The organism is Mycobacterium syngnathidarum (assembly GCF_001942625.1).
In the GTDB taxonomy this organism is placed as follows: Bacteria; Actinomycetota; Actinomycetes; order Mycobacteriales; family Mycobacteriaceae; genus Mycobacterium; species Mycobacterium syngnathidarum.
In genome coordinates this window covers 1-56,645 of record NZ_MLCL01000075.1, presented here as the reverse complement: position 1 = coordinate 56,645, position 56,645 = coordinate 1, and the positions used below count along the sequence as shown (strand labels likewise).

The following is a 56,645-nucleotide window of genomic DNA, read 5'->3' as shown; positions in this document are numbered from 1 at the left end:
GAAAGGCCCGACCGGAGCGCACAGGAACAGCTGGACAGACCAGCAGATACCCCCTGCCCGCGACCAGGACCAGCCCTCAACAGCCCAGCGAGGCACACCTACCCCAATTCATCAGTGGATCGAGGCTTAGGCTTGACCCGAGTCTTCAATGCAGTACTGGCAGGTGTCTTTCTTGATTCCCCGATTGGTGTGATAGCGCGTATGAGCACTGCGGCGACTCGAGGGCATAGGGCGGCCTTTTCGAACCGCTGACATCTTGGCACGTGTTTCTTCGCTTGCACTATGCCCAAAGTTCGGATTTCCGGCGCCCATGCGCATTTCGGAAAGCCTGGACTTAGCCTCTTCCGACATCACGTGACCGAAACTGGGATGGTCAGCTCCGAACTTCCCGTAGTTCGGATTGTCAGCGCCGACATTCGTGCCTTTGCGCGCGGCCGACCACTTCGCTCGTTGCTCGGCAGAGTGCTCCCGCTGATAGAACGGGGCCTCCTCACCGAATCGGCTGGGCATCTTACGACCGGTCGATCGAATCCTCGCGGCCTCCCGCATCTCCGCGGTCCACACAACGCCCGTCGGTCCGAGTCCGCCGTCCGCGAGGTTCAGCAGTGGATGCCCCTCCTGCCGAAGAAGGGATATCCACGCAATCTCGGCCTCGCCAAGCTCGTCGAGTCCATCTGTCCAGTCCAGCGGGTCCACGATCAGATCTTCGCGCTGCTGCTTTCGCAACCAGTCATAGAACGGCGTTTTTCTCCCGGCTGCAGCGACTTGAAGATGCTGCCGAAGCCGCAACTGCGCGGTTTTCGTCGTGAGGCCGACATAGCGATAGACGGACTCCGACCGGAGCCTGACCCCATAGATCAGGCCTCCGGTCGGAGTTCTACCAGTCATGAAACCCGTTGTCAGCGAACAATCATCACAGCGCGCAACTGACGCAACCCTCCACGGCCGTGCCTTCCAGGGCCATCTGCCGCAACCGGATGTAGTACAGCGTCTTGATCCCCTTGCGCCAGGCGTAGATCTGCGCCTTGTTGACGTCGCGGGTGTTGGCGGTGTCCTTGAAGAACAGCGTCAGGCTCAGCCCCTGATCCACGTGCTGGGTCGCCGCGGCGTAGGTGTCGATGATCTTCTCGTATCCGATCTCATACGCGTCCTGGTAGTACTCCAGGTTGTCGTTGGTCAGGTACGGCGCCGGGTAGTAAACGCGGCCGATCTTGCCTTCCTTGCGGATCTCGATCTTGCTCGCCACCGGGTGGATCGACGACGTCGAATGGTTGATGTAGGAGATCGAGCCCGTCGGCGGGACGGCCTGCAGGTTCTGGTTGTAGATGCCGTGCTTCTGCACCGACTCCTTCAACTGCTTCCAGTCGTCCTGGGTCGGGATGTGAATCTCGGCGTCGGCGAAGATCTGCCGGACCTTGTCGGTCACCGGCTCCCACGCCTGCTCGGTGTATTTGTCGAAGAACTCCCCCGACGCATACTTCGATTCCTCGAATCCGCCGAAGCTCATACCCCGTTCGATCGCAATGAGATTCGAGGCCCGCAGGGCGTGGAACAGCACGGTGTAGAAGTAGATGTTGGTGAAGTCGATGCCCTCTTCGGAGCCATAGTGGATCCGCTCGCGGGCCAGGTACCCGTGCAGGTTCATCTGCCCCAGACCGATCGCGTGGGAGCTGTTGTTGCCCTGCTCGATCGACGGAACCGACCAGATGTGGGTCTGATCGCTCACCGCGGTCAGCGCCCGGATGGCCACCTCGATGGACTGCGCGAAGTCCGGCGAATCCATCGTCTTCGCAACGTTCATCGACCCCAGGTTGCACGAGATGTCCTTGCCCACCTTGGAGTAGGACAGATCGTCGTTGAACTCCGAGGCGGTGGAGACCTGGAGGATCTCCGAGCACAGGTTGGAGTGGGTGATCTTGCCGGCGATGGGGTTCGCCCGGTTCACGGTGTCCTCGTACATGATGTACGGGTAGCCCGACTCGAACTGCAGCTCGGCCAGCGTCTGGAAGAACTCGCGGGCCTTGATCTTGGTCTTGCGGATCCGCGCGTCGTCGACCATCTCGTAGTACTTCTCGGTCACCGAGATGTCGGCGAACGGGATGCCGTAGACCTTCTCGACGTCGTACGGCGAGAACAGGTACATGTCCTCGTTCTTCTTGGCCAGCTCGAAGGTGATGTCGGGGATGACGACACCCAGTGAGAGCGTCTTGATCCGGATCTTCTCGTCGGCGTTCTCGCGTTTGGTGTCGAGGAACCGGTAGATGTCGGGGTGGTGCGCGTGCAGGTACACCGCGCCGGCTCCCTGGCGCGCCCCGAGCTGGTTGGCGTAGGAGAACGAATCCTCCAGCAGCTTCATGATCGGGATGACTCCGGAGCTCTGGTTCTCGATGTTCTTGATCGGCGCGCCGTGCTCACGAATGTTGGTCAGCAGCAAGGCGACTCCACCACCGCGCTTGGACAGCTGCAGGGCCGAGTTGATCGAGCGCCCGATGGACTCCATGTTGTCCTCGATGCGCAGCAGGAAGCAGGACACCGGCTCGCCGCGCTGCTTCTTACCCGAGTTGAGGAAGGTCGGGGTGGCCGGCTGGAACCGGCCGTCGATGATCTCGTCGACGAGTTGCTCGGCCAGCACGGTGTCACCGGCGGCCAGGGTGAGCGCCACCATCACGACGCGATCCTCGAAGCGCTCCAGGTAGCGCTTTCCGTCGAAAGTCTTGAGCGTGTAAGAGGTGTAGTACTTGAACGCGCCCAGGAAGGTCGGGAACCGGAACTTCTTGGCGTATGCCCGGTCCAGCAGGCTCTTGACGAAGTTGCGGCTGTACTGGTCGAGCACCTCGCGCTCGTAGTACTCCTTCTCGATCAGATAATCGAGCTTCTCGTCCTGACTGTGGAAGAACACCGTGTTCTGGTTGACGTGCTGCAGGAAGTACTCCCGCGCGGCCCGCACATCCTTGTCGAACTGAATCTTGCCGTCGGCGTCGTACAGATTCAGCATCGCGTTGAGCGCGTGGTAATCGGTCTCTCCGGGCAGGGTGTGCCCAGGAGTGGTTACAGGCTCTGCAGCTGTGACGGTTGGTGGCACGTCTGGTCCTTCCAAAAGTCTTTCAACCCCGCACGAACAGCTTCGACGTCGTCCGGGGTTCCCATGAGTTCGAAGCGGTACAGGTACGGCACGCCGCATTTGCGCGAGACCACATTGCCCGCGTACGCGAACTCCGCACCGAAGTTGTTGTTGCCCGCGGCGATGACGCCGCGGATCAACGACCGATTGTGTTCATTGTTCAAAAAGGCGATGACCTGCTTGGGCACATAGCCACCGTTGTTGATGTCGGGGGTGGCACGGCCGCCGCCGTAGGTGGGAAGGATCAGAACGTAGGGCTCGTTCACCTCGATGCGGCCGTGCAGCGGGATCCGGGTGACGCGGTCTTCAGGCCACTGCAGCTTCTCGACGAAGCGGTGGGTGTTCTCCGAGACACTGGAGAAGTAGACGAGATGGCTCATCGTGTTCTCCGTCCTTCCCCCGGGTTGATTGACCTTTCGTTACGCGCTGGCCGCGACGGTGACTGGTGGACGGTTGATATTGAGTGATGCGGTATTCATTGATCTCATCTCTCCTTTGGTTGTGGACATCTTCTAAATCAGCTTGCGACGAGTGCCACTAGTCCTGCTTGCGGCAGGGCGGCCACCATGTTGACGCCGAACGGCCAGACGAAGTTCGTCACGAACGTCTTCCATCTACTCGGGTTGGCGCTGTTGGCCGCGCCGCGAACGACGGCTCCGGCAAGGCGTTCGAGTGCATCTTGGAGGCTGAAGTCGCCAACTTCTGAGTAGTGGTCAACGCACGAGCGAACGTGGCCAATCACCTCGTTGATATGGGCGCGTAGGTCAAGCGGGATCGACGCGTCGTCTTCCAGAATGGTGCAGACACCGTCAAGGTATTCGGTGATTGCAGCGAGGCCACCGTCTTCAACCGGGGGAACAACGTCTTCCAAGCGCTCAGCGAGCATTTCTAACGTGTTCAGACTCTGCTGGTCAATCCGCGCAGTGCTCTGGCCTTCCCAGCCCGACTTGAAAGCAAATACGATCTGATACCAGGACGGAATTGTCTCCCGAACGACGCGCATATTGCGGCCGCGGTTTTCGAGCAGGCTAACCAGCTCTTCAATCTCTTGGAGATGGCGTATTGCCTGCGTGTGGTGTTCCCAGTTGTCTCCGTTGAGTCCGCGAGCGGAGGCAGCGTTAGTGTTTGAAGGACCGCGCCACGACATGAATCGGGTGTGTAGCAGCTGTGCCGGGTTAGCCATCTCGGTGGACCTCCATAAGGGAAGAGGTTGTCGTTGTTCGCGATTCGTGTCGCGCGAGCGATTCGTTGCTGTTCATGGCAGTCCTAGCTCGCTCGCTGCTGGCTTGTTTTAGCCGACAGAACGACGTCTGCTATCTGTTCGGCGATCGCTTGGATCTCGTGATCTATGGTGCTCAGCGCCACTTTGTCGGCAAGCGTAGGGCTGAACTGGCGGACGTCAGCGTGACTAACGCCATGCCAGATCGGCAGTATTGACTGACGGTCTCCGGTCACACTTTTTGTCACAAGACCGTCGAGCTCGTGGTTCGTCCAGCCCTTCTTGAAGAAGGCTTGCGAAAGCACGACAATGGCGAACCGGCTCGAACGGATTCCGTCGTCGATTTTCCGACGCAGGCTGTGCCCGATCCGCATTTCGGTTTTGTCGAGCCAAACCGCAACGCCGAGTGCCACCAGCGCATCTCGCAATGGAATTGCTACGTCAGCTTTGTCTTCGCTGGCATGCGATAGGAACACATCCCATGTTTGGCCGCCCAAGACATCGTCTGCTGGCTCGATCGGAACACGAACCTCAACAGCGTGTGCTGGATCTCGCACTACGCGGTCGACGGCGGCGCTCACGTCTGCGACGCGGGTCTCTAGCTGTGAGAGCTTCGCTTTCTCGTCACGCGCGGCACGTTGTGCATCCCGCTCGCGCTTTTTCTCGTCGGCGACTAACGCTTTCGAGAGTTTCTCGGCTGCCGAGGCCTCATCGCGTGCGTATCCGGCTGCCTTCACTTGCCATCGGTTGGCTTCATTTCCAGCCGTGGCCGCTTCTTGCTCGCGTCGTTCCGCCTCGCGCAGTCGACTACGAATGGAACCCTCGTTGGATGTCTTCGCGGCTGCCTGGCGGGCCTTGGCGGCCTCGGTTCGCTTCTTCGATTCCTTGATCCGGTATTCGCCGGCCTTGGCCTCGGCTTCACGCCGTTTCCTGCCTTTTGCTTCAACCTCGCGACGGTACTGATCCGCACTCATCGAGCAGCACCCACTTTCGCTTGCGTTTGATTGCGTACCGCAACTTCGTCTTTACGACTCGAATGTTCGGCTGTAGTTCGCGTTTCGCGTCGCGCGAGCAAGTACTCGGCTCTGTCGCGCTGACCGAACTTGGCCCATAGATTCGTGGTCGAGGCGTCAAGGCCGAGTTGAGCAGCGACGACGGCGGCGGGCAGGTCGTTGGTGAGGGCGACCATGGCGTAGTTGCGGCTGAGTCGAGGCGGAACCTCGACTTCGGCGAGTTTCAATCCGAGCGTTCTCGGATGAATCGGCTCGTGTGGCCGGGCACCGGGGAACAAGAAATGAGCGTCGCTGTCCGGGGTTTGCGCGCGGGGGTTATCAGCCGCTTGCTGTGCGAGCCGCTCGACAAGCGTTGCAACAGGTTCGGGCAAATCGATTGGATGCTCGGCCAGCGCGATGCTTGTTCGTTGCGGCGTGACCGCAACGTCCGCGGTGGTGAGCGATCGTATTTGCGAGATGCGAGCTCCGTAGAGCAGCACCAGCAGGCCGGCTACCCGGATTGGCAGATCGATCCGGCTGTTCTCGTCAAGCAAGTTGTTGAGTCGTCGAATGTGGTCGTTTTCATCGCTGATTTCGCACGGTTGCGAGCTACGGAAGCGTGGGACCGCAACGTCGCTGACGATGCCTCGCTTGTTGAGCCAGGTGACAAACCCAGCGATCCGGCGGCTGCGATCGCGGTTGCCGGCCGTCCAATCGTCGAGGATCGACTGGGTGAGGTCGTTGATCTGACGTCCAGTTGATTCGACGTGCTCGATGAATCTGAGTGCCAGGCGGATTCGTTCACGTCCTGAGTCGGCGGCAGCGGAGCTAAATCCACGACGTGCAGCGCGACGGCGGGCAATGCGCAGGATGCCCCACCGTGCGTACGGTTCGAGCAGTGCAGCGTGCCGCGCTGGCAGATCCGCAGTGAATTCTTCGATCCACGTTTCGAGCCGGTCGATAGGTTCGTCGCGGCGCGGCAGAACCTGTGCATCGACCAGCATTGCGCGCAGGAAGTGACGAGCTTGACCGGTCGGGCAAGCGTCGACTGTTTCGTGGGTGATCGACCCTTCTGCCTCGGCGAGGATACGCAGCGCGGATTGTGTGCGGGGCTTGATCAGCCAGCGCATCGTGGACTCAGGGCGGCCACGCTGTACGAGGACGTCGGGCAACCGGTCGAGACCATCGGCAATTACGCCGTTATCTGAGGTCAGCAGCTCACTGGTCAGTCGCCGAATCGAGCAGCCCAGGCAGGTGGCCTCGAAATGCTGGGGGCCTGCGTGACCGCAGGTCGAGCACACGTAGTCGGTGGAACTTCCGACGCATGGACCGCATGCGAGCTCACCAGCTGTTGTGCGGCCGATGAGAACCTTCACCGCTCCGCAGCTCGAGCAAGAGGCCGGCTGTTTCGTTGATCGCTTGTAGCAAGAAACGCAGACGGCGCCGAGTGGCCAATGCGTATGCACTGGACGTGTTTTTGCGCAGATTCCGCACTGGGCTTCAGGAGTGTGCGCGCAGCGATGGCAGAGATCGGAGACGCCTTGCTGAACGCGCACTGCGACTGGCCGAATCTCGCCGCATTTACCGCAAGCTCGCAGCGGCGCTTTGTAGCAACGCTGGCATAGCGGACCGGCAGTTGTCATTGACTTGGCGTGCTCAAGCCGGCCGCATCCCGAGCAGACATGCTTAGGCCGGGCGCAGTTGCTGCACAACGCTTTTCCGTCACTTGTTCGCGCCGACGGCACTTTCGAGCGGCCACATGTCGAGCACTGTTCCATGCGGGCAGGATCGTTGCGGTAGCAGCGGCGGCAGATTCCACCATCAGCAGTGCGTGCAGCGCGCTCAGCGAGGCGACCGCAGCGAACGCAGGTGTGCTTAGGAGGCGCGGCGACACTCATGACGCACCTCCTGGTCGGCGAATCGTCGTGCGACGCGGTTTGATCGCAGTGACGCTTGCGTCCTGCTGTCCGACGGCTTTACGCGCCGTGACCTCGGTAATCTTCGGCTCGATCAGATCGTTCGGTGTGCAGTCCAAGATGTCGCACAGCGCGACAAGAAAGTCCATGCTCAACCGTTGCGGCTGGCCGGTGACCAGTCGATACGTCTGCTCTCGCGACAGGGACACACCACGATCAGCCAGATGCGGCTGCAAATCAGTAGTCGAGAACATCCCGCGTTCGGCCATCTTCGTTCGCAGGTGCCAGGCGTAGTCCATCTGCTTCATTTCGATGGCCTCCGCCCGAACTGCTCGCCGTAGCGGGAATGCATCGACCGGGTGAGAAGACGGTTGCGGTACTCGTTGCTGACACCGACGTAGATCGCTGTCGTCGATGAAAACGCGTGACCGACCTGCTCCTGGATGAAGCGTTCCGGATAGTCGAACTCGACGAGGTGGGTCACGTACGAGTGCCGCAAGCAGTGCAGATCGAGCGAATCGTCGAGTCCAGCCGCGGTACGGGCCGCAATGAACGCATCGTTAGCCACCCGAGTGCTGATGCGGCCACCACGCTCAGTCAGCCACAACGCCGAACTGCGGGAGCTCCGAATCAGGGCCGGCCGAATCTCGTCCACGTAGTGGTGGAGAACCTCAACAACCCAACTCATTTCGGGCACTGTAAGGATAGTGCGTCGCTTGGCCGGTCCTCCAGGGGAGGCCTTGCCGTGTCGAACCGAGACCGCGCCGTAGCGACCGAAGTCGGGGAACTTCGGATTGCTACGCAGATCAACAAGGTCAGCCATCGCCGCTTCTCGACGACGCAAACCGAAGGCATAGACGAACTTCAACAGGGCCGCGTCTCGCAACGCGGGCAAGGCGCCTTTGCGACGATTCGCGCGGATCTTGTCAACGCGCGAATCGGCGGCGTCGAACAACGCCTGGACCTCGTCGTAGGTCAGCGGCCGGCGAGACGAATCACCTTCGTACTCACTGACATGCACGATCGAGTTGTCGTCGTGAAACACAATCTCGGGCACACGCCCGAATCGATCGCTGCACTGGTTCGCCCAGCCGTAGCGAGCGTCGCGGAGGTACTCGCAAAACATGCGTACCTCGATCTCGTAACTCCGCAACGTAGATAGCCGTAGCGGTGAAGACCCCGAGCGGAGAGTGCTGATCCATGCTTCGCCCTCGGTCGGCGTCCACTGCCACGGATACTGGCCACTGAACTCGGCGAATCTACGGATCAGGCGGCTGCGCGCCGAGATCGTCGACTCTTTAAGGAACCGCGCGCGCTGCTGCCGTTCCCAACCCTCGACCATCGCATCGAATACTGCTTGTTCGGGGTCCAGCTGAACGACATTGGGCGCCGATAGAACACGCGCCGCGCCATGATCATCAACAGTCACAACACCTGTTGTAACAGATGCAACATTGTTGCACCATGCCCGACGGGGGGTCTCACCAGCGGAGACACCCCCCTCCTGGCGGTGCAACCGCTGTTGACCTGCTAGAACAGTCATTGGTCAAGATCTACCTATGATGCATTTGATGCAAATGTCGCATCTTTGCTGAGAGCCTTGATCCGATCCGGGCGGAAGCCCGACCAGTGCTCGTTGCCGGCCACCACCACCGGGGCCTGCAGGTAGCCGAGCGCCATGACGTAGTCACGGGCCTCGCTGTCGAGGGTGATGTCAACCTTCTCGAACTCGATGCCCTGCTTTTCCAACGCCTTGTAGGTGGCGTTGCACTGCACGCATGCGGGCTTGGTGTACACGGTGACGGTCATCTTCGGTACGGCTCCTCTTGCGGAAAGTGAACAAACTAGACAAGTGACTGGCAACTGATCGGGTCTTACGTTTCGCTTAAGTTCAGCGACCTTCGGGCCGCCAAAATTCCTGCCGGTCGAAGCCGCTCCCCGGCTGGTCTTGAAACCGACTCGGCCGGATTCGCTACGCTCCGGCCGGCTCCCGAACTGTGGTGGCCTGTCGGTCTCACAGACACTACACCTAGTGGCCGACAGTTCGAAGCCATACAACATGTTCTGAATAACATTTTTGAAATTCCCAGGTCGTAAGCTTGCCAGCAACCACACCCACGGCGTGTCGCGCTCGACTTGACAGACCGTGTCGCGCCGCACCACTAGATGTAGCACCAGGCACCGACAAGTCCGGCCCGCCGCAAAGCGCAAGACCCCCGATAGCAAAGCCGCCGGCCGGGTCGGGACGACCCAGCCGGCGGCAAGATTTTGCCGGAAAGTGGCGCGAACGGCAAAACGCGAAGACGAACCCTCAACCGACCTCAAGTGTGAGCTTGCCCACAATATCGCGAAGCGCCTCGGCCACCTCGGCGTTCTCCCTGGGGTGCTTGCCGTCGAGGGTCTTGGACGGCACCGAGAGCTTGAGATCCTCGACCACGCGCGGCCCGGCGATGCCGAAAGACTTCCGAGTTTCGTCATGCGCCCACACGCCGCCGTACTGTCCGAGCGCCGCCCCGACCACCGCCAGCGGCTTGTCGTTGAGTGCTCCGTTACCGAACGGCCGCGACAGCCAATCGATGGCGTTCTTCAACACCCCCGGGATGCTTCCGTTGTATTCGGGGGTCACGACAAGCGCAGCGCCGGCCTCGGCCGCTGCCGCGCGCAACGCGACCACGGGTTCGGCCACGTCCGCGGTGTCGATGTCCTCGTTATAGAAGGGCAACTCCCCCAGTCGGTCGAAGATCTCCAGGCTCACGCCTTCGGGCGCCTGTTCCACCGCCAGCTCGGCGATCTGTCGATTCACCGACGCGGCCCGTAGGCTCCCGACCAGAACCAGCACCTTCTTATCGGCCATTTGCACGCTCCCTTGTTCGACTCGATCGATCCTCGCAACGATCAACCGGACTGTGGTCCGATTAATTCCAGCTGGGTTAAAGTGCAGTTGTGGCAGCCTCTGACCGCCCGACCCAGCTCGCGGGCATCGACGCGGCGCCATCCGAACGCGGAGATGCCGCCCGCAACCGCGCCTTGATCCTCGGCGCTGCACGCCGGCTCATCGCCGAACGCGGCCCCGACGCGGTCAGCACCGACGATATCGCGATCGAGGCCGGTGTCGGGAAGGGCACGGTGTTCCGCAGGTTCGGCAGCCGTGCCGGTCTGATGATGGTGTTGCTCGACGAGGACGAAACCGCCGAACAGGATGCCTTCATGTTCGGTCCGCCCCCGCTCGGGCCCGGCGCGCCGCCACTGGAACGGCTACTGGCCTACGGTGCGGACCGACTCCGGTTCGTGCACTGCCACCAGGCGTTGTTGTCCGACGCGATCCGCGATCCCGCGCTGCGCTACACCGGCCCGTTCACCCTGCACCGCACGCATGTCCGGATGCTGCTCGAAACGGCGGGTACCACAGGCGATCTCGACACACAGGCCGACGCCCTGATCGCGCTGCTCGACCCCGACTATCTGGCTCACCAGCTGGCCCTCGGCCGCAGCCTCGACGAACTCACCGCGGCGTGGCAGGACACCGCCCGCAAGTTGTGCGGCCACTAGCGCCATGACCGGCTGGGTGCTGCATGTCGACCTGGACCAGTTCCTGGCCTCGGTCGAGTTGCGCCGCCACCCCGAACTTCAGGGGCTGCCGGTCATCGTCGGTGGCAGCGGTGATCCCGCCGAGCCCCGCAAGGTGGTCACCTGCGCGTCATACGAAGCGCGCGAATTCGGGGTGCACGCCGGCATGCCTCTGCGCACCGCGGCGCGCAAGTGCCCCGACGCCACGTTCTTGCCATCAGACCCGGACGCCTACGACGAGGCCTCCGAACAAGTGATGGGCCTGCTGCGCGATCTCGGCCACCCGCTGGAGGTCTGGGGCTGGGACGAGGCGTATCTGGGCGCCGAGGTCAGCGATCCGGTCGAGTTGGCCGAGCGCATCCGCACGGTGATCGCCGCCGAGACCGGGCTGTCCTGTTCGGTGGGCATCAGCGACAACAAGCAGCGCGCCAAGGTGGCGACCGGGCTGGCCAAACCCGCAGGTGTCTACGTGCTCACCGAGGCCAACTGGATGTCGGTGATGGGTGATCGCCCACCCGATGCGCTGTGGGGCGTCGGCCCCAAGACCACCAAAAAGCTTGCCACGCTGGGCATCACCACGGTGGCCGATCTGGCCGCCACCGATGCCACCGTGCTCACCTCGGCATTCGGTCCCAGCACCGGGCTGTGGATTCTGTTGCTGGCCAAAGGCGGCGGTGATACGGAGGTGAGCTCGGAGCCCTGGATTCCGCGCTCACGCAGCCACGTCATCACATTCGCGCACGACCTCACCGAGCGCGCCGCCATGGACGACGCGATCCGCGAGCTGACCCGCCGCACCCTCGATGAGGTGGTGGCGCAGGGACGCATCGTCACCCGGGTCGCGGTCACGGTGCGCACCAGCACCTTCTACACCCGCACCAAGATCCGCAAGCTCGGTTCGCCGAGCACGGACGCCGCTGTTGTCACCGAGACCGCGCTGGCGGTCTTCGATCAGTTCGAGCTGGACCGGCCGGTCCGACTGCTCGGCGTGCGCCTGGAACTGTCGATGGATGACAGCACACCGGAGCGCCCGAGCGCCCCGATTGTCGGGGCCGACCAATAGCCTCGACGCCATGTTGCAGACCATCGCGATTCGCGGCTACCGCTCCCTGCGGGAAGTGATCCTGCCGCTGGCCGAACTCACGGTGGTCACCGGTGCCAACGGCACCGGCAAGTCCTCCATCTATCGGGCACTGCGACTGCTGGCGGATTGCGGCCGAGGCCAGGTGATCGGCTCACTGGCCCGAGAGGGCGGCCTGCAGTCGGTGCTGTGGGCCGGTCCCGAACAGCCCAATGCGCAGACGCAGGGCACCGTCCGAACCCGACCGGTGTCCCTCGAACTCGGCTTCGCCGCAGATGATTTCGGCTACCTCGTCGACCTGGGGCTGCCGCAGATGGCCGGCACCGGCCCGACGGCGTTCGCGCAGGACCCGGAGATCAAGCGCGAGGTGGTGTTCGCCGGGCATGTGTTGCGACCCGCCTCGACACTGGTGAGCCGCACCCGCGACTACGCCGAGGTGGCCGCGCAATCGGGACGAGGCTTCGATGAGTTGACCCGCTCCCTGCCCAGCTATCACAGCGTGCTGGCCGAATACGCCCACCCGCATGCCCTGCCGGAGCTCTCGGCGGTCTCCGACCGGTTGCGCGATTGGCGGTTCTACGACGGGTTCCGGGTGGACGCCGCGGCCCCGGCCCGCCAACCCCACGTCGGTACCCGCACCCCGGTGCTCTCCGACGACGGCGCCGACCTTGCTGCGGCGGTGCAGACGATCATCGAGGCCGGCTTCGACGACCTGGAACGGGCGGTGGCCGAGGCGTTCGATGGCGCCACCATCGCAGTCGCGGTCAACGACGGGCTGTTCGACCTCCAACTACGCCAACGCGGCATGCTGCGCCCGCTCCGGGCAGCCGAATTGTCCGATGGCACACTGCGTTTCCTGCTGTGGGCAACGGCACTGGCCAGCCCGCGGCCACCGTCGCTGATGGTGCTCAACGAGCCGGAGACCTCGTTGCATCCCGATCTGGTCCGTCCTCTGGCATCTCTGATCAGATCCGCCACGAAACAGTCCCAAGTGGTGGTCGTGACACATTCGCACGCCCTGCTGGATTTCCTCGACACCACCCCGGCCGCCGACGAGGACCGGGGCAACGCTATCGAGGTGGAGCTCTACAAGGAGTGGGGCGAGACGAAAGTGACCGGATTCGGCATGCTCAACACACCGTCCTGGCATTGGGGAAAACGCTAGCGCTGGACGGTTTTCGGCCGCAGCGCCCGGCTGAAAAGCACGTTGACCTGCCGCATGGCCACGCTGTACGGCCACCACGCCACGCGCTTGAACGCGTACAGGGCACGGATGTCGGCCGAGGTGTAGATCAGGAAGCGGTTGCGAGCCATACCGGCCAAGATCTTGTCGGCGGCCTTCTCCGGAGAGATGGCGTGGCCGGCGAACCGGTCCACCCATTTCTGCACGTTCGGATCCTCCCGATCCACCCCGGCGATCTGAACCGTCTGTACCAGGCCGGTTTTCACCGCGCCGGGTACCACGACGGATACCCCGATGCGGTGCCGGGCCAGGTCGAAACGCAGTACTTCACTCAGCCCCCGCAGCCCGTACTTGCTGGCGCTGTAGGCGCTGTGCCACGGTAGCGCGACGATGCCTGCGGCCGAGGACACGTTCACCAGGTGCCCGCCCCGGCGGGCCTGCACCATCGGCGGCAGGAACGTCTCGATGACGTGGATCGGGCCCATCAGGTTGATGTCGATCATCGAGCGCCAGTGCTGATGGGTCAGTTTGTCGACGGTCCCCCAGGCCGAAACCCCGGCGATGTTCATCACCACGTCCATCGACGAGTGCGCCGCGTGGACGTCGGCGGCGAACGCCGCCACCTGGTCGTAGTCGGAGATGTCCAGGGCCCGGTGTGCGGGTACCTGGGCACCGAGCGCTCTGGCGTCGGCCACAGTCTGGGCCAGACCGACTTCGTCCCGGTCGGTCAGGTACAGCTCGGCCCCTCGGGCGGCCAGCGCCAGCGCGGTGGCCCGGCCGATGCCGCTGGCAGCGCCGGTGATCAAGCACTTCTTGTTGCGAAAGTCCGCCCGACCGTTACCCGCGGTATCACTCCCCATAGCGGTGACCTTACCTGTGGCGCTACCCCTCTTGGCCACCCCACAGTGCGTTGAGCCACAGCCGCTCCACCACGTCGAGCGCGCGGGCCGGATCGGCGCTGCGGCCGACGAATGCCGAGTCGTGCGACAACGTCATCGCCGTGGTCGCCACCAGGGTCCGCACCAGGGCGGGCAGGTCATCGGAAATAGGGCGGGCGCCCTCGTCTTGTTCGACGAGGCCCACGATCCTGTCGATGACGGCGTCCTCGAAATCGTTCATCAGATCGCGGATCTGCGCATCGGTGTTCTGGGCGACGGTGCAGGCCGCCATGATCGGGTCGTTGGTGGCGAAGACCGCCGCGGCACTGCCCACCATCCGCTCGGCGAACGCCGCCGGCGTCTCGCCGGCCTCGCGGGGCGCGTAGTCGTGCGTCAGTGCGGCGAGTTCTTCCATGGCGTCGGCCAAAATCACGGCCAGCACCGCGTACTTCGAATCGAAGTAGAAGTAGAAGCCCGACCGGGCCACCCCGGCGCGTTCGCTGATGGTGCTCACCGACAGGTCGGCGAAGGAGTGCTCTTCGAGGAGCTCCCGAACAGCCGTCACGATAGCTTCGCGTTGCCGGTCGCCGCGGCTCCGACGGGCCTGCGGGCGCCCGGTGGAGTCATCGCCGCTCGCGGGTATCGATTCGGCTGTCATGGCATTAGACCTTCGCACTCGCGACGCGCCAGTTCAAAACTTGACATGCGTCAAGTCTGACAGTCAGGATGGCCACAAGTGGTGAGTTCGACCACACTTCGTCAGGCTTTTATGGTCAGGAGCAGCCCATGGCAACCATCAGCACCCCGCGCTACCTGCTCGATCAGGCCAAGCGTCGATTCACCCCGACGCCCAGCACCATGCCCGGCATGGGCGCACTGGAGAAGAAGCTCAAGGCCAAGAACTGGGACAAGTTCGTGTTCGCAGAACCGCCGGCGGGCAGCGGCCTCAAGCCGATCATGGGCGACTCGGGTCTGCCGGTCATCGGCCACATGATCGAGACGTTCCGCGGCGGCCCGGACTACATTCTCGAGCAGTACCGCAAGAACGGCCCGATCTACTACTCCCAGTCGCCGGCCCTGTCGTCGGTGATGGCGCTGGGCCCTGACGCCACCCAGGCCGTGTTCTCCAACCGCAACAAGGATTTCTCGCAGCGTGCCTGGCATCCGATCATCGGGCCGTTCTTCGACGGCGGGCTGATGATGCTCGACTTCGACGAGCACATGTTCCACCGCCGGATCATGCAGGAGGCCTTCACCCGCACCCGGCTGAGCGGCTACATCTCCCATATCGACTCGGTGGCTTCGGCTGTGCTGGCCAACGACTGGGTGGCCGACGACCCGCGGTTCCTCATCCACCCGGCGATGAAGGAGCTCACGCTCGACATCGCCTCAGAGGTGTTCATGGGTGTGCCGGCAGGGACCGACCGAGCCCTGGTCACCACGGTCAACAATGCGTTCACCACCACTACCCGAGCCGGCAACGCCATCGTCCGCACACCTGTGCCGCCCTTGAAGTGGTGGCGAGGCATCCAGGCCCGCAAGACCCTCGAGGAGTACTTCGCCAGCCGCATCACTGAGAAGCGGCGGTCGGAAAGTACCGACATGTTCAGCGTGCTGTGTCACTCGGCCGACGAGGACGGGCAGTCCTTCACTGATGACCAGATCATCAGCCACATGATCTTTTTGATGATGGCCGCCCACGACACCTCGACCTCGACGATGACGACGATGGCCTACCACCTGGCGGCCAACCCGGAGTGGCAGGAGCGCCTGCGGGACGACTCCGCGCGAATCGGCGACGGGCCGTTGGACTTCGAGGCACTGGATAAGCTGGAGACCTACGACCTGGTGATCAACGAGTCGCTGCGGATGATGACTCCGCTGCCGTTCAATTTCCGCGAGGCGGTACGCGACACCGACCTGCTGGGTTACTTCATCCCGGCCGGCACCAGCGTCGTGACCTGGCCGTCGATGAACCACCGACTGCCCGAGCTGTGGACCGATCCCGAGAAGTTCGACCCGGATCGTTTCGCCGAGCCGCGCAGCGAGCACAAGAAACACCGCTACGCGTTCGCCCCGTTCGGCGGAGGCGCGCACAAGTGCATCGGCATGGTCTTCGGCCAGCTGGAGATCAAGACCGTCATGCACCGCCTTCTGCGTCGCTACAAGCTCGAGCTCGCCAGCCCCGGTTACCAGCCGCACTACGACTACGGCGGCATGCCGGTGCCGATCGACGGCATGCCGATCGTGCTACGCCCGCTGCACTGACGCATTCGGCGTCGAGCCCGCGTGGTCAGACCGACTTCATCAGCCGGTTGGCGCAGGCGATCACGGCGTACAGCGCCGAGTGTTCGGGATCGTCGGCCAGTCCCATCGCCCACTCGCTGTGCAGGCCGTCGCAGCCTTCGATGAAAGTTGCGGTCTGACCACCGGTGGGCAGTTGATGAAACGACTTGGTCTCGACGGTGATCCCACGCTCGTAGAGCATCTCGGTCAGCGCGGCGACGGGTCCAGTCGCGGCTGCGCTCGACGTGCTGATGGTGTCGCCCACTGCCAGAGTGGCCCGGTAGTGGCGAGCCTGCGGCCCCAGCCTGCTGGCCGCGCGTTCGGTGTCGGTGCAGGTCCACTGCCCCAGTTTCAATGCGCCCGGACTCGCGGCGTATTCATCGAGGAACTGGTCCCAGGACGCTGACTCACCGGCTTCGCGCAGCCCGCGCGGCAGCGGGTTGGTGAAATGCGCGGCGAACGACGCTATTGCGCTGGACTGCGGTGTGGGGGTGCTGATGTGCATGTGCCGGTCTTCTCTTGCTCAGAGGATTTGACCGACGAAGTAGCGAACGACCCACAGCGAGGGGTCGGTCTTGATCAGACCCCGCTGCGGGTTGCTACTACGAGTCGCCTTGGCACGTTGGCGATGCTAGACGTAGCCCGGCCGGCGATGCAAACACTTTGGCTCCGTAGTCTCGGCCGGGTGGGAACCACATGAGTGCCGGTGAGGTCATCCTGCTGGTCGTCGCCGGCATCGGCGGCGGACTCACCGGCAGTATCGCCGGCCTGGCCTCGGTGGCCACCTATCCCGCCCTGCTGCTTGTCGGTTTGCCTCCGGTCACGGCGAATGTCACCAACACCGTGGCGTTGGTGTTCAACGGCATCGGTTCGGTGTGGGGGTCGCGGCCCGAACTGGCTGGGCAACGCGCGTGGATCAAGCGGATCATCCCGGTCGCGGTAGTCGGTGGGGCGGTCGGCGCGGCTCTGTTGCTCTGCACGCCAGCCGAGGGCTTCGAGAAGGTTGTCCCGCTGCTGTTGGCATTTGCGTCGGTGGCGATCCTGCTGCCACGGGGCCGCCGGCGTCCGACCCGCGTGGCCGATCATCGGGAGCATCGGATCAAGGTGGCCATGGAGGCCGCAGCGATCTTCCTGATCACCATCTACGGCGGCTATTTCGGTGCCGCTGCGGGCGTGCTGCTGCTGGCGCTGCTACTGCGGACCGGGGGCGCGACGCTCGCGCACGCCAACGCCGCCAAGAACGCGATCCTCGGTATCGCCAACTTGGTCGCCGCGGTGGCGTTCATCGTGGTGGCCCCGGTGTACTGGCCCGCTGTCATCCCGTTGGGCGCCGGTTGTCTGATCGGCTCACGGCTGGGCCCGGTGATCGTGCGGCATGTACCGGCCACCCCGCTGCGATTCCTGATCGGCGCGGCGGGCGTGGCCCTCGCCGTAAAACTCGCGCTCGACACGTACTGATTTCTCCGCGCGAGCAGACACATATGTACCCAAAACTCCGGCGTGTCGGGTACATATGTGTCTGCTCGCCATAGGAACTCAACCGAACGGGTTGTCTCCCTTGGCGACCCGGGTCCCGAGCGTGAGCAGGTTCTCCGCCGACGCGTGCAGTTGCTCGCCGGCATCGCGGCTGGCCCGCCCGGCCAGGTAGCGCGACCAGGTGCCCTCGATGACGATGCCCAACTTGAAGCAGGCCAACGCCACGTACCAATCCAGCCGGTCGGTTTGGCGACCCCCCGCCGCGCGGTAGGCCTCGATGAGCTCGCTGCGGTGGGCCAGACCACCGAGCGCTGCCAGCGCCGACCCCGCGTTGATCGGATTGGGCTCATCGGGCCAGCACACCAACATCCACCCGAGATCGAGCAGCGGATCGCCGATGGTGCACATCTCCCAGTCGATGAACGCGGCCAGTTCGGGCTTGTCCCAGCGCAAGAGCACGTTGTTGAGGTGCGCGTCGCCGTGCATGATGCCGGGTTCGGCATCGGGCGGGCGGTTGTCCTCCAGCCATTGCGAGAGCTCTGCCACTCCCGCCAGCGACTCGGGTGAGTAGCGCTCGTGGCGGTAGCTGTCGAGCAGCCCGAGGAACTGCGGAACCTGCCGCGCCAGAAAGGAACCCGGCCGTCGGATCGCGGCGAGTTCGCTGTTCTCCCACCCGACGTTGCCCAGTTCGGCCAGGCTCGCGGCGTAGGACAACCCGACGCGGTATCGCAGGTCAGCGTTCTGATAGGCCGGCGCGACCTCGGTGCCCGGGTTGAACCCGTCGACCTCCTCCATCAGGTAGAACACCACGCCGATCACATCGAGATCGGTGCAAGCTGCGATGAAACCCGGATGCGGCACGGCCGAGCCCGCGAGTGTGCGCAGCACCGCGATCTCCCGCAGCATGGTCTTGTCGCTGGTCGGCCGAGGATGTAAGGGCGGTCGCCGCAACACCATTCGACGGCCGTCGACGTTCATGCCCACCACGATGTTCTGGGTGCCGCCGGTCAGCGGTGCCACATCGGTCAGGGTCGTGCCGATCCGCTGGTCTCGCAGCCAGCGCGCAATGGCGTCTTGATCGGTGGCACTGAGCGTCGGCAATTCCTGTACGTCGTCGGGCATGCAGTCATGGTGCCAGCTGCCCCCGGCGATCAGTGCCGGTTCGTCACTGTCAGTAGGTATTCCCAGGGCATCGTCGCGCCGGTGAGGAATCGATCGCCGAGCGCGGCGATCTCGGCGTCGAGTGCCGCAACCCGCTCGGCATCGGCGGCGATGGCCCGGTACGCCGAGATTGTCGGGCCGTAGTTGGCCTTGAAGTGGTCACGGAACGCGGCGCCGTCGGGGTACACGGTGACGTCCAGTTCCCTGCGCTCACAGGTCAACTCGCCGACCCGGTCGCCCAGCAAGGTGCGCACGTATTCTTCGTCACCCCACAGCGGCGGAGGTGACACTCCGGGCGGCGGTGCGGGCACATACGGCTTCATCGTGGCGAACAGCTGCCCGATGAATCCTTCTGGTGTCCATGCGATCAACCCGATCCGTCCGCCCGGCCGCGTCACCCGCAGCAGTTCCTCGGCGGCTTGCTGGTGGTGCGGCGCGAACATCACCCCGATGCAGGACAGCACGGTGTCGAAGGAACCGTCGTCATACGGCAATGCCTCGGCATTGGCCTCGGCCCAGTCGATGGTCACCCCTGCGTCCGCTCCCAGCCGCCGTCCCTGTTCGACCAGTTCGGGACACAGATCGCTGGCGGTAACCCGGGCACCGGCCGCGGCGGCGGGAATGGCCACGTTGCCGGTCCCGGCGGCCACGTCCAGCACACGGTCACCCGGCCCGACCCCACTGGCCCCGACCAGCACGGGCCCCAGTGGACGCACGATATTCGCGGCGATCGCCGCATAGTCACCCAGCGCCCACAGCGCCCGATGTTTGGCCTCCAGCTCACTGTCTGTGGTCATGAGGTTCATGGCAGCACTCCTTCTTGCGGGTGGGCTTCATCGTCGGCCCTCGCCGCGCGGTCATTCCAGTACCAGATCTGTAGCGGACCTGGTTCTGGATCTGTACTGGCTTCTGGGCCCCGACAGCGGTGTACTTAGGACACCGCGCACGCTCCGGGGAGGTAGACCGCCGATGTCCACATATGGCCAGTTCTGTCCCGTGGCCAAGGCCATGGAGCTGCTCGACGAACGTTGGACCTTGCTCGTGGTCCGGGAACTGCTCCGGGGCAGTGCCCATTTCAACGATCTGCGCCGCGGGGTCCCGAAGATGTCACCGGCGCTGCTGTCCAAACGGCTCAAGTCACTGGCTCGCGCCGGAGTCATCGAGCGCTCCGAGGTGGACGGACGAACCAGCTATTCCCTCACTCCGTGCGGCCAGGAGCTCGCCGCCGTGGTCGACGCGCTCGGCTCGTGGGGGGTGCGGTGGATCGGTGAACTCGGTGAAGAGGATCTCGACCCGCACCTGCTGATGTGGGATATACGCCGCACCATCCCCGTCGCTGACTGGCCGCGGTCACGAACGACGGTCGCGTTCGTCTTCGACGAGGTGGCGGCCAAGGCCTCGCGGTGGTGGCTCACGGTGAGCGACGGGCAGGCCGATGTCTGCGATTTCGATCCGGGCTACGAGGTGGCAGGCACCGTGCAGACCCGTCTGCGCACGTTGACCGAGATCTGGCGCGGAGATATCGGCTGGGCACGAGCGGTGCTCGACGGCAGTGTCGCACTGTCAGGTCCTGCTGACGTTCGCCGAGCCATTCCGAAGTGGTTGGGCCAGAGCACGGCCGCGGCCATTCCGCGCCCGGCCTGAGAGCCCTCAGTCCAGGATGCGGCGCGCCACGTTGGTGGTGACCAGATCCAGGAGTTCGTCGGCTCGCCCGGCCAGGATGGTGCGAATCGCGTAGAGCGAGAAACCTTTTGCTTGTTCGACGGTGATCGCCGGCGGAATCGAGAGTTCTTGGCGCGCTGTGTGCACGTCGACCACTGCGGGGCCGTCGTGGCTGAGGGCATCGGCGATGGCCCGTTGCAGCTCACCCGGTTCGGTGACCCGGCGGCCGAACATGCCCATGGCCTGGGCCACCGCGGCGAAATCGGGGTTGACCAGGTCGGTGCCGAACGTGACGATGCCCGCGGCCTTCATCTCCAACTCGACGAAGTTCAGTGACGAGTTGTTGAACACGATGACCTTGACCGGCAACCGGTTCTGGATCAGCGTCACCAGCTCACCGAAGAGCATGGTCAGGCCGCCGTCCCCGGCCAAGGCGATCACCTGCCGGTCTCCGAACGCGGTCTGCGCGCCGATCGCGTGCGGCAGCGCGTTGGCCATGGTGCCGTGGTTGAAGGACCCGATCAGCCTGCGCCTGCCGTTCATGGTCAGGTACCGGGCCGCCCACACCACCGGAGACCCGACATCACAGGTGAACACCGCGTCGTCCGAGGCGAGTTGATTGGCAAGCGCGGCAACGTATTCCGGGCGGATGGGGGTCTTGTCCCGGTCGTTGACGGCCAGTGAATCGAGTGTGGCACGGGTCTTGCGGTAGTGGCGTAGCGACCGGTCCAGGTGGTCCCGGTTGGTTTTGCGTCGCAGCAGCGGCTGCAGTGCGGCCAGGGTGTCGGCGACGCTGCCGCGCAGACCGAGATCGACCGGGGTGCGACGACCGAGATTGCGGCCCCGGATATCGACCTGGACCACGGTGGCACCCTCGGGATAGAACTGCTGATACGGGAAGTCGGTCCCCAGCATCAGCAGCGTGTCCGCCTCTTTGATGGCCTTGTAACCCGAGGCGAAGCCGAGCAGCCCCGTCATCCCGACGTCGAACGGGTTGTCGTACTCGATGAATTCCTTGCCACGCAACGCGTGAACGACGGGGGCCTGCAGGGTCGACGCCAGTTCGATGAGTGCGTCGTGGGAACCGGCCACGCCCGCGCCGCCGAGGATGGTGACGCGCTCGGCCGAATTCAGGATGCCGGCGGCCCGGCGTACCGACTCGTCGTCCGGACGCACGATCGATCGCGTCGGGCGCACCGGGCAAGTCGCCCAGCCGGTCTCCCCCGCGCGTTGCAGGAAGATCTCGCCCGGGATGACGACGACGGCGACACCACCCTCCTCGACGGCCGCGCGCATCGCCATCTGCAGGATGCGCGGCGCCATCTCGGGGGTGCTGACCAGTTCGCAGTACACGCTGCACTCGCGGAAGAGGTCCTGCGGATGGGTCTCTTGGAAGTATTCCGACCCGATCTCGGTGCGCGGGATGTGCGCGGCGATCGCCAGCACCGGAACGCGGCTGCGCTGCGCGTCGAACAGTCCGTTGATCAAGTGCAGATTGCCCGGGCCGCAGCTGCCCGCACACACCGCCAGTTGACCGGTCAGTGCGGCGTCGGCGGCCGCGGCGAATGCTGCGGTCTCCTCGTGACGGACGTGCTGCCAGGTGATTTCGCCGCTGCGCCGGATCGCGTCGGTGAATCCGTTGAGGCTGTCACCGGGAAGGCCGTAGACCCGCCTTACCCCACTCAGTGTGAGTGCGGAGATGACTTGGTCTGCAATGGTCGCCATGACGCCTCCCGGTGTGGGTTCCGGCGTGATCGCTGACGCGGGGCGCGCCCTCGATCACGCCGGAATTCACTCTACTTGGGGGCGAAGCGCTGGCCGGCGTCCAGACGCAGGCACTGACCGTTGAGCATGGGGTTCTCGGCGATCGCCACGGCGAGCTTGGCGTACTCCTCGGGCTTGCCCAGACGCTTCGGGAACGCGGCGTCCTTGGTGAGCACCGCGGCGAACTCGTCGGGGATGCCCTCGGTCAGGCCGGTGGCGAACAGGCTCGGCGCGATGGCCAGCACCCGGATCCCCAGGCTGCCCAGGTCGCGCGCCATGGTCAGGCACATGCCGGCGATGGCAGCCTTGGACGCGGTGTAGGCGACCTGGCCGATCTGACCCTCGAACGCCGCGATGGAGGCGGTGTTGATGATGACGCCGCGCTCTTCGGCCTCTTCGTCGACGGGCTCGTTCTTGCTCATGTGCCAAGCGGCGAGCCGGCTGATGTTGAACGTGCCGATCAGGTTGAGGTCGATGGTGGAGCGGAACGAATCCAGGCTGTGCGGACCGTCCTTCTTGATGGTGCGCTCGCCGATGCCGCCGCCTGCGGTGGTCACGATGATGTGCAGGCCACCCAGGGCGGCCACGGCCTCTTCCAGCACCTTTTCGGTGCCGTCGAAGTCGGTGACGTCGACGGGGAAGAACGAGCCGCCGATCTCGTCGGCCACTTCCTGGCCTTTGGACTGCGGCCGGTCCAGCACAGCCACGCTGGCGCCGCGCTTGGCCAGTGCCTCAGCGGTCGCGCGGCCGAAGCCCGACGCGCCGCCGACGACGATAGCCTTCTTGCCTTCGATCTCCATCTAGCTTCCTTTCCAAAAATGACCGAAATCGTAAAGCAACCTATCCCATCAACCCTTCCCGTAAGCCTTTCGGGTTCGATGTGCTGGTCCCCTGGGCCACCCTTTGCACCGCGAGCGTGCGGGTTTGTCCCCCGACAGGCCGCATTTCGTCGACGCGCGCCGCACGTTCGCCGTCGTTGACCGTGCGTAAATCCCTCGACGCCGCCTCCGAGACCGCATAGGTTCGCCTGCCATGACCCCGGCAGAGCTTTGGCGCGACCGTCTCCGCGAATCCCTGCTGTCGGCACGCAAGGCCCGCGACACCAACCGCACCGCCGCGATCCGGTCGGCGCTGAGTGCTATCGACAATGCCGAGACACCGCGGGCCGACCAGACCGACACCCGCATCGGTGGACCGATCGCCGGCGCGGTGTCCGGCGTGGGCTCGACCGAGGTCGCCCGCCGCGCACTCGGCGATACCGAGATTCGTGCCCTCATCCGGGCCGAGGTCGACGAACGGCTCACCGCGGCAGACCAATACCTCGCGCACGGGCACCGGGAGCGCGCAGCAGACCTGCGATCGCAGGCGACGGTCCTCAGGCAGGTACTCGACCAAACGCCGGAGGTTGTCTGAGCCCCGTGGCACCCTGATGACGTGTTGCTCGCCGACGTCGCCGCCGCATCCGCCGACATCGCAGCAGCGTCGGCGCGGCTGGCGAAGGTCGACCGCATCGCGGCTCTGCTGGCGTTGACCGCGGCCGAGGGCGACGCCCGGTCGGTGGCGGTGACGGTGTCCTGGCTGTCCGGGGAATTGCCGCAACGTCAGATCGGGGTCGGCTGGGCGGCTCTGCGCTCCTTGCCGGTGTCTGCGCAGAACCCGACCCTGACGGTCGGCGGGGTCGATGAGCGGTTCACCCGGATCGGTGCGGTCTCCGGCAAGGGCTCTCAGGCGCTACGCGCCGAATTGGTCCGTGAGTTGTTCCAGACAGCGACCGAGGCCGAGCAGACTTTCCTGCGACGGCTCCTGGGTGGCGAATTACGCCAGGGCGCCCTGACCGGGGTGATGGCCGACGCGGTAGCCCGGGCATCCGACATTCCGGCGGCCGAGGTGCGGCGCGCGGCGATGCTCGCCGGCGACCTGCCATCCGTCGCCGCAGCGGCGCTGACCGGTGGGCGCACCGCCCTGGCCGAGTTCCGGTTGCAGGTCGGTCGCCCCGTCGGGCCGATGCTCGCGCAGACCGCGACCGATGTCGCCGATGCGCTCGAACGCCTCGGTGGTGCAGCCATTCTGGAAGCGAAGCTGGACGGCGCCCGCGTACAGATCCACCGCAGAGGCTCGGCCGTGTCGGTGTTCACGCGCAGCCTCGACGACGTCACCCACCGACTACCCGAGGTGGTCGAGGCGACGCTGGCCCTGCCGGCCACCGATCTGATCGCCGACGCTGAGGCCATCGCCCTGCGCCCCGACGGGCGCCCCCACCCGTTTCAGGTGACCGCCGCGCGGTTCGGCCGCAAGACCCCGAACCACCTCGAACCGTTGTCGGTCTTCTTCTTTGATCTGCTGCACCTCGACGGCCAGGATCTGCTCGATCTGCCGACCGAGCACCGACTGGCGTCGCTCGATGTCCTCGTACCTCAAGACCGGCGTGTTGACCGTGTCGCGACCACCGACACCGCGGTCGCGCAAGAGTTCCTGGACCGCACCCTGTCCGCGGGACATGAGGGCGTGATGGCGAAGTCGCCGACGGCGCCATATGAGGCCGGCCGCCGCGGCGCCGGCTGGCTCAAGGTCAAGCCGGTACACACCCTCGACCTCGTGGTGCTGGCCGTCGAACGCGGGTCCGGGCGACGCACCGGCAAGCTCTCCAACATCCATCTGGGCGCCCGGGATCCGGACACCGGCGGATTGGTGATGCTGGGCAAAACGTTCAAGGGCATGACCGACGCGATGCTCGCCTGGCAGACCGAGCATTTCCGGGAACTGGAGGTGAGCGACGACGGCTGGGTGGTCACGGTCCGGCCCGAGCAGGTCGTCGAGATCGCGTTCGACGGAGTCCAACGGTCCAGCCGTTACCCAGGCGGGGTCGCGCTGCGCTTCGCTCGGGTGCTGCGCTACCGCGACGACAAGGCTCCGGAAGAGGCTGACGCGATCGATACCGTGCGCGCGTTCCTGCGCTGATTTGTCCGTGGTTCGCCGCAACGGTTCGGAAACCGGGATTCGATGGCACGCGGTTTGGCTCGATGGAAGGATCAGACGACGCGTACGACATTGGGCGAGCGAGGAGAGACCGTGGCAACACCGGACGCCCCACCGGCGGACCGCATCGAGGAGCACGACGGCGACGTCACCTATATCCGCACCGACAAAGATCTGCCGCCGGTGGCGATCATCGACCGTTCTCCGATCACCGGCAAGCACAAGGCGCTCTTCGCTACCATCGCGGTGCTGGGAGCGGTCGCTTGGGCGGTTATCGCCTTCTTCCGCGGGGAGACCGTCAACGCGGTCTGGTTCGTCATCGCCGCAATCTGCACCTATGTCATCGGCTTCCGGTTCTACGCCCGGCTGATCGAGATGAAGATCGTCCGGCCCCGCGACGACAATGCCACTCCGGCCGAGCTTTTCGAGAACGACACCGACTACATGCCGACCGACCGGCGGGTGCTGTTCGGTCACCACTTCGCCGCCATCGCCGGCGCCGGTCCGCTGGTCGGCCCGGTGTTGGCCATGCAGATGGGCTATCTGCCCGGCACCATCTGGATCATCATCGGCGCGGTGGTGGCCGGTTGTGTGCAGGACTACCTGGTGCTGTCGATCTCGACGCGCCGCCGGGGGCGCTCGCTGGGCCAGATGGCCCGCGACGAGTTGGGCTCCATCGGCGGTGCGGCCGCGATCATCGGGGTGCTGACCATCATGGTGATCCTGTTGGCGGTGCTGGCGCTGGTGGTCGTGGGTGCCCTGGCCGAAAGCCCGTGGGGCGTGTTCTCCATCGCCATGACCATTCCGATCGCCCTGTTCATGGGCGTGTACCTGCGATTCCTGCGCCCCGGCCGGGTGTCGGAGGTGTCCTTGATCGGTGTCGCGCTGCTGTTGCTTGCCGTGGTGTCCGGTGGCTGGGTCGCCGAAACCTCCTGGGGCGCCGACTGGTTCACGTTGTCCAAGGTGACGCTGTCCTGGTGCCTGATCATCTACGGGTTCGCCGCTTCGGTGCTGCCGGTGTGGTTGCTGCTGGCTCCTCGCGACTACCTGTCGACCTTCATGAAAGTCGGCACCATCGCGCTACTGGCCGTCGGAATCCTGATCGCCCAGCCGGTGATGCAGGCCCCCGCCATCTCGGAGTTCGCCACCCGCGGCGACGGGCCGGTGTTCGCCGGTTCACTGTTCCCGTTCCTGTTCATCACGATTGCCTGCGGCGCGCTGTCGGGTTTCCACGCACTGATCTCCTCGGGGACCACACCGAAGCTGGTGGAGAAGGAAAGTCAGATGCGGTTGATCGGCTACGGCGGCATGCTCACCGAGTCGTTTGTCGCGATCATGGCGCTGATCACCGCGGCCATCCTCAACCAACACCTGTACTTCACGCTCAACGCACCCACCGCCCAGACCGGCGGCACCGCGGAGACCGCCGCAGCCTATGTCAACGGGCTCGGGCTGTCCGGGGCGGACATCACGCCCGAACAGATCACCCAAGCGGCAGAGGATGTCGGTGAAGAGTCGATCGTCTCCAGAACGGGCGGTGCGCCCACTCTGGCGATCGGTATATCCGAAGTACTGCACCAGGTGTTCGGAGGCGCGGGCCTCAAGGCCTTCTGGTATCACTTCGCGATCATGTTCGAGGCGCTGTTCATCCTCACCACCGTCGACGCCGGCACCCGGGTCGCTCGGTTCATGCTCTCGGATGGGTTGAGCAACCTGGGCGGGCCGCTGCGCAAGCTGAAGGATCCGAGTTGGCGGGCCGGGGCGTGGGTCTGCAGCGTGCTCGTGGTCGCCGGCTGGGGCAGCATCCTGTTGATGGGCGTGACCGATCCGCTAGGCGGAATCAACACGCTGTTCCCGCTGTTCGGCATCGCCAATCAGCTGCTCGCCGCGATCGCGCTGACCGTGGTCACCGTGGTCGTCATCAAGAAGGGCCTGCTGAAATGGGCGTGGATACCCGCGGTGCCGTTGATCTGGGATCTGGTCGTCACCCTGACCGCATCGTGGCAGAAGATCTTCTCGGGCGATCCCAGGGTCGGGTACTGGACGCAGCACCTCCGCTACCGCGACGCGCAGGATGCGGGTGCCACGGCCTACGGCGCGGCCAAGAATCCTGATCAGATCGCCGACGTGGTCCGCAATACGTTCATCCAGGGCACGTTGTCGGTCGTCTTCGCCCTGGTGGTGATCGTCGTTTTCGTGGCCGGCGTGATCGTGGCCGTCCGGGCGGTTCGAGGCGCCGCCCAACCACTGAGCGAGGACGAACCAGTGCCCTCACGGATCTTCGCTCCATCCGGGTTGATTCCGACGAAAATCGAGCGGGAGGTGCAGAAACAATGGGACGCGTTGCCACCATCGCACGCCAGATCGGTTGGTACTGGGCGTCATTGATGGGCGATAACCACTACGCCCGCTACGTGGAGCGCCGCTCGCGGACGCATCCGGGTGAGCCGGTGCTTTCCGAGCGGGATTACTGGAAGATGCGGCACCGCCATATGGAGGCCAATCCCGGCGCGCGTTGCTGCTAACCGACGAATCTGCCCGTCGTCTGGCCTCGGCGATGACGCACGGTCTAAACTGTTGCCATTACGGTAAGGCAGTCGTGAATGGAGCGCGCCCGTGAACAAAGACGACATGATCCTGATCAGCGTGGACGATCACATCGTCGAACCACCTGACATGTTCAAGAACCATCTCCCGAAGAAGTACGCCGATGAGGCCCCGCGGCTGGTGCACAACCCCGACGGCAGCGACACCTGGCAGTTCCGCGACATCGTGATTCCCAACGTGGCGCTGAATGCGGTAGCCGGCCGCCCCAAGGAGGAGTACGGTCTGGAACCCCAGGGTCTCGATGAGATTCGCAAGGGGTGCTACAACGTCGACGAGCGGGTCAAGGACATGAACGCCGGCGGCATCCTCGGTTCGATCTGCTTCCCGTCGTTCCCCGGTTTCGCCGGTCGCCTGTTCGCCACCGAGGACCCGGAGTTCTCGCTGGCGCTGGTTCAGGCCTACAACGACTGGCACATCGATGAATGGTGCGGCGCCTATCCGGCCCGCTTCATCCCGATGGCGCTACCGGTGATCTGGGATGCCGAGGCATGCGCACAAGAGGTGCGCCGGGTTTCGAAGAAGGGCGTGCACGCCCTGACCTTCACCGAGAACCCGGCTGCGATGGGCTACCCCAGCTTCCACGACGACTACTGGAAGCCACTGTGGAAGGCATTGTGCGACACCAACACCGTGCTCAACGTCCACATCGGATCTTCGGGCAAGCTGGCCATCACCGCGCCCGACGCACCGCTGGACGTGATGATCACGCTGCAGCCGATGAACATCGTGCAGGCCGCCGCGGACCTGTTGTGGTCCAAGCCCATCAAGGATTATCCGGATCTGAAGATCGGCTTGTCCGAAGGTGGCACGGGGTGGATCCCGTACTTCCTCGAGCGCGTCGACCGGACCTACGAGATGCACTCGACGTGGACGCATCAGAACTTCGGCGGCAAGCTGCCCAGCGAGGTGTTTCGTGAGCACTTCCTGACCTGCTTCATCTCCGACCCGGTGGGGGTGGCGCTGCGCGACAAGATCGGCATCGACAACATCAGCTGGGAAGCCGACTACCCGCACAGTGACTCGATGTGGCCCGGCGCTCCCGAGGAACTGTGGGATGTGCTGACCGAGAACAATGTTCCCGACGACGAGATCAACAAGATGACGTACGAGAACGCCATGCGCTGGTATTCGTTCGATCCGTTCACCCATATCGCGCGCGAGCAGGCCACCGTCGGCGCGCTGCGCAAAGCCGCTGAGGGCCATGATGTTTCGATCCAGGCCCTGAGCCACCACGAGCAGGGCACCCGCGGCGATGCACTGCATGCGGCGGCCCGGGGCAACTCCGGTTCCGAGTAAGCCCGTTCTCCCGCGAGCAGACGTGAACGTCCCCGACACGCCGGTCGTGTCGGGGACGTTTGCTGGGCCCTCCCGCTTGCGGGGGGACGGCTCGGCGTACCTAGCGCAGCGAGTACCGCACCGGTAGGTGCTTGAGTCCGCCGACGAACGTGGTCGCGGTGTGCGCGGGTGTACCGGCCAGCTCCATCGAATCCAGCCGCGGCACTAGCTCACTGAAGAAACTGTTGATCTCCATCCGCGCCAGCGCCGCCCCCAGACAGAAGTGCACACCGTAACCGAACGCCACATGCTTGTTGGGGTCGCGGCCCACGTCGAACCGGAACGGGTCGTCGAACACCTCCTCGTCCCGGTTGCCGGACGGATATGCCAGCAGCACCGACTCCCCCGCGGCGATGGCGGTATCGCGCACGGTGGTGTCGATCGCGGCGGTGCGCATGAACGCCTTCACCGGCGTCACCCAACGGATCATCTCCTCGGTGGCCGTACCCATCAGCGCCGGGTCCGCCTGCAATCGGCTGAGCTGGTCCGGGTTTTCGACCAGGGCGAGCATGCCTCCCGAGATCGTGGCGCTCGTGGTGTCATGCCCGGCGGCCGCCACGATCGCGTAGTAGGACACCGTCTCGATGTCGTTGAGCGGCTCGCCGTCGACGCGGGCATTGGCGATTGCCGACGCGAGGTCGTCGGTCGGGTTTTCCCGCCGCGACGCGGTCAGCGCGGTGAAGTACTGGAACATCTCCAGCAACGCGGACATGGAGTCGCCCGAATCGCGCTGGTATTCGTCGTCGTCACTGCCGAAAAGTTCCTGCGTCAGCTTGAGCATCAACGGGAAGTCCGCCTCGGGCACGCCGAGCAGCGACATGATCACATACAGCGGGTAATTGACCGCGACTTCTTGGACGAAGTCACACTCGCCTCCGGCAGCGAGCATCTTGTCCACGTGGATCTTGGCCAGCTCATCGACGCGTACCTTCAACGCCCGCATGGCTTTCGGCCGGAACCAATCGGCCCCGATGGCCCGCATGACGCGGTGCTCCGGGTCGTCCATGTGGATCAGCGTGCGCACGCCGACCGCCGCCTGGTTGTCGTCGTTCTCACTCGTCATCAGCACGGGGCGCGGTGAGTTGGTGAAAACGTCGTTGGCTCTTTCGATGGCCATGATGTCGGCGTGCTTGGTGATCGCCCAGAACGGCTTGTAGTCAGGCACCTCGACCCATGACACCGGAGCGTTCGCCCGCAGATGGGCCAGGCTCGCATGGACGCCCGCCTCGTCTGCGTAGGCCGATGGGTCGGCCAACATCTTGGCGGCATCGTCGATGGTGCGGACGGTCATACGTTGCTCCTCACTGGCGGGCACTCACGAAACTCCTGCAGCACCGCGTTCACGGTTTCCGTGGACACCGCGGCGGGGAAGCCGGGCAGCACGCGGTCGATGACGCCGTCGCAGCGCCGCCGCAAGGCCGCGGCCAACTCAGGAATGGGGGCGACCACCGCGAAAGTCCCGAGCACTTCGTCGTCGATGAGGTCGCCCATCGCGTCCCACTCGCCGGCCAATGACAGGCGGTGCAGTTCGGTATGCAGATCGCCCCACCCGTGCAATTCGAGAACTTTGCGGTAGGCCGGCGTCGAGCCGTAGAAAGCGAGCTGTTTTCGGGTCGCGACCGACGCCGCGGCCATCTCCTGTTCGTCGGCGCCGGTAACCACAAAGACGGGACAGGACAACTCGAAATCGGCACGGTCTCGTCCGCTGCGGTCCATCCCGCGCTGCAACGCGACCGTCGTCACCTCGTCGAGATAGCGTCGGGTGGTGAATGCGTGCGCCAACAGGCCGTCGGCCATCGCGCCGCACACCTCGGTCATCAGTTCGCCCACGGCCGCAAGGAACACCTTGGGAAACGGCAGCGTGGACGGCTCCGGGGTGAACATCGGCGTCATGATCTTGTGGGTGTAGAACTCCCCTTCGAACCGAAGCTTGGCCCCGTCCCGCCAGCAGCCCCAAATCGCATGCAGCGCTTCGATGTATTCGCGCATGCGGCGCGCCGGGTGACTCCACGGCATGCTGAACCGCTTCTCGATGTGCGGCTGGATCTGGGTGCCCAAGCCGAGAATGAAACGCCCACCGGAGTAGGTCTGCAGGTCCCAGCCCAACTGGGCGATGGTCATCGGGTTGCGCGCGAAGGCGACTGCGATGCTGGTACCGATCTGCATCCGCTCGGTGTGCTCGGCGGCGAGGGCCAGCGGGAGGAACGGGTCGTGGTTGATCTCGCCGGTCCAGCAGCCGTCGTAGCCGTGAGCTTCCAGATCACGGGCGATCTCCGGGACCTCGGCAAGCCGACTCGGGATACCGCGGTCAACCTTGACGGCGCGGGGAACTGGTTCACTCATCGGCGGCGCATTCGTTTGCCAGCTTGCTCCACGGCACAAAATCCGACCACCTGAACGACGCTACAGTAAGCAATTCAGTATGGTCAACGAGGTTAGGCTACAGCCAACCGCCGGTTCGAGGAGTGGAGACACGATGACCAACGCCCCCGAGTGGAAGGAAACGCTCGAGGACCTTGCCGGTCGGCGCGAACACGCATACGGCATGGGTGGACCCGACCGGCTGGCAAAGCACCACGGTAAGGGCAAGCTCGACGCGCGCGCCCGGATCGCACGACTGCTCGACCCGGACACCTTTCAGGAATTCGGCACCCTCGTCGGCGGCGACATCGCCTCCGACGGGCTGGTCGCGGGTTCTGGACGTATCGAGGGCACACCGGTGATGGTGGGTGCGGAGGATTTCACCACCCTGGCGGGCAGCATCGGCCCGGGCGGCAACGCCAAACGGTATCGGCTCGCGGAGTTGGCCCTGCGCAACAAGATTCCACTGGTAATGCTGTTGGAGGGGGCCGGTTTTCGCCCCAGCGGGGAGCACTACGGTCGCACCCCCACCGACCTCATCGCGCAGGCGAAGTGCTCAGGAAAGGTACCCACCGTGTCGGCGATCCTCGGCCCGTCGGCCGGGCACGGCGCCTTGGTGGCGCCCGTGTGCGACTTCACGATCATGAGTCAACAGGGAGCCATCTTCACCGCCGGTCCACCAGTGGTGAAAGAGTCCACCGGAGAAGACATCTCGAAAGAGGACCTCGGCGGTCCCAATGTGGCCTTGTCGAGCGGCGTGATTCACAACTACGGCGAGGACGATGAGGCAGTCATCGACGACATCCGCCGTTACCTGTCGTATTTCCCGTCAAGCGCGTGGTCCTATCCGCCGACCCGCCTCGCCGACGATACCGCCGGCCCCCGGCCGACCCCCGAACTCCTCGACATCGTCTCGCGCGACAACCGCCGGATCTACGACATGCGCGCGGTGCTCGATGAGATCTTCGACCGGCCCGACTGGCTCGAGGTGCAACCGAAGTTCGGCCGGGCGATCATTTGTGCGCTCGCTCATCTCGGTGGCTATCCGGTCGCGGTGGTGGCCAATCAACCACAGGTGATGGCCGGTTCGATCGACGCCGATGCCGCCGACAAGGCCGCGCACTTCATCGCCGTGGCCGACTCATTCCACCTGCCCATCATCTTCTTGGCCGACAATCCGGGCATGCTGCCGGGCAGCAAGTCTGAACGCAGCGGCGTACTACGCAGTGGCGCAAGGATGTTCGCGGCCCAGACCGCGGCGACGACTCTGAAGCTGCATGTGACGCTACGAAAGGCCTTCGGCTTCGGCTCGATGGTCATGTCCCTGCTGGGTTTCGACGATCAGGTGGCCACGTTTGCCTATCCCGGCGCCACCATGGGCGCGATGGGCGCGGCCGCGCTGAGTGCCGCCACCCATGCCGGCGAGGATTACACCGAGGTACTCAAGCGCATGGAGCTCGAGGCGTCGTTCCGATCGGCGGGCCACCTCGGTTTCGATGAGCTCATTTCCCCAGAGGAGACGCGCAACGCACTCTTGGTGACCTTGCAGCACGGCATATTCAGCAGGCAGGCGGTGGCCGAGCCGGTTTCCCGCACCCTGATCATGCCCTGAGCCTTTCCGCCGAGCGGACGCATACCTGCCCTTTTCGGGGCAAATGGGCTGTTCTATGTCTGCTCGCGGCAGGAACCGAACCACCTCGACAGGTGGGCCATCAGGTCCGCTTGCTCCGAACCAACCCACGCCACATGCCCATCGGGCCGCAACAGCGCCGCGGGTACCGCCAACTCCTCACTCGCATCTATGGCGTGGTCGACGCGGTCCGCCCAGCCGTCCACCGAAAGTCCGCCGGTCTGGTCCAGCAGCAGCCCGCGGCCGGCGTGCATCAGGTCGTAGAGGCGCCCACCCTTGAGCGCAACGTCACGCAACCGGCGTCCGACCAGGTCATGTTCCGCGCCGAAGTCGTAGCGGATGGCGATCGCGATGATCTTCTCGGTCAGGTGACGGCTCACGCCCGGGAAGTCCATCAGGTCTGTCACCAGGCGGCGCACCGCCTGGGCCCCGGGCTCCAGCGACATCAGCTCCATCTGCGCGCGGGAGTTGTCCAACACATCGGCGGCCACGGGGCGGCGTTCGGTGTCATAGCTGTCCAGCAGTTCCGCCGGAGCCCATCCGGCCACCTCGGCTGCCAGTTTCCAGCCGAGGTTGAACGCGTCCTGGACTCCGAGGTTGAGGCCCTGCCCTCCGGTTGGAGGATGTACGTGGGCTGCGTCGCCGGCCAGCAGCACTCGCCCGCTTCGGTAGCGCTCGGCCAACCGCGTACCGTCACCGAAACGCGACAGCCAACGTGGGGAATGCACACCGAGGTCGGTGCCCGCGGTGACAATCAGCTGTCGCTTGAATTCGTCCAGCGTCGGTGCCGCCGCTCGGTCCTCGGCCACGCGGTCGGCCGGAACGATGACGCGGTACACGCCGTCACCAACGGGCATGGCCCCGAACCGCAGCTGGGTCTTGCGAACCTCGGCCGTCACCGCGGCCAGCGTGTCCTGCGGCACGCCAAGCTCGACTTCACCCAACAGCGTCTCCACCTTCGCCGGTTCCCCGGGGAAGCCGATGCCCAGGAGCTTGCGGACCGCGCTGCGGCCACCGTCGCAGCCGACGAGATACCGCGAGCGCAACCGCGATCGGTCTGCCAGCTCGACTGTCACCCCGTCGTCATCCTGGCTCAGCCCGATCACTTCACATCCGCGGCGGATCTCGGCGCCGAGCTCCTCGGCGTGCTCGGTCAGCAGACGTTCGGTGGTGGTCTGTGGGATGCCCAGGACGTAGGCATGCGCGGTATCGAGCCCTTCGGGCTGCGGTTTGGCGATGCCGGCGAAGAATCCACCGACCGGGTACTTCTGGCCGTGCTCGAGAAACCGCGGCAGCAGACCGCGCTGGTCCATTATCTCGATGCTGCGGGCATGCAGCCCAAGCCCGCGGACCACTTTGGATGGCTCGGCCTCTTTCTCCAGTACGAGCACACCCACCCCGCGCAGTCGCAGTTCGGCGGCCAGCATGGCGCCGGTCGGCCCTGCACCAGCGATGATCACGTCGAACATGAATCCCCCTATCCAGCCCGTTTGCGCAGCTCAGAACTGCGGGAGGAGATTTTGCACCACACCCGGGGCCTTGCCGCAAGACCCCGGTTGCGCTATATGTTGAAAGTGGCAGGGAGCGGATGACGCCCCTGCTCTTCTATTTCCCGGATGCCGCCGACGCTTTCGTGGCCCGGTACTCGGTAACGATCGGCTCCAACTCATCGGGGGTGGCCCCGTGCATGATCACCGCGTCGGCGCCGTAGTCGAACTCCTTGCGGATGCGGTCGACACATTGGCGTGCCGATCCGGTGGCCGACGGTTCCAGCCATTCGTCCGGGATGAGCGTGGCAATGTGCTCGATCTGCTCGGCACTGGCCTTGTGGTCGATTCCGCCCGGAATCGACGTGACGACGGGATCCTCCCGGAAGCGTTGCAGCACAGCCGGATCCCAGTCGTTGGTGCTCACCATCAGATCGCCGTATCCCTGTAGGTACGTGGCAAGCCGGGCAACGGTCTTCTTGAGTCGCAACTCCTCCGGCAAGTGATCGCCGACAGTGGCGAAGCACGACCACACGCGGACGCTGGCCGGGTCCCGGCCGGCCTGCTCGGCTGCCTCTTTGACCGTCTTCACCGCGCGCTGCAGCGTTTCCGGGGTGAAGTAGGTGTGCAAGATGACGTCGTCGAACTCGCGGCCGCCCAGGGCGAGGGTCTGCGGTCCGAAGGCCACGATCGCCAGCCGGATGTCCTCGTTGAAATCGGGGTCCAGGAAGAGGACTTGATATTTCCCGATCGGTCCGTCGTGGTTGAAGATCACCTCACCGTGCCACAGCTTGCGCATGACCTGCGCGAAGTCCTCCATCTGCGCGGTGGTCACCGCAGGTACCCCGAACGCGTTGTACATCGCCGCGATGCCGCGGCCGATACCGAGGGTGAACCGGCCCCGAGAAAGCCGATGCATGGTGGTGGCCCAGGAACCGGTGATCAACGGATGCCGGGTGTTGTGATTGGTTGCCGCCGTGGCGATCTGCATGCGGTCGGTCACCGCGCAGGCGGCGCCGACGAGTGAGGACGCTTCTTTGACGTTCCACCGTTCGGAGATGAACGCGGTGCCGAACCCGAGTTCCTCCCCGCGGCGCGCCTCGTCCATCAGCGTGGCCGGTCCCTCACCGCCCGCGCCGGCCAGCAGGTAGTAGCCAAGCTCGTCGAGTACCGCTTCGTTCATGCCCAAACTCCTTGTTTGTAACCACAATTCCACACTTCGACGATGCGGCCGCCGACGACCCGGAATATCTCCATGCTGCTGATCGTCATGGCTTTGCCGTCGGTCAGTGTCATCGGGGATTCGTACGCGATCGCGACGTGCTCGCCGTCATCGCCCGCGACAACCAGGTTCAGGTCGAACCGGATCGTCTCGAACATCGCCCAATGGTCGATGATGCGCTGGACGGCCTGCCGGTGGGTCAGAGTCTGCGTCTCCCCCACGTCGTGACGGATCACACTGTCGCCCATCAGCTCTTCGGCAAGGGCGAAGTCTCGTTTGTTCCACACCACCAGGTTGTACAGCTCGACCACCTCACGAGCGGTACGAACGGTCACCCGAACACCTCCAAGGCATTGACATCTTCGATGGCAGCCACGGCTCGGTCGATGAGCGTCAGACAGAGTTGCCGAGACCGTTCGGGGGCGACATCCCAGGTGAGCAGGGCGACCACCGGCATGTAGAGCAGCAGTGCAGTCGCGAAACGGTAATGCCGCCAGGCCTCGTCGAGCGGATATCCTTCGACCTGGTCGACGTACTCACGCAGCAGTAGCTCGTCGTAGCCACGGCGTACCTCGGTGGGCAGACCCTGACTGACCAGATAGGCAATATCGGCCGCACCCGCACCGCGGACCGTCAACTGAAAATCCACCAGCTTCAGCGCATCGTCGTGGAAGAACATGTTGTCGGCTCGAATATCTCCGTGCAGCAACATGTTCCGATCCGAGAGCGCGGTGAGCGCGATAGGCGAAAGATCGGCGAACCGTTCGGCAAACGTGGCTATAGCCGCGGGTATCGGCTGACGGGTGTGCTCACGGTAGAGCTGCCAACCGGGCGCGAACGCGGGCAGGAACAGGTCTCGGGTCAACGGGTTGTCGACGCTCGGGAAATCCTGCAGTGCTGCGTCGTCGACGCGTGCCGACCACGTGTGCAGACCGGCCAACTGTTGGATGCAGAGCCGGGCGCGCGGAAGTGACAGCCCGGCCAGATGGTCGGCGTTCTCCCAGTCCTGCAGATCTTCGAGCACGAGCACGAAGTCCGGACCTGACATCCGCGCGACATGACAACGTGGCGTGGCGATCGGCGCATGCGGCGCGACATTGCGGTAGAAGCACAACTCGCGTTGGTAGCCGCCGAGCATCTCCATCCCGCCACGTGCGAGTGAGTCAGCGGGCAGTTTTGCGATCAAAGTAGCTGGGGCAGAAGTTGATCCACTGAGATGCAGGCGATACAGGTTCGCGGAAAATCCGGTGTCCTCGGCAATCCGTTCGGCTCGCACCGCCGTCACCTCGACGCCCAGCGCCTCCGTCAGCCAGGCAGCGGTGACCTCGTCGATGCCGGAAGGCACCGATGCCGTGACTGCCGCCATTCTCGACCTCCACGCAGAAATTTGACGCTGCGCAACTAAGTTAGTTGTCGGCCGTCTAATATGCAAGGGTGCCTTCTCCAGCCCGGGGCCTGACCCAACCGGAGCGCGTCGAGCAGTCCTCGCGCCGGCTGTTGCAGGCTGCCGCTGAACTGATCGTGGAAAAAGGTTGGGATGCAACGACAGCCGCTGAGATCGGCCGACGGGCCGGGTACAGCCGGGCGATGGTGCATGCGCGGTTCGGCAGCAAGGACGCCATCCTCGAGACCTTCCAGGATGTGTACGTGGCCCGCCTGAACCCCGATCCCGCACCGGGCGCAACCGGCCTGCAGCAGATACTCGCGCACTTCGACCGCGTACAGGAGATGCATGCCGAGGATGTCGCGGTGACCAGAGCCATGTTCGTCTCGGCCTTCGAGGCCGCGAAAACCACGTCACCACTGCGCGACGGCGTGCGAACCCAACTGGCCGAGGCGGCCGTCAAGATCGAGGCCGGTTTGCACACAGGTATCGCAGACGGCTCGCTGCGGCCGGACATCGACGCCGACATGGCCCTACGCGATATCACCGGATCGATTTTCGGAATCGCGTTCCAGTGGGTGGTCCTGCCCGAAGAACACGATCTCGACCACGAGATCAATTGTGTGCGGACCCGGATCACGTCAACCTACGGTCGTTAAGAATCGCTCGGTCGCATCCTGCACCGCCCCGGAAAACAGGTGTCCGACGTGGCTACCGTTGTGCCAGTAGAGGTCGCCGCCCCACTGCTCGTGCATGGACAGGGCCGAACTGCGCATTGCCATCCGGTCGTGCCACGCACCCACGATGAGGCGCCGATCTGTGCGCGGTTGGGTGTGCAGCGGGTCGATCACCGAAGTCATCGCCGCCACCGTGGTCGACTGCAACGCGCGGGCCGACTGCCGTCCCGCTGATCCCCAGCGGCCCAAGTGCAGCCCGATCATGTTGTTAAGACCCAGGATTGGCGTGTACAGGGCCACCGCATCGACCCGGGCATCCAAATGCGACACGAGCGCCGCCACCGCACTTCCCAGCGACAGACCAGCTACCGCAATCGAGGATGCCTGCGGTTCGAGCCAGCCGATCAGTGCCCGCACCTCAGACACCGCACGCATGGTGCCGGCGATGTTGGCCAGTGGATCGCGGGCGGGATACTCAGGCCAGCACCCGCGCCGCGGGCCGTGGCCCGGCTGCACGGGCAGCGCCACGTTGATTCCGAGTTCCCGCAGGCGGCGAACCCGGGCGACCAGCAGATCCATCGAGTCACCCTGACCCGCACCGTGCACCCAGATCAGCCACGGCCGTTTGTCGTCGCCGCAGCGATACAACCGCACCCGGGCCAAGGCAACTCCGCCGTGACCGTCGGCCAGCACCGATGTGGGCATCGCGGCTTCGTGGTCGAATACCAGCTCCTCGAACGTCATCGCACCGAATCGCCGCGGCCGAATACGCTTGACCTGCAGAGCATCCGGCTCCGCGTGCGCCCCGTCGATACCGAGTGCGCCGAGTTCATCTGCGGCCCACTGATACTCGCCCAATGGCCTGGGCAGCTGCGGCGGTGGTCCGGTCAGCGTCATTCCCGTGACCACGAGTTCGTCGAGAGCAACCTCCCCGAGTTGGCGCAGACCGGTCGTGGACAGCGGATGCCAGTTCCCCGCACCGGTCAATGCGCACACCGAACGCGGCACCACGCCGCCGAGCTCCCACGCTATTCGGATAGCTCTAAGCAACAGTGAATCCCGTGTATCCGGCAGCGGCGATCTCGTCACACCGGCGACGGTACTCGGGGATGCCCGCGGTGTATCCGAGGTACATCCTCTTCTTCCCGGGGACATTGCCGCCGTTGTACCAGGAGTTGCAGCTAGGGTGCACCAACACGGTGGGTGCCACCAGTGCCGTGGTGTGTTCCACCCATTCTTCCTGCGCCTGCGGTGTCGCCTCGATACTTGAGTACCCGCCGACCCTCAGGTATGCGATGCAGTCCGCGATCCACTCCACGTGCTGCTCCAGGGCGGCCACGAAGTTTGTTGCAGCCGAGGGACTTCCCGGACCCTGAATGGTGAACAGGTTCGGGAATCCGGCCACCGCCAGCCCGAGGTAGGACAGCGCGCCTTCCTTGGACCAGTACTCCCCCAAGACCAGGCCGTCACGGCCTCGCACGTCGATCCGGCTCAGGGCGCCGGTCATGGCGTCGAACCCGGTGGCATACACGATCACGTCGAGGTCGAAATCCCCTTGTTCGGTGGAAATTCCGGTGGTGGTCACCTCGCGGATGGCGCCCTTGCGCAGGTCGACGAGTGTGACGTTGTCCCGGTTGTAGGTCTCGTAGTAACCCTGGTCGATGATCGGCCGCTTGCAGGCGAACGGGTGGCTGGGCGTCAGCGACGCAGCCGTTTCGGGGTCATCGACGATTCGAGCCACGGCTTGTCCGTACAGCTCGGTGGCCATCCGGTTCGCATCGATGTCGAAGAAGACATCGCCCCAGTTCAGCGCACCCATGACACCGTGCTCCTCGACGGCGTGCCGTTTCTCCTCGGGCGAAGCTGATTTCACCGGCGGCCGGACAAGCATCTCGAGCAGCACCGAGAACGCGCTGAGTCGCGCCGCACCGACCGGATGTTCGCGCTGCGCCGCGCGGATCGATGCGTAGTCGGCCTTGAGCGCGTCGAGCTCGCCAGGTTCGAATGGACGCACCTGCCACGGCAGTGTGAAAGCCGGCGAGCGCTGGAACACCGTCAACTGCGCCGCCTGTGCGGCAACCACCGGGATCAATTGCACGCCGGTGGAGCCGGTGCCGATCACCCCGACCCGCTTGCCGGCGAGCTCGACGCCCTCGCGCGGCCACCGACTGGTGAACACCGACCTGCCGGTAAAACGGTCCATACCGGGAATATCAGGCTCCAGTGGCACCGACAGGATTCCGGTGGCGGCCACCACGAAAGGTGTGCGCAGTGTCTGACCGTCGGCGGTGGTCACCGCCCACTGAGAAGCGCCCTCGTCGAACGTCATCGACACCACCTCGGCGCCGAAGATGATGTCGCGGCGCAGGTCCAGCCGATCGGCAACGAAGTTGAGGTACGCCTCGATCTCCCGCTGAGCCGGCATCGTCTCGGTCCATACCCACTCCTGCTGGATCTCGTCGCTGAAGCTGTAGGAGTACTCAATGCTCTCGATGTCGCAGCGCGCGCCCGGGTAACGGTTGACCAGCCAGGTGCCGCCGACGTCATCGGCTTTCTCCAGGACGCACACGCGCAGTCCGTGTTCCCGTAGCCGGTGCAGCGCGTACAAGCCGGAGAACCCGGCGCCGACGACGATCGCGTCGAAATCTACGGCGCTCACAGATCGATGACCTTCTCGTTGCGGTTCTTGCGGTCGACGTAGAACTGAGCGGCCCGGGCGATCGAATCGGTGGTCGGTGCGGGCTTCCAGCCCAGGTCTCGCGTCGCCTTGCTGTGGGCAGCGGGCGAGGTCAGCCACATCAGCCGGGCCGCGGTGAAGTTCATCGGAAAGTCGGTGCCGAACAACCGGTTCGACATGCCGGCCAACCATCCGAAGACATACAACGGGGCCATCGGGATGCCGAATCGCGGTCCTCGCGCGCCGACTGCTGCTGCGGCAGTGGTGAGCATCTCCTTCTGGGACATGTAGCGTTCGGACACGATGTACCGTTCGCCGATCCGGCCGTGCTCGGCGGCCAGGACCAGAGCCTGCGCCGCGTCGTCTATCCCCACCACTTCCGAGCCGACGCCCCGCACGTACACCGGCAACTTGCCGAACGCCGCCATGGCCACGAGCGCACCTTGTCTCGGTTGCCAGTCCGGCGGACCATAGGGGTTCGAGACACACATCGCGACCGCTGGGAGCCCCCGGTCCCGCGCGTAAGAGAGCACCAGATCTTCGGCCTGCCGCCGGGATTCGATGTACGGGCCGCCTTTGCCGGCCCAGTTGAACGGGGTGTCCTCATCGACGGCTGCCCCGTCGTCGCCGACGGCAATCGTTCCGATGGTGCTGAGAAAGACGAAGCGCTGCAGGTTGGCATTTACCGCGACGTCGAGGACATTGCGCAGGCCCTCGACATTGGTCGAGAACAGTGGCGCCGGGTTCGCGAGGTGCGCGCGGGTGTCGACGACGCAGTAGAACACCACGTCGCGATCGGCCATGGCCGTTGCCACCGCCTCGGTGTCGAAGATGTCGCCGTAACAGCGCTCGACGTCGACGTCGTCGATGCCCTTGGTCGAACTGCTCCGACGAAGCAGCACCCGCACGTCATCGCCGCGCTCGACGAGCTGGCGGGTGACGCAGGCGCCCACGTTTCCGCTTGCGCCCATGACGAGTACTTTGCGCCGGCCGGCCATCATCACTCCATCCCGTCTGACAATTATGGGTGGATGTTACGGTAATGCTTTCAGTATGGTGCCAAAACGGGGAGACCGATGAAGTACACCCTGGAATATCCCAGCGAACTGCCCACCGCACCTGACGATTTCCTGCACCCCGAGGTGATCCGTGCGGTAGCCACCCAGGCCGAAGCGGCGGGGTTCTCGGCTGTCGCACTGAGCGAACATCCCGCCCCCTCGGTCAAGTGGCGGAACAACGGCGGCCACAACACGCTGGACCCGATCTCCGCACTGAGCTTCATGGCAGCAGTCACCACGCACCTTCGCCTGATGACCAATCTGTACGTGCTCCCATTCCGCAACCCGTACCTGTCCGCCAAGGCTCTCGGCAGCCTCGATCTGGTATCCGGCGGCCGGCTCATCGCGGGCGTCGGGGCGGGCTATCTGCGATCCGAGTTCTCGGCAGTGGGAGTGGATATCAACCGTCGCGCCGAGTTGCTCGACGAAGCGCTGACGGCATTGTGCGCTATCTGGAATGAACCTCAAACACCGGTTTCCGGAGCCGGTTTCGCCGCCGTCGGCCCGGTCTGGCTGCAATCCCCCACTCAGCGACCGCACCCGCCGATCTGGATCGGCGGCAACGGCGCCGCCGCAATCCGGCGCGTGGTCGAACACGGTGACGGGTGGATGCCGATCATCGCCGCGGCGGGCATGGCTTCATCGATGCGGACCGCGGCGATCGAGACCATCGAGCAGTTCGGGTCAGCCGTTGGCCGACTGCGCCGCCGCCTCGCCGATGCCGGCCGCGACCCGTCGTCCGTCGACATCCAGGTGGTGTGTCCACCGGTCGATCTCGACGACGATACGTCAATTGGGCGTGCGCGCGAGGTGCTGGCCGAACTAAGGGGTCACGGCGCCACCTGGGCCGTCATCCACGTGGACGGCAGCAGCCCGCAGGCCGCACTCGACTACATCAAGGCGTTCGGCGAGGAGATGGATCTTGTTGCAGATCAGAGCATCTCGGAGTCACGCTTGTAACGCCACGGCGGCGAACCGCGCAAATTCCCGCCACAGCGCTACAAACGCGGGCCGCGCAGGGGCTATGCGCCCTTGAACTTCAACAGCGTCCGGGTCAGGTGCAGACTGGTGATCTGCCATGTGCCGTCCCGCTTTTCGTAGGTCTCGTGATAGTGGCCGGCCCCGTGCAACTCGCTGCCGTCGGAGAAGAAGAGCATGTCTTCCATGGCCCAGATACCAGTCGCCGTGGTGTCGGAGGTCAGCATGATCTCAGGCGTGTGGCAGTGGTGGACCGTCGCCGCATTCTCCACGCCGCCCCAGACCACCGGGAAGAACTCGTCGAAGCTCTTCAAAGGAGGCGCGGTCTGTGGATCGGCCCCGCCGGTCGACACGGCCATGTCGAGTTTCACCACGACGTCGTCGACGAACAATCCCCGCCAGGCATCGATGTCCTTGGTGTCCAGGAACCGGCAATAGCGGGCTTTGAGCTGCTTGATCGCTTCGATGTCGTCGGACAACGGGCCACCTCCTGATCGACTGCGGTGCACTATATCTCCGTCTGGGGCACCCGTGGTCAGTCCAGCACACGAACCGGCACGTTGCTCCAGCCCGCGACGTTCTGCATGTTCACCCGTTTGCAGCCGTCCCAGTCCACTTCATAGCGCGGCATGAAGTCCAGCATCTTGTCCAGCGCGATGGCGCTCTCCAGGCGAGCCAACGCGGCACCGAGGCAGCTGTGAATCCCGTAGCCCAGCCCGAGATTCTGCGCTTGGGAGCGGTCGCGATCGATGTCCAACCGGTCCGGTTCGGTCCACGCCTCGGGATCTCGGTTGGCCGAACCACCCACCAGGAACACCGGCTTACCGGCCGGGATCGTCACGCCGTGCAGTTCGATCTCACGCATCGAGCGCCGCACGTTGTACTGCGCCGGCGCCTCGTAGCGCAGCAGTTCCTCCACGGCCAGCGGTACCTTGCTGCGGTCGTCGAGCAGCTTCTGCCACTGCTCTGGATTCTGGGCGAAGACCACCGCCGCGTTGCCGAGCAGCTTGGTCACTGTCTCCGCGCCGGCACCACCGAGAAGCGTGGCAAATTCGGTGATCTCGATGTTGGTCAACGGTTCCATCTCGCCGTTGTCCCGTTCGATCTCGGCCTCGATCAGTTGGCTGATCAGGTCGTCACCGAGCTGCGCGCGGCGCTTCTTGGTCAGCCGAAAGTAGTAGATGGCCATGTCGACGGCGGACTTGACGCCGACTTCGCCCATCTCGATCTCGCCCGGTTCCCGGTGCAGGAGATCGTCGATCCACAGCCGGATCTGCTGTCGGTCCTGCTCTGGAACACCCTGCAACGAGGTCATCACGTCGACCGGAAAGCGCGCGGAGAAATCCTGGACGAAGTCGAAACCGGCCGGGTTCACCGCCGACAGATGCTTGTCGACCAGCTCGGTCACCAGTTCCCGCTTGGATTGGATCGCCCGCGGCGTGAAGACCTTGTTGAGCAGACTGCGCATCCGCCGATGGGCCGGCGGGTCCATCGCGATGATCGAACCATGTTCGGTGACATCGGCTTTGCGAACCTGCGCGAGGTCGACGCCGTAGGCCGATGAGAAAGTTTCGTAGTCCTTGAACGCCGCGGCGACATCCTCATGACGGGTCAGCGCGTAGAAGTCGTACCGCTCGCTGTAGTACACGGGCGCATGCATGCGCATCTGCCGGTACGTCTCATAAGGACTGTTGAAGAAGTCCTGAGAAAACGGGTCGAACACCACCGTGGCCGCAGTCATCGATAATCCTTCTCCGCATCCGTGAGCGAGTCACGATCCGTGCCATAACCCCTGACAGTTCACCCACCGCGCTCGGCTGGGCCGCTTTTTTGTAAACGCTACCGTAAGCCATTCGATACAATCAACGCACCACCGGGCGCCCGGACACGTTCTCCTCTTTCGATGCCGAAAGCACTACTGTAATCTCTTCCGTACCTATCGGGAGAGATCGATCGCGAGTGCACCGACAGCAGGAGGAAACTGGTCATGAAAGTGCCGTTCACCTGGAAGGTCACCGGCTGGTTCATGATCGGCTGGTCGGCCGAGTACGAGGTCGGCGATGTGAAGGCGCTGAAGTACTTCGGCGAGGACCTGGCCGCCTACCGCGACGAATCCGGGCAGCTGCACGTGTTGGAGGCCCACTGCAAGCATCTGGGCGCGCATATCGGCCACGGCGGCAAGGTGGTCGGCGATTGCGTGGAATGCCCGTTCCACGGCTGGCGGTGGGGACCGGAAGGCAACAACACCTACATCCCCTACCAACCCGACAAGCCCAATCGTGGGCTGCGGCTGCGGTCCTACCCGGTCAAAGAGCAGTACGGCTGCATCTTCATGTGGTACCAGCCCGAAGCCAGGCCGCCGCAGTGGGAATTGCCCGACATCTTCCACAAGTTCCCTCAGTTCGAAACCGATCCGAATGCCTACTACCGGCCCTACCCCGAGTTCTCCAGCCGGGCCGATGCGATACCGGTGCATCCGCAGATCGTGGCCGAGAACGGTCCGGACAGTTCACATTTCCGCTACGTCCACGGAGCCACCGTGACACCGGTCTGCCTGCATTGGGAACACGTCGACGAGGAATGGCGGTTCCTCACCGGCTGGCCCGACACGCGCAGCGACGATCCCAACAAGATGGCGCTGCGGATTCACAGCCACTTCTCCGGCCTCGGGTTCGCCATGAGCGCCTTCGAAGGCTCGTCGAACCACCGACTGATCTTCGCCTGCACCCCGGTCGACGACAAGGTGTCGGACATGTTCTATTCCATCTGGTGGCCCAAGCTTGCAGGTGAGACCTCCGACGTCCCACCCGAGCAGGTTCGCAAGCAGGTCGAGAAACAGTTCCTCAAGACCGTGTGGGAAGACTGCGACATCTGGCGCTACCAGAAGTACGTCGAACACCCGCCGCTGGCCAAGATCGATGCCAAACCCTATATGGCCATGCGTAAGTGGGCCACCCAGTTCTACGAGGTCCCGCCGGTCGAGAGTGCTGTCGCCGGCGTATGAGACCCGATCTGAGAGAACTCGCCGCGCCCGAGCACACCGCGATCGTCACCCAGGAATGCCAAGGCGCGGTGGTCGGTCCCGATGCCGGCCTCGCCGCCCTGGCCGACGAGGCCCGACGGGAGGCACTACCCAACATCGCCCGGCTGCTGCCGGCGGCGCGAGGCGTCTCGGCCCGGGTGGTGCACTGCCTGGTGCAGCGACGCCCCGACGGGTTGGGCTCCAATCACAACGCCAAGATCTTCGCCATCGGCCGCAACGACGTCGGTATCCTGCCCGGTAGCCCAGGCGCCACCTTGCTCCCCGAATTCGGCCCGGAACCAGACGATCTCGTGCTCTCGCGCTGGCATGGCCTGGGCCCGATGGGCGGCACCGATCTCGACCCGATCCTGCGCAACCTCGGCGTGAGCACCATCGTGGCCGTCGGAGTGTCGGTGAACATCGCCATCACCAACCTGGTGATGGACGCGGTCAACGCCGGGTACCGGGTAGTCCTGCCGCGGGATGCGGTGGCCGGAATCCCGACGGCCTACGCCGACGCGGTCATCGACAACACCCTGTCCCTACTGGCCACCGTCACCACCACCGAACAACTGCTGCACGCCTGGCAGCGCTGACCGTACAAGAGGAGCACCCCGTGCAGTTCACCGTTCCGGTTGTCGCCGAAGCTGTCGCCGCCGCCCTTTCAGACCGCCCCCTGATCGTTCAAGGTGACCGCCGATTCACCTATCGCCAGGTGGTGGACCGGTCGAATCGGCTGGCGGCGTACCTGCATTCGCGCGGACTGGGGGTGCACACCGAACGAGATGTGCTGGCCGGCCACGAAGTCGGTCAGGACCTGCTGGGTGTCTATGCCCACAACGGTCCCGAGTTCGTCGAATCCCTGCTCGGGTCCTTCCGTGCCCGCGTCGCCCCATTCAACGTCAACTACCGCTACGTCAAGAACGAATTGCAGTATCTCCTGGCCGATTCCGGAGCGACCGCCCTCGTGTACCACGCTGTGTTCGCACCGCACGTGGCCGAGATCCTCCCCGATCTGCCGGCGCTGCGGGTTCTGATCCAGATCGCGGACGACTCCGGCAACGAACTGCTCGACGGCGCGGTCGATTACGAGGCGATCGTCGGCTCCGCAGCCCTGACAGCACCTCCTGTCGAGCCCAGCCCGGACGACCTCTATGTCCTCTACACCGGCGGCACAACCGGCATGCCCAAGGGCGTCTTGTGGCGCCAGCACGACATCTTCATGACCGCATTCGGCGGACGCAACATGATGACCGGCGAGAAGGCGCAATCCATCGAGGACATCGTCGAGCGTGCGGTCGACAACCCGGGCACCAAGCTGCTCATCCTGCCGCCGCTGATTCACGGCGCGGCCCAATGGGGTGCGATGACAGCGGTCACTACCGGGCAGACGGTCGTATTCCCCAGCGTGGTCGACCGTTTCGACGCCGACGACGTGGTGCGCACCATCGAACGCGAGCAGGTACTCGTGGCCACCGTGGTGGGCGACGCGATGGCACGACCCCTGCTGGAGGCGATCAGGACAGGGGCCGCGGACGTGTCCTCACTGTCGGTGGTGGCCAACGGCGGCGCGCAGTTGACCCCCTACGTCAAGCAGCAACTCATCGACGCAAAGGAGAACCTCATCGTTGTCGACGGGGTGGGATCATCGGAAACCGGCGCCCAGATGAGCCACATGTCGGCCCCGGGCGCGGTGTCGACCGGAACCTTCAACGCCGGGCCCGACACCTGTGTGGTGACCGAGGATTTCACCGCGGTCCTGCCCGCCGGACACGACGGGCTGGGCTGGCTGGCGCAACGCGGATTCGTGCCGCTGGGCTACAAGGGCGACGCCGCCAAGACCGCGGCTACCTTCCCGGTGATCGACGGCGTGCGTTATGCCACTCCGGGTGACCGTGCCCGCCATCTGGACAGCGGCGCGATCGAACTGCTCGGCCGCGACTCGGTGACGATCAACTCCGGTGGCGAGAAGATCTTCGCCGAGGAGGTCGAATCCGCGATCGCCTCGCATCCCGCAGTCCGCGACGTGGTGGTCACCGGCCGCCCCAGTGAACGCTGGGGACAGGAGGTGGTCGCCATTGTCGCGTTGGCCCAGGACGCGACAGCGGGCGCCGACGAGCTGATCCGGCACGCCGAATCCTCGATCGCCCGGTACAAGCTGCCCAAGGACGTGGTGTTCCGCCGTGCCATCGAGCGCAGCCCGGCCGGCAAGGCCGATTACCGCTGGGCTCGCGAGCAGGCGGTCAGCGAAACTTCTTGAGCCGTGCGGTGGTCCGCTTGCGAGCTCGTCGCAAGCTGAGGCCGGCGCTGACCCGCATCGAACCGGAGAACGGGCGGGCCGCCTGCCCGGTGACCGTGAAGGGCAGGTCGCTGCCGACCACGGTTCGGTAGTGGCTGAACGCATCGAAGCCGGCTTTGCCGTGATAAGCGCCCATCCCACTGCGGCCCACTCCGCCGAACGGCGCGCTCGAGGGGATCATGTGCGCGGCAAAGTCATTGCGGGCCACCCCACCACTGCGCGTGTGGCTGACGAAGTGCCGGAAGTCAGCGTTGTCGGGGCCGAACCAGTACGCCACCAGCGGTGAGGGGTGGGCGTTGATGTGGTCGATTGCCTCGGTGAGGCGCGAATAGCCACGGACCACCAACACTGGTCCGAAGACCTCTTCCGTCGCGATCCGCATCCGGTCGTCGACGTCGCGCACGATGGTCGGCGCGATCTTGCGGCTCGCCGGATCCGGCAGCACCTCCCCCGCCGGTACAACCGAATCGATGCGGGCACCCTGTGCCCGCGCATCGGCGATGAGGCCGACCACCCGATCGAAATTGGCCTGGTTCACCGAAGAGCAGTAATCGGGGTTTCCGACGATGCTGGGAAACAACGAGCTGAGAGTCTGGCGCGCCACCGCGACGAACCGGTCCACTTGCGCATCCGGTACGAAGACATAGTCGGGGCACACGCACACCTGGCCGCCATTGACCATGCGGCCCTGGGTAATTCGGCTCGCTGCGCGTTCGATGTCGGCACCGGGGGCCACGACTACCGGGTTTTTGCCACCCAACTCCAGCGTGACCGGGACCAGATTGTCCGAGGCCGCCCGCGCCACCAGCGCTCCGATCGAGGGAGATCCGGTGAAAAACAGGTGATCGAACGGGAGGCCCGCGAACGCGGCGGCCACGTCCCGCCCACCGGTCACCACCTGCAACTCTGTCGCGTCGAAGTACTTCGGCGCGATCGCCGCCATCAGCTCGGCAGTGCGTGGGGTGACCTCCGACATCTTGATCATCACCCGATTGCCCGCGGCGAACGCTGCTGCCGCGGGCAGCACCGTCAACTGGACGGGAAAGTTCCACGGGCCGATCACGCCGACCACGCCGAGAGGGCTGGGCAACACCTCGGCACGCAATCCGGCGAAGCGAGCGGCGCGCATCAGCTTGGTCGCCCGCATCCATTGCGGCACATTGGCTCTGGTGTGCTCGATGACCGAGAGCATGCCGAGGATTTCAGCGAAAAAGGCTGCCGAGCGCGACCGGGATCCGTAGTCGGCCGCGGTGGCGGACACGAAATCCTCCGAGTTGTCCAACACCATCGCGAGTAGGCGGTCGATGCGGTTGCGGCGCAAGGCGGCCTCCGGTGGGCCGTCGGCGATGAACGACCGGCGCTGAGCGGCCAGCGACTCACCCAAGCCCCCGCGCAGCTGTATCGCCGCACACTCCTCGACCGCGCTCATCGAATCCGTCTCCTCACCAGCATGCATCGCACTATTTGAAGGCCCTCCGGTAAGGCTAACGGTAGCACTCGCCCAGCAGGCGGGAGCCGATTGTCCGGCTGAGTCGAATTGTTTACAGTCATCCTTACTGTCGTTCATTCAGTGAAAGGTCGCCGCATGTCGGAAAGCGCACGCAGGATCGTCGTCGTCGGGGCCGGCTCCGGGATCGGAGCCGCCACCGCAGCGCACTTCTTCGAGCGTGGCGACCACGTGCTCGCGGTCGACGTGCGGCCCGGTGACACCCCTGCGTCGGAGCACGCCACCTGCGATCTGCGGGACGCCACCGACATCACCCGGCTCCTCGGGGAAATCGGCGACGGCTGGGACATGCTCGCCCATGTGGCCGGGGTCCCGGGCACCGCGCCGGCTGCCGACGTCCTCAAGGTCAACTACCTCGGCATGCGACTGATGACCGAAGGCATGCTGCCACTGCTACGGCACGGCGGTTCGATCGTCACGGTGGCCTCTACCGCGGCCCTCGGCTGGCAACAGCGCATCGACATCCTCGACGGACTCCTCGAACTCGCCGACGGAGCCGCGGTGGAACGGTGGCAGGCGGGGCAGGACCCGGATTTCCCCGTTTACACCACCTCCAAGCAGGCCGCGATCCTGTACGTCAAGCGGATCGCTGGGCCGGCCTGGAGCAAGTACGGGGTGCGGGTCAACACCGTCAGCCCGGGCCCGGTCGAGACTCCGATCCTCACCGACTTCGAACAAACGATGGGCAAGGACGTCCTGGACATGGTGCGGGCCACTGTCGGCCGGCATGCCACCGTCGACGACGTGGTCCCGCTGATCGCCTTCCTGGCCTCCCCCGCGGCGCGCTGGATCAACGGCCAGGACATCCAGGTCGATGCCGGCTTCATCGCATCGATGAGCAACGGGGCCCCGATCTCGCTCTGAACCGCGCCGACTTCATTACTGTATGGTTTACCGTAATATGCATCGGCAAGCTGGCAGCGTTCCGACCATGGGGTGAGTAATGGAGAGTGACGTTCAGGGACTGGTCGTCGACGAAGCTGTTGTCGACAGGGCCACCCTGCTGCGCGATCCGTACCCGATCTTCGCGCGGCACCGGTCCAAGCATGGCGTCTTCCGCGGCTCGGTGATGGATTGGTCCAAGACACCGGAATCGCTACTGCCCGAACACCAATACGCCGCGGTGTCCTTCGACGCTGTCAACACCGTGTTCCGGGATAGCAAGTCGTTCAATTCGAGAATCTATGACAACACGATCGGGCTGTTCATCGGTCCCAGCATCCTGGCCATGGAGGGCAAGACCCACCGCGACCACCGGAACCTGGTCTCGGCCGCGTTCAAGTCACGCTCGCTCCAGCGCTGGGAACCCGAGATCGTCCGGCCGATCTGTGAGGCGCTCGTCGACGAGTTCATCGACACCGGCACCGCTGATCTGGTACGCGACTTCACGTTCGAGTTCCCCACCCGAGTGATCTCGAAGCTGCTCGGACTTCCCGAAGAAGACCTGCCCTGGTTTCGGCAGCGCGCGGTCGAGCTGATCAGCTACACCGTCAAGTACAAACGCGCCTTCGAAGCTTCCGCCGCCCTCAAGGACTACTTCCTCGGACAGATCGAGCTGCGCCGGTGCAAGCCGACCGAGGACATCATCGGCGACCTCGTCACCGCGGAGATCGACGGTGAGAAGCTCACGGACGAGGCGATCTATTCGTTCCTTCGATTGCTCTTGCCGGCGGGGCTGGAGACCACCTACCGGTCTTCGGGAAATCTGCTGTACCTACTGCTCACTCACCCCGAGCAACTCGCTGCGGTACAAGAAGACCATGAGTTGATCGGCCCAGCCATCGAAGAAGGGCTGCGTTACGAAACACCACTCACCACCGTGCAGCGCTCGACCACCCAGGACACCGAACTCGGCGGCGTCACGCTGCCCGCAGGCGCGGTGATCGATGTCTGCATGGGCTCGGCCAACCGGGACGAGGCCCGCTGGGAACGGGCCGAAGAGTTCGACATCTTTCGGAAGCGAGTGCCGCACATCACCTTTGCCGCCGGTGAGCACACCTGCATGGGGTTACACCTGGCGCGCATGGAAACCCGGGTGGCCGTGGAGAGTTTGTTGTCCCGGGTGCGCAACCTCCACCTGATCACCGACGAGGACCCGCACATCTTCGGCCAGCCGTTCCGCTCCCCCACCGCCATTCCCGTCACGTTCGACCCGAGCCGCTGAAGGACGAAGCAATGGCCAGGCCCGCGAACACCAACGGTCGCCAACGTCGCGAACGCGGGTCGATCAGCATCGACGAAATCCTGCGCGGTGCATTCGAACTCGCTGGCCAGGTATCGGTCGACAACCTGAGCATGCCGCAGTTGGCCCGTCATCTCGATGTCGGCGTGACGAGCATCTACTGGTATTTCCGTCGCAAGGACGACTTGCTCGATGCGATGACCGATCGTGTCCTGCTCGATTACGACCTCAGCGTGTCGTCTATCGCGGCCGGTACCTGGCGAGAGTCTCTGCACGCACACGCCCATCGCATGCGTGAGATGTTCAACTCGAACCCGATCATGTGCGATCTCATCCTCATCCGCGGCACCCGAGGCGTACCGGCGTCACGCACCGCGCTGGAGAAGATCGAGCAACCAGTCGCCGCACTGGTGGCGGCCGGGCTCACCCCCAAGCAGGCCTTCGACACCTATACGGCCATCTCGGTGCTCGTGCGCAGTTCCGCTGTGCTGCAACGCTTACAGAACCGCACCGCCGAACGACAGTTCCCCCGCGAGTACTGGGAACAGGTGATCGACGCCGAGGCGATGCCGCTGATCGCCTCGATCCCCGGGCGCGGCTATCGCATCGGCATGGCCGATGACGGCAACTTCGACCACATCCTCGCCAGCATCCTCGACCGCGCCGAGGCGTTGAGTCACGCCGCCATCCAGGGGTAACTTCCCTCCGCCGAGCAGACGCAAGGGGAAAGCTACTGCCGCGGCCTCCGCCAGCCGATGGTCTTGGTCTCGGTGTACTGCGCGAACCCTTCGATCCCGCACTGTCTTCCGAGACCGCTGTTCTTGTACCCGCCGAACGGGGCATCGGCCCCGTAGTACATACCGCCGTTGACGCCGATGGCTCCGGTGCGAATGCGCCGCGCGATCGCCATCGCCCGCTCGGATGATGCCGACATCACCGCCCCGGCCAACCCAAACGCACTGTCGTTGGCGATTCGCACCGCCTCGTCGTCATCGTCGAACGGCAGCATCACCAGCACCGGTCCGAACACCTCGTCCTGGGCGATCGCCGATCCGGGATCTGCCCCGACGATGACGGTGGGTGCGACGAAGTGTCCGTCGGCCAGGTGCGCAGGCAGCCCGTCGGGCGCGCCGCCGCCCACCGCGATGTCGGCGCCGTCTCGGCGGGCACCCTCGATCGCCTCGAGCACACGGTGCTTCTGCGCCGCACTGATCAGTGGCCCGACCAGGGTGGTCGGCAATGCCGGATCGCCCACCGGCACCGCACCGAACGCCATCGTCACATTGGCGACCGCCTCGTCGAACAGGCTGCGGTGCACCAGCATCCGGGTGTTGGCCGCACAGGCCTGCCCGGCGTGCACGCACGCCCCGATCGCACCGGGGATGATGTGGCCGGGTTTGGCGTCGTCGAGCACGATCATCGCCGACTTGCCGCCGAGTTCGAGGAACGTGCGCTTCATGGTGTCGGCGCCGACCCGCATCAGATGCCGGCCGACGGCCGTCGACCCGGTGAACGACACCATGTCGACCCGAGGGTCGGTGCCCAACTGCCCGGCCACCTCGTTGGACGGAGTCGGCACCACGTTGACGACGCCCGGCGGCATGTCGGTGCGTTCGGCGATCAGCCTGCCCAGCCGGGTGGCATTCCACGGTGTGTTCGGATCCGGTTTGAGGACAACGGTATTGCCGGCGGCCAACGCCGGCCCGAGTTTGTTGAGGATTACCTCGATCGGGAAGTTCGACGGGGTGATCGCCGCGACCACACCGACTGCTTCCTTGACGACGGTACGGGCGTTGCGTTCGCCGAACAGGCCGCCGCCGTCGAGGGTGCGTTCCCATTCGAATTCGTCGATCAAGCGGGCCGGATAGCGCAACGCCTCGACCAGTGGCCAGTCCAGCTGGGCATTCTCGGTCGTCATCGCCGGACAGCCCACCTCGGCAATCAGTTCCTCACGCAGATCGTCTTTTTCGGCCTCGGCGGCGTCCTGCAGCTGGGCCAGCACGCGCTTGCGTAAGGTGCGGTTGGTGCTCCAGTCCGAGTCGTCGAACGCATGCCGAGCCGCGGCGATCGCGGCATCCATGTCGTGTACACCCGCTGCTGCGGCCGACCCGAGAATCAGGCCCGTGGCCGGGCTGACGTTGTCGAATTCGGCGCCGGACGCCGCGGCCACCAACTTGCCGTCGATGAGCATGCGCTTCTCGGCTCGGGCCGCGGCACGGCGCCCGATGTCCACACTGGTGACGGCCTGGTCCGCGACTTCACTCACGCGACCAACTGTAACACTTACAGTATATTGATCAGCGGGGTTCCACCTGCACGGGCACGCCGGTGAGCCAAGACATGCCGGCCAGCGCTTCCACGTCGGCGGGATCACTCGACATCAACTGGTTGACGTTGGCCCCGCCCGCCTGGTTGGCGATCCGCCAGCGCCCACTCCCCTTGTGCCCCCACCCGTGAGGTATCGCGACCGTTCCCCGCACGATGTCGTCGGTGAGCGACAGCGAAATCTCGATCTGGCCGTACGGCGACCGCACGCGCACGGCGTCACCCTCTGCGAGGTGACGCATCGCAGCATCCTCGGTATGCATCAACGCACGTTGAATCCTGTTGCCACGCATGAGCAACGGTGAATTGTGCAGCCAGGAGTTCTCCGAGCGCGGTTCCCGCATGCCGATCATGCGCAGCGGATAGCCGTCCGGCTCGGCCCGTCCCGACAACGCGCCGATTTCTGACGCGATGTCCTCATGCTCGAGCCGTATCCGGCCCTTCGGATACACCACGACCTCGCCCAGCACCCCGGTGCGAATGTTCGGCGCCACCACGACACCGTGCGGATGCTGTTCGGCCAGGCGACGGAACGTCAACCCGCCACGGCGCAGCCCGAAACGGTCACCGCCGTCGGCCATCCGGATCATCATGTCGATCATCGGCCGTGGGCTCAGCCGCTTTCCCCGTCGCGCCGCCCGCTTGGCCGCCAGCCGGAGCGCGACGAATACCGGTGTCCGCACCTGCGTCCGGCTGATCAGATCGACGATGATGTCCCATTCGGTGCGAGCCTGGCCGCGCGGCGCCACCAGGGCGTCGGTGGCCTGACGGAACGGCGTCGCTTGAAACATCTGGAACGTGACGGCGAAGTCATCCCGTTCGTACATCGTCGTCACGGGCAACACATAATCGCAGTGCGCGGTGGTCTCGTTGACGTAGAGGTCCAGACCCACCGACAGATCGGTCGCATCCAGCGCTTGTTCCAACTCGGCACCGTTGGGGACCGACAGCACCGGATTGCCCGCACCGACGAACATCGCCTTGACCTGCCGCAGGCCCGGCGTGGTGATCTCCTTGGCCATGAATGCGGCAGGTTCGGCCCCGATGACCAACGGGAGGTCTCCGACCCGCGTTCGCTTGGTCCGATAACTGCGACGCAGGGAAGCGCCCATCGCCAGCGAACCCCACTTCTGGCCGGGGATGCCCAGGGTGCTGAACACACTGCCGCCCGGGGTATCCAGATTGCCCGCGACGAGGTTGACCGCGTCCAGCAGGTAGGTGGTCAAGGTACCGTTGCGGCCGACGCACGTACCCAGCCGACCGTAGACCGCGGCTCGTTCGGTGGCGGCCAGATCGCGGGCCAACGTCCGGACCGTGTCCGGCTCGATTCCCGTATGCCGGTGGGTGGCCTCCGGGCTGAAACTCGCGGATTGTGCTCGCAACCAACCCAATCCGTCAGCCTGCACCTCGGCCCTGGCGCTGACGAGCCCCTCGGCGAACAGCACCTGCAGGATCGACAGGAGCAGGTACGCATCGGCATCCGGGGTGATGCCCAGCCACTCGAACTGGGCGGCCGTCTCGCTGCGCCGCGGATCCACCACCACGACCCGCCCACCGCGCTTGACGATGTCGTGCATGCGGTCCTTGATCCGAGGGGCGGTCAGGAAGCTGCCGTGGGACACCACGGGATTCGCGCCGAACACGACGAGCAGATCGGTACGCATCAAATCTGGGATGGGTACCGGGAACGGAGCGCCGTAGAGAAACTGGTTGGCCAGTAGTCGGCTGCTGGTGTCCTGGGTAGACGAACTGAAGAAATGACTGTCGCCGCCGATGCCCTTGGCGAACGCCATCGCGGCGAACAGGTGCGAATAGCTGAAGGCCGCGGGGTTGCCCATGTACCACGCCAGCGCACCCGATCCGTGGCGGCCGTGGATTTCGGTGAGCCGGGCGGCGATGTCGTCGAGCGCCGCGTCCCAGCTCACGGGTTCGAAACCGTCCGCTGTGCGCTTCAACGGTGTGGTGACCCGGTCCGGGTCGTTGACGACCTCGGTGAACGCGATGCCTTTCTGGCAGGCGAATCCGGCCGACAGCGGGTGGTCTTTGTCCGGCCGCAGTGCCGTGAGCTTGCCGCCCTCGACCGTGGCGATCATGCCGCACAGCGGCTCGCAGATCCGGCAGAACGTCACCTTGGACTCGGCCCCACGCTCGCTCACTTGGACTACGTTACTGTAAGAGTTACAGTTGCTGGACATTTTCGGCCGAACACGGAGGAATCGGACGCATGCAGAAGGCCCTTGCGCCAGAGATCTCGACCTGGCCCGACACCGAACCGCAACTGATCGGCAGCCGCTGCACCGACTGCGCGGCCACCGCCTTCCCGGCCCAGGCTCGCTGCCCTCGATGCAGCAGCGCCAAGACCTCAGAAATACAGCTCCCCCGCCGCGGCACCGTCATCGCCTGGACCACCCAGGGCTTCCCACCCGGCGCCCCCTACAAAGGCCCCACCGGAAAGAACTTCGTGCCCTTCGGCGTCGGCCTGGTCGAACTCACCGACGACACCGGCCCCGTCATCCGCGTCGAAGGCCGACTCACCGAAAACGATCCGACGAAACTGCAATTCGGCATGGACGTCGAACTCACCATGATCCCGTTCACCACCGACGAAGACG

General features: G+C 64.8%; 52 protein-coding genes. 21 read left to right on the top strand and 31 right to left on the bottom strand.

Going from position 1 to position 56,645, the window contains the following annotated elements:
- Positions 1-126: 126 nt before the first annotated feature.
- The 10 genes from BKG60_RS20555 to BKG60_RS20510 all read right to left on the bottom strand — a co-directional run bounded on the left by BKG60_RS20555 (position 127) and on the right by BKG60_RS20510 (position 10,102).
- Positions 127-888: an NUMOD3 domain-containing DNA-binding protein gene (locus tag BKG60_RS20555; RefSeq protein ID WP_075909949.1), complete on the bottom strand. Its 762-nt coding sequence runs from the start codon at positions 886-888 to the stop codon at positions 127-129.
- Positions 889-913: 25 nt separating this feature from the next.
- Positions 914-3,082 (bottom strand): class 1b ribonucleoside-diphosphate reductase subunit alpha, encoded by a 2,169-nt coding sequence (gene nrdE / locus BKG60_RS20550; RefSeq protein WP_075909948.1) that lies wholly within the window; start codon positions 3,080-3,082, stop codon positions 914-916.
- Positions 3,049-3,501 (bottom strand): class Ib ribonucleoside-diphosphate reductase assembly flavoprotein NrdI, encoded by a 453-nt coding sequence (gene nrdI, locus BKG60_RS20545; RefSeq protein WP_070188880.1) that lies wholly within the window; start codon positions 3,499-3,501, stop codon positions 3,049-3,051. The genes nrdE and nrdI overlap by 34 nt, the downstream gene beginning before the upstream one ends.
- Positions 3,502-3,638: 137 nt before the next feature.
- Positions 3,639-4,304 (bottom strand): hypothetical protein, encoded by a 666-nt coding sequence (locus BKG60_RS20540; protein WP_131827527.1) that lies wholly within the window; start codon positions 4,302-4,304, stop codon positions 3,639-3,641.
- Positions 4,305-4,387: 83 nt separating this feature from the next.
- Positions 4,388-5,314: a toll/interleukin-1 receptor domain-containing protein gene (locus BKG60_RS31185; protein ID WP_083650342.1), complete on the bottom strand. Its 927-nt coding sequence runs from the start codon at positions 5,312-5,314 to the stop codon at positions 4,388-4,390.
- Positions 5,311-6,708 carry a site-specific integrase gene (locus BKG60_RS20530; protein ID WP_131827526.1) on the bottom strand — a complete coding sequence of 466 codons (1,398 nt, stop codon included), beginning with the start codon at positions 6,706-6,708 and terminating at the stop codon, positions 5,311-5,313. The genes BKG60_RS31185 and BKG60_RS20530 overlap by 4 nt, the downstream gene beginning before the upstream one ends.
- 518 nt (positions 6,709-7,226) lie before the next feature.
- A complete protein-coding gene (locus BKG60_RS20525; RefSeq protein ID WP_075909945.1) occupies positions 7,227-7,556 on the bottom strand; it encodes a helix-turn-helix domain-containing protein in 330 nt (109 codons plus the stop codon).
- Positions 7,553-8,590, bottom strand: coding sequence for a tyrosine-type recombinase/integrase (locus tag BKG60_RS20520; protein WP_083650338.1), 1,038 nt, complete (start codon positions 8,588-8,590; stop codon positions 7,553-7,555). Before BKG60_RS20520 ends, BKG60_RS20525 begins: the two co-directional genes overlap by 4 nt.
- Positions 8,591-8,805: 215 nt before the next feature.
- The gene (locus BKG60_RS20515) at positions 8,806-9,057 is read right to left on the bottom strand and encodes a redoxin NrdH (RefSeq protein WP_075909943.1); all 252 of its coding nucleotides are present in this window, start codon (positions 9,055-9,057) and stop codon (positions 8,806-8,808) included.
- A gap of 502 nt (positions 9,058-9,559) precedes the next feature.
- The gene (locus BKG60_RS20510) at positions 9,560-10,102 is read right to left on the bottom strand and encodes an NAD(P)H-dependent oxidoreductase (RefSeq protein ID WP_070188879.1); all 543 of its coding nucleotides are present in this window, start codon (positions 10,100-10,102) and stop codon (positions 9,560-9,562) included.
- Between the two features lie 89 nt (positions 10,103-10,191).
- Here BKG60_RS20510 and BKG60_RS20505 point away from each other — a divergent pair, with 89 nt between their 5' ends.
- Genes BKG60_RS20505 through BKG60_RS20495 form a run of 3 tightly spaced genes read left to right on the top strand, consistent with a single transcriptional unit; the run spans position 10,192 to position 13,061 of the window.
- A complete protein-coding gene (locus BKG60_RS20505) occupies positions 10,192-10,797 on the top strand; it encodes a TetR/AcrR family transcriptional regulator (RefSeq protein WP_075909942.1) in 606 nt (201 codons plus the stop codon).
- 4 nt (positions 10,798-10,801) lie between these two features.
- Positions 10,802-11,878 (top strand): DNA polymerase IV, encoded by a 1,077-nt coding sequence (locus BKG60_RS20500; protein WP_075909941.1) that lies wholly within the window; start codon positions 10,802-10,804, stop codon positions 11,876-11,878.
- A 10-nt stretch (positions 11,879-11,888) separates the two neighbouring features.
- A complete protein-coding gene (locus BKG60_RS20495; protein WP_075909940.1) occupies positions 11,889-13,061 on the top strand; it encodes an AAA family ATPase in 1,173 nt (390 codons plus the stop codon).
- Here the strand turns inward: BKG60_RS20495 and BKG60_RS20490 are convergent.
- Positions 13,058-13,939: an SDR family oxidoreductase gene (locus BKG60_RS20490; protein ID WP_075909939.1), complete on the bottom strand. Its 882-nt coding sequence runs from the start codon at positions 13,937-13,939 to the stop codon at positions 13,058-13,060. The genes BKG60_RS20495 and BKG60_RS20490 overlap by 4 nt on opposite strands.
- A 22-nt stretch (positions 13,940-13,961) precedes the next feature.
- Positions 13,962-14,615 carry a TetR/AcrR family transcriptional regulator gene (locus tag BKG60_RS20485; RefSeq protein WP_070188874.1) on the bottom strand — a complete coding sequence of 218 codons (654 nt, stop codon included), beginning with the start codon at positions 14,613-14,615 and terminating at the stop codon, positions 13,962-13,964.
- Positions 14,616-14,743: 128 nt separating this feature from the next.
- Between BKG60_RS20485 and BKG60_RS20480 the strand changes: the two genes are divergently transcribed.
- A complete protein-coding gene (locus BKG60_RS20480; protein ID WP_075909938.1) occupies positions 14,744-16,225 on the top strand; it encodes a cytochrome P450 in 1,482 nt (493 codons plus the stop codon).
- Between the two features lie 25 nt (positions 16,226-16,250).
- Here the strand turns inward: BKG60_RS20480 and BKG60_RS20475 are convergent, their stop codons facing one another.
- Complete coding sequence (locus BKG60_RS20475) at positions 16,251-16,748, bottom strand: 2-isopropylmalate synthase (protein ID WP_070188872.1); 498 nt, start codon at positions 16,746-16,748, stop codon at positions 16,251-16,253.
- A 191-nt stretch (positions 16,749-16,939) separates the two neighbouring features.
- Between BKG60_RS20475 and BKG60_RS20470 the strand changes: the two genes are divergently transcribed.
- Positions 16,940-17,701, top strand: coding sequence for a sulfite exporter TauE/SafE family protein (locus tag BKG60_RS20470; protein WP_075909937.1), 762 nt, complete (start codon positions 16,940-16,942; stop codon positions 17,699-17,701).
- Between the two features lie 78 nt (positions 17,702-17,779).
- On the opposite strand, the gene BKG60_RS20465 is transcribed toward BKG60_RS20470, so the two are convergent.
- The gene (locus BKG60_RS20465) at positions 17,780-18,841 is read right to left on the bottom strand and encodes a phosphotransferase family protein (RefSeq protein WP_070945217.1); all 1,062 of its coding nucleotides are present in this window, start codon (positions 18,839-18,841) and stop codon (positions 17,780-17,782) included.
- Positions 18,842-18,870: 29 nt separating this feature from the next.
- Positions 18,871-19,686 (bottom strand): class I SAM-dependent methyltransferase, encoded by an 816-nt coding sequence (locus BKG60_RS20460; RefSeq protein WP_070945216.1) that lies wholly within the window; start codon positions 19,684-19,686, stop codon positions 18,871-18,873.
- A 163-nt stretch (positions 19,687-19,849) separates the two neighbouring features.
- Between BKG60_RS20460 and BKG60_RS20455 the strand changes: the two genes are divergently transcribed.
- Positions 19,850-20,524 (top strand): winged helix-turn-helix transcriptional regulator, encoded by a 675-nt coding sequence (locus BKG60_RS20455; RefSeq protein ID WP_070945215.1) that lies wholly within the window; start codon positions 19,850-19,852, stop codon positions 20,522-20,524.
- 6 nt (positions 20,525-20,530) lie between these two features.
- Here BKG60_RS20455 and poxB read toward each other — a convergent pair whose 3' ends face one another.
- Both poxB and BKG60_RS20445 read right to left on the bottom strand, forming a co-directional pair.
- Positions 20,531-22,267, bottom strand: a complete 1,737-nt coding sequence (gene poxB, locus BKG60_RS20450) for a ubiquinone-dependent pyruvate dehydrogenase (RefSeq protein WP_070945214.1) — start codon at positions 22,265-22,267, stop codon at positions 20,531-20,533.
- A 71-nt stretch (positions 22,268-22,338) separates the two neighbouring features.
- Positions 22,339-23,106 (bottom strand): SDR family NAD(P)-dependent oxidoreductase, encoded by a 768-nt coding sequence (locus BKG60_RS20445; RefSeq protein WP_070945213.1) that lies wholly within the window; start codon positions 23,104-23,106, stop codon positions 22,339-22,341.
- Between the two features lie 232 nt (positions 23,107-23,338).
- On the opposite strand from BKG60_RS20445, the gene BKG60_RS20440 reads away from it, so the two are divergent.
- The 5 genes from BKG60_RS20440 to BKG60_RS20420 all read left to right on the top strand — a co-directional run bounded on the left by BKG60_RS20440 (position 23,339) and on the right by BKG60_RS20420 (position 29,185).
- A complete protein-coding gene (locus tag BKG60_RS20440) occupies positions 23,339-23,719 on the top strand; it encodes a GatB/YqeY domain-containing protein (protein WP_070945212.1) in 381 nt (126 codons plus the stop codon).
- A gap of 21 nt (positions 23,720-23,740) precedes the next feature.
- Entirely contained in the window at positions 23,741-25,264 is a 1,524-nt protein-coding gene (locus BKG60_RS20435) for an ATP-dependent DNA ligase (protein WP_070945211.1), read from the top strand.
- A 111-nt stretch (positions 25,265-25,375) separates the two neighbouring features.
- Complete coding sequence (locus BKG60_RS20430) at positions 25,376-27,670, top strand: carbon starvation CstA family protein (RefSeq protein ID WP_070945210.1); 2,295 nt, start codon at positions 25,376-25,378, stop codon at positions 27,668-27,670.
- Positions 27,616-27,807: a YbdD/YjiX family protein gene (locus BKG60_RS20425; RefSeq protein WP_075909936.1), complete on the top strand. Its 192-nt coding sequence runs from the start codon at positions 27,616-27,618 to the stop codon at positions 27,805-27,807. The genes BKG60_RS20430 and BKG60_RS20425 overlap by 55 nt, the downstream gene beginning before the upstream one ends.
- Before the next feature lie 91 nt (positions 27,808-27,898).
- The gene (locus BKG60_RS20420) at positions 27,899-29,185 is read left to right on the top strand and encodes an amidohydrolase family protein (RefSeq protein ID WP_070945209.1); all 1,287 of its coding nucleotides are present in this window, start codon (positions 27,899-27,901) and stop codon (positions 29,183-29,185) included.
- 100 nt (positions 29,186-29,285) lie between these two features.
- Here the strand turns inward: BKG60_RS20420 and BKG60_RS20415 are convergent, their stop codons facing one another.
- Together BKG60_RS20415 and BKG60_RS20410 are read right to left on the bottom strand one after the other, a co-directional pair.
- The gene (locus tag BKG60_RS20415; RefSeq protein WP_070945208.1) at positions 29,286-30,515 is read right to left on the bottom strand and encodes a cytochrome P450; all 1,230 of its coding nucleotides are present in this window, start codon (positions 30,513-30,515) and stop codon (positions 29,286-29,288) included.
- Complete coding sequence (locus BKG60_RS20410; RefSeq protein ID WP_070945207.1) at positions 30,512-31,567, bottom strand: LLM class F420-dependent oxidoreductase; 1,056 nt, start codon at positions 31,565-31,567, stop codon at positions 30,512-30,514. The genes BKG60_RS20415 and BKG60_RS20410 overlap by 4 nt, the downstream gene beginning before the upstream one ends.
- Before the next feature lie 133 nt (positions 31,568-31,700).
- Between BKG60_RS20410 and BKG60_RS20405 the strand changes: the two genes are divergently transcribed.
- Positions 31,701-33,197 (top strand): acyl-CoA carboxylase subunit beta, encoded by a 1,497-nt coding sequence (locus BKG60_RS20405; RefSeq protein WP_070945206.1) that lies wholly within the window; start codon positions 31,701-31,703, stop codon positions 33,195-33,197.
- Positions 33,198-33,250: 53 nt separating this feature from the next.
- On the opposite strand, the gene rox is transcribed toward BKG60_RS20405, so the two are convergent.
- From rox to BKG60_RS20385, 4 genes are all read right to left on the bottom strand, one after another.
- The gene (rox, locus tag BKG60_RS20400) at positions 33,251-34,684 is read right to left on the bottom strand and encodes a rifampin monooxygenase (protein WP_070945205.1); all 1,434 of its coding nucleotides are present in this window, start codon (positions 34,682-34,684) and stop codon (positions 33,251-33,253) included.
- Between the two features lie 136 nt (positions 34,685-34,820).
- Entirely contained in the window at positions 34,821-35,885 is a 1,065-nt protein-coding gene (locus BKG60_RS20395; RefSeq protein ID WP_070945204.1) for a TIGR03857 family LLM class F420-dependent oxidoreductase, read from the bottom strand.
- A complete protein-coding gene (locus tag BKG60_RS20390; protein ID WP_070945203.1) occupies positions 35,882-36,259 on the bottom strand; it encodes a nuclear transport factor 2 family protein in 378 nt (125 codons plus the stop codon). The genes BKG60_RS20395 and BKG60_RS20390 overlap by 4 nt, the downstream gene beginning before the upstream one ends.
- On the bottom strand, positions 36,256-37,290 hold the full coding sequence (locus BKG60_RS20385; protein ID WP_070945202.1) for a phosphotransferase: 1,035 nt from the start codon (positions 37,288-37,290) through the stop codon (positions 36,256-36,258). Before BKG60_RS20385 ends, BKG60_RS20390 begins: the two co-directional genes overlap by 4 nt.
- Positions 37,291-37,358: 68 nt before the next feature.
- Here BKG60_RS20385 and BKG60_RS20380 point away from each other — a divergent pair, with 68 nt between their 5' ends.
- The gene (locus BKG60_RS20380) at positions 37,359-37,967 is read left to right on the top strand and encodes a TetR/AcrR family transcriptional regulator (RefSeq protein WP_070945201.1); all 609 of its coding nucleotides are present in this window, start codon (positions 37,359-37,361) and stop codon (positions 37,965-37,967) included.
- On the opposite strand, the gene BKG60_RS20375 is transcribed toward BKG60_RS20380, so the two are convergent.
- The 3 genes from BKG60_RS20375 to BKG60_RS20365 are packed head-to-tail and all read right to left on the bottom strand — an operon-like array spanning position 37,950 to position 41,660.
- Positions 37,950-38,996 carry an alpha/beta fold hydrolase gene (locus tag BKG60_RS20375; protein WP_239252508.1) on the bottom strand — a complete coding sequence of 349 codons (1,047 nt, stop codon included), beginning with the start codon at positions 38,994-38,996 and terminating at the stop codon, positions 37,950-37,952. The two genes, BKG60_RS20380 and BKG60_RS20375, sit on opposite strands and share 18 nt — an antisense overlap.
- A 31-nt stretch (positions 38,997-39,027) precedes the next feature.
- Complete coding sequence (locus BKG60_RS20370; RefSeq protein WP_070945200.1) at positions 39,028-40,644, bottom strand: flavin-containing monooxygenase; 1,617 nt, start codon at positions 40,642-40,644, stop codon at positions 39,028-39,030.
- Positions 40,641-41,660: an NAD-dependent epimerase/dehydratase family protein gene (locus BKG60_RS20365; RefSeq protein ID WP_070945284.1), complete on the bottom strand. Its 1,020-nt coding sequence runs from the start codon at positions 41,658-41,660 to the stop codon at positions 40,641-40,643. Before BKG60_RS20365 ends, BKG60_RS20370 begins: the two co-directional genes overlap by 4 nt.
- A 78-nt stretch (positions 41,661-41,738) precedes the next feature.
- Here BKG60_RS20365 and BKG60_RS20360 point away from each other — a divergent pair, with 78 nt between their 5' ends.
- On the top strand, positions 41,739-42,680 hold the full coding sequence (locus tag BKG60_RS20360) for an LLM class F420-dependent oxidoreductase (RefSeq protein WP_070184909.1): 942 nt from the start codon (positions 41,739-41,741) through the stop codon (positions 42,678-42,680).
- 62 nt (positions 42,681-42,742) lie between these two features.
- Here BKG60_RS20360 and BKG60_RS20355 read toward each other — a convergent pair whose 3' ends face one another.
- Together BKG60_RS20355 and BKG60_RS20350 are read right to left on the bottom strand one after the other, a co-directional pair.
- Entirely contained in the window at positions 42,743-43,177 is a 435-nt protein-coding gene (locus BKG60_RS20355) for a nuclear transport factor 2 family protein (RefSeq protein ID WP_070184910.1), read from the bottom strand.
- 56 nt (positions 43,178-43,233) lie between these two features.
- The gene (locus tag BKG60_RS20350) at positions 43,234-44,439 is read right to left on the bottom strand and encodes a cytochrome P450 (protein WP_070945199.1); all 1,206 of its coding nucleotides are present in this window, start codon (positions 44,437-44,439) and stop codon (positions 43,234-43,236) included.
- 246 nt (positions 44,440-44,685) lie between these two features.
- Here BKG60_RS20350 and BKG60_RS20345 point away from each other — a divergent pair, with 246 nt between their 5' ends.
- The 3 genes from BKG60_RS20345 to BKG60_RS20335 are packed head-to-tail and all read left to right on the top strand — an operon-like array spanning position 44,686 to position 47,980.
- Complete coding sequence (locus tag BKG60_RS20345; RefSeq protein ID WP_070945198.1) at positions 44,686-45,702, top strand: Rieske 2Fe-2S domain-containing protein; 1,017 nt, start codon at positions 44,686-44,688, stop codon at positions 45,700-45,702.
- Positions 45,699-46,316, top strand: a complete 618-nt coding sequence (locus tag BKG60_RS20340; RefSeq protein WP_070945197.1) for a cysteine hydrolase family protein — start codon at positions 45,699-45,701, stop codon at positions 46,314-46,316. Before BKG60_RS20345 ends, BKG60_RS20340 begins: the two co-directional genes overlap by 4 nt.
- A gap of 20 nt (positions 46,317-46,336) precedes the next feature.
- Complete coding sequence (locus BKG60_RS20335) at positions 46,337-47,980, top strand: acyl-CoA synthetase (protein ID WP_070945196.1); 1,644 nt, start codon at positions 46,337-46,339, stop codon at positions 47,978-47,980.
- Here BKG60_RS20335 and BKG60_RS20330 read toward each other — a convergent pair.
- Positions 47,964-49,448: an aldehyde dehydrogenase family protein gene (locus tag BKG60_RS20330; protein ID WP_070945282.1), complete on the bottom strand. Its 1,485-nt coding sequence runs from the start codon at positions 49,446-49,448 to the stop codon at positions 47,964-47,966. The genes BKG60_RS20335 and BKG60_RS20330 overlap by 17 nt on opposite strands.
- Before the next feature lie 156 nt (positions 49,449-49,604).
- On the opposite strand from BKG60_RS20330, the gene BKG60_RS20325 reads away from it, so the two are divergent.
- From BKG60_RS20325 to BKG60_RS20315, 3 genes are all read left to right on the top strand, one after another.
- Complete coding sequence (locus BKG60_RS20325) at positions 49,605-50,390, top strand: SDR family oxidoreductase (protein ID WP_070945195.1); 786 nt, start codon at positions 49,605-49,607, stop codon at positions 50,388-50,390.
- Between the two features lie 79 nt (positions 50,391-50,469).
- Positions 50,470-51,690 (top strand): cytochrome P450, encoded by a 1,221-nt coding sequence (locus BKG60_RS20320; RefSeq protein WP_070945194.1) that lies wholly within the window; start codon positions 50,470-50,472, stop codon positions 51,688-51,690.
- An 11-nt stretch (positions 51,691-51,701) separates the two neighbouring features.
- Positions 51,702-52,406, top strand: a complete 705-nt coding sequence (locus BKG60_RS20315) for a TetR/AcrR family transcriptional regulator (RefSeq protein ID WP_070945193.1) — start codon at positions 51,702-51,704, stop codon at positions 52,404-52,406.
- Positions 52,407-52,438: 32 nt separating this feature from the next.
- Here BKG60_RS20315 and BKG60_RS20310 read toward each other — a convergent pair whose 3' ends face one another.
- Together BKG60_RS20310 and BKG60_RS20305 are read right to left on the bottom strand one after the other, a co-directional pair.
- A complete protein-coding gene (locus BKG60_RS20310) occupies positions 52,439-53,899 on the bottom strand; it encodes an aldehyde dehydrogenase family protein (RefSeq protein WP_255741142.1) in 1,461 nt (486 codons plus the stop codon).
- A 106-nt stretch (positions 53,900-54,005) separates the two neighbouring features.
- Complete coding sequence (locus tag BKG60_RS20305) at positions 54,006-56,228, bottom strand: molybdopterin-containing oxidoreductase family protein (RefSeq protein ID WP_070945191.1); 2,223 nt, start codon at positions 56,226-56,228, stop codon at positions 54,006-54,008.
- A 29-nt stretch (positions 56,229-56,257) separates the two neighbouring features.
- Between BKG60_RS20305 and BKG60_RS20300 the strand changes: the two genes are divergently transcribed.
- Positions 56,258-56,645 (top strand): Zn-ribbon domain-containing OB-fold protein (locus BKG60_RS20300; RefSeq protein WP_075909935.1); only part of this gene is annotated, 388 nt, incomplete at its 3' end.

What these genes read in the sequence shown, in the direction of transcription:
- BKG60_RS31185 (WP_083650342.1), bottom strand. Translation starts at nt 5,314, where the DNA reads ATGAGTGCGGATCAGTACCGTCGCGAGGTTGAAGCAAAAGGCAGGAAA.
- BKG60_RS20385 (WP_070945202.1), bottom strand. Translation starts at nt 37,290, where the DNA reads ATGGCGGCAGTCACGGCATCGGTGCCTTCCGGCATCGACGAGGTCACC.
- BKG60_RS20410 (WP_070945207.1), bottom strand. Translation starts at nt 31,567, where the DNA reads ATGAGTGAACCAGTTCCCCGCGCCGTCAAGGTTGACCGCGGTATCCCG.
- BKG60_RS20475 (WP_070188872.1), bottom strand. Translation starts at nt 16,748, where the DNA reads ATGCACATCAGCACCCCCACACCGCAGTCCAGCGCAATAGCGTCGTTC.
- BKG60_RS20525 (WP_075909945.1), bottom strand. Translation starts at nt 7,556, where the DNA reads ATGAAGCAGATGGACTACGCCTGGCACCTGCGAACGAAGATGGCCGAA.
- BKG60_RS20310 (WP_255741142.1), bottom strand. Translation starts at nt 53,899, where the DNA reads ATGCTCATCGACGGCAAGTTGGTGGCCGCGGCGTCCGGCGCCGAATTC.
- BKG60_RS20510 (WP_070188879.1), bottom strand. Translation starts at nt 10,102, where the DNA reads ATGGCCGATAAGAAGGTGCTGGTTCTGGTCGGGAGCCTACGGGCCGCG.
- BKG60_RS20415 (WP_070945208.1), bottom strand. Translation starts at nt 30,515, where the DNA reads ATGACCGTCCGCACCATCGACGATGCCGCCAAGATGTTGGCCGACCCA.
- BKG60_RS20440 (WP_070945212.1), top strand. Translation starts at nt 23,339, where the DNA reads ATGACCCCGGCAGAGCTTTGGCGCGACCGTCTCCGCGAATCCCTGCTG.
- BKG60_RS20485 (WP_070188874.1), bottom strand. Translation starts at nt 14,615, where the DNA reads ATGACAGCCGAATCGATACCCGCGAGCGGCGATGACTCCACCGGGCGC.
- BKG60_RS20315 (WP_070945193.1), top strand. Translation starts at nt 51,702, where the DNA reads ATGGCCAGGCCCGCGAACACCAACGGTCGCCAACGTCGCGAACGCGGG.
- BKG60_RS20330 (WP_070945282.1), bottom strand. Translation starts at nt 49,448, where the DNA reads ATGAGCGCGGTCGAGGAGTGTGCGGCGATACAGCTGCGCGGGGGCTTG.
- BKG60_RS20320 (WP_070945194.1), top strand. Translation starts at nt 50,470, where the DNA reads ATGGAGAGTGACGTTCAGGGACTGGTCGTCGACGAAGCTGTTGTCGAC.
- BKG60_RS20515 (WP_075909943.1), bottom strand. Translation starts at nt 9,057, where the DNA reads ATGACCGTCACCGTGTACACCAAGCCCGCATGCGTGCAGTGCAACGCC.
- BKG60_RS20345 (WP_070945198.1), top strand. Translation starts at nt 44,686, where the DNA reads ATGAAAGTGCCGTTCACCTGGAAGGTCACCGGCTGGTTCATGATCGGC.
- BKG60_RS20555 (WP_075909949.1), bottom strand. Translation starts at nt 888, where the DNA reads ATGACTGGTAGAACTCCGACCGGAGGCCTGATCTATGGGGTCAGGCTC.
- BKG60_RS20425 (WP_075909936.1), top strand. Translation starts at nt 27,616, where the DNA reads ATGGGACGCGTTGCCACCATCGCACGCCAGATCGGTTGGTACTGGGCG.
- BKG60_RS20495 (WP_075909940.1), top strand. Translation starts at nt 11,889, where the DNA reads ATGTTGCAGACCATCGCGATTCGCGGCTACCGCTCCCTGCGGGAAGTG.
- poxB (WP_070945214.1), bottom strand. Translation starts at nt 22,267, where the DNA reads ATGGCGACCATTGCAGACCAAGTCATCTCCGCACTCACACTGAGTGGG.
- BKG60_RS20360 (WP_070184909.1), top strand. Translation starts at nt 41,739, where the DNA reads ATGAAGTACACCCTGGAATATCCCAGCGAACTGCCCACCGCACCTGAC.
- BKG60_RS20405 (WP_070945206.1), top strand. Translation starts at nt 31,701, where the DNA reads ATGACCAACGCCCCCGAGTGGAAGGAAACGCTCGAGGACCTTGCCGGT.
- BKG60_RS20305 (WP_070945191.1), bottom strand. Translation starts at nt 56,228, where the DNA reads ATGTCCAGCAACTGTAACTCTTACAGTAACGTAGTCCAAGTGAGCGAG.
- rox (WP_070945205.1), bottom strand. Translation starts at nt 34,684, where the DNA reads ATGTTCGACGTGATCATCGCTGGTGCAGGGCCGACCGGCGCCATGCTG.
- BKG60_RS20520 (WP_083650338.1), bottom strand. Translation starts at nt 8,590, where the DNA reads ATGGTCGAGGGTTGGGAACGGCAGCAGCGCGCGCGGTTCCTTAAAGAG.
- BKG60_RS20395 (WP_070945204.1), bottom strand. Translation starts at nt 35,885, where the DNA reads ATGAACGAAGCGGTACTCGACGAGCTTGGCTACTACCTGCTGGCCGGC.
- BKG60_RS20445 (WP_070945213.1), bottom strand. Translation starts at nt 23,106, where the DNA reads ATGGAGATCGAAGGCAAGAAGGCTATCGTCGTCGGCGGCGCGTCGGGC.
- BKG60_RS20500 (WP_075909941.1), top strand. Translation starts at nt 10,802, where the DNA reads ATGACCGGCTGGGTGCTGCATGTCGACCTGGACCAGTTCCTGGCCTCG.
- BKG60_RS20465 (WP_070945217.1), bottom strand. Translation starts at nt 18,841, where the DNA reads ATGCCCGACGACGTACAGGAATTGCCGACGCTCAGTGCCACCGATCAA.
- BKG60_RS20490 (WP_075909939.1), bottom strand. Translation starts at nt 13,939, where the DNA reads ATGGGGAGTGATACCGCGGGTAACGGTCGGGCGGACTTTCGCAACAAG.
- BKG60_RS20325 (WP_070945195.1), top strand. Translation starts at nt 49,605, where the DNA reads ATGTCGGAAAGCGCACGCAGGATCGTCGTCGTCGGGGCCGGCTCCGGG.
- BKG60_RS20455 (WP_070945215.1), top strand. Translation starts at nt 19,850, where the DNA reads ATGTCCACATATGGCCAGTTCTGTCCCGTGGCCAAGGCCATGGAGCTG.
- BKG60_RS20340 (WP_070945197.1), top strand. Translation starts at nt 45,699, where the DNA reads ATGAGACCCGATCTGAGAGAACTCGCCGCGCCCGAGCACACCGCGATC.
- BKG60_RS20470 (WP_075909937.1), top strand. Translation starts at nt 16,940, where the DNA reads ATGAGTGCCGGTGAGGTCATCCTGCTGGTCGTCGCCGGCATCGGCGGC.
- nrdI (WP_070188880.1), bottom strand. Translation starts at nt 3,501, where the DNA reads ATGAGCCATCTCGTCTACTTCTCCAGTGTCTCGGAGAACACCCACCGC.
- BKG60_RS20460 (WP_070945216.1), bottom strand. Translation starts at nt 19,686, where the DNA reads ATGAACCTCATGACCACAGACAGTGAGCTGGAGGCCAAACATCGGGCG.
- BKG60_RS20480 (WP_075909938.1), top strand. Translation starts at nt 14,744, where the DNA reads ATGGCAACCATCAGCACCCCGCGCTACCTGCTCGATCAGGCCAAGCGT.
- BKG60_RS20350 (WP_070945199.1), bottom strand. Translation starts at nt 44,439, where the DNA reads ATGACTGCGGCCACGGTGGTGTTCGACCCGTTTTCTCAGGACTTCTTC.
- BKG60_RS20540 (WP_131827527.1), bottom strand. Translation starts at nt 4,304, where the DNA reads ATGGCTAACCCGGCACAGCTGCTACACACCCGATTCATGTCGTGGCGC.
- BKG60_RS20365 (WP_070945284.1), bottom strand. Translation starts at nt 41,660, where the DNA reads ATGGCCGGCCGGCGCAAAGTACTCGTCATGGGCGCAAGCGGAAACGTG.